The sequence below is a fragment of the Desulfosediminicola sp. genome, from assembly GCF_048381775.1.
In the GTDB taxonomy this organism is placed as follows: domain Bacteria; phylum Desulfobacterota; class Desulfobulbia; order Desulfobulbales; family Desulfocapsaceae; genus Desulfopila; species Desulfopila ganghwensis.
This window is the reverse complement of sequence record NZ_JBLXGE010000001.1, coordinates 287,870-345,540: the sequence shown is the minus strand read 5'-3', so window position 1 is coordinate 345,540 and position 57,671 is coordinate 287,870. Positions and strand designations below refer to the sequence as shown.

Sequence of the window (57,671 nt, the reverse complement as noted above, 5' to 3'; positions counted from 1 at the left end):
TGATGGCTACGTGATAGAGTTGCGTATCCCCCGCGACCTTATCGGTGACCGGTTCGCCTTCGCAATCGCCGACGTGGATGATCCGGTAAGCCGCGAAGTAACCACCCTGATCGGTACCGCAAACCCGGAGAGCCCTGAAAAGCTCGGTTGGCTTCTCTCTCCCTCGAAAACCATTGAATCAATCCTGAGCTCCCTCGACCGCCCTCAATCGCGCATCCTTATCGTGGATAGCAACCAGCGGGTACGTGCCAGTCACGGCAACCTCAACCCTGAAGCTGAACAACCCGACATTAAAAACAGCAACCTGATAGGCAGGGTGAGTGATGGTATCTTCGCCGTACTCGAGCCACTCTATAAACTCTTCACCACCCCATTCACCGACGAATTCAAGACGCCGGTGGCAATGCCTACCACTCTCGATATCAGCGGGGTAAAAGAGGCGCTGCAGGGAAAAGAGAGCATCAGCAGATACCGGATCGCCGAAGGTCAGGTTGAAATAATGGCTGCCATTGCACCACTCACCGAAGACCGGAAAATAGTCGGTGCGGTCGTGGTGGAACAAACCACAAACTCCATCCTGGCGCTCCAGAACAAAGTCATCGAAGAGTCGCTCAGCTTTTCCATTCTGGCATTTTGTATCGGCGGATTCGGCCTGCTCTTTTTCGCCTCGCGGCTCTCTTCCAGAATCAGGCTTCTTAGAAACCAGGCGGCCGATGCCATTACCGATACCGGGCAGATCAACAACACTCTCCAGCCAAGCCGTGCCCGTGATGAAATAGGTGATCTCTCCCGTACCCTCAACTCAATGCTCCACCAGCTCAAAGAGCAGAGCGACTACCGGGAAACCATGGCCGATAACCTTGAGCACGAGATGCGTACGCCACTTGCCGGTATCTCGGCTTCTTTGAAAAACATCAGTGGTGAAATCGAAAACCCGCCGGAGAGGATACGCAATTACCTGGAATGGGCCCTAAGTGACGTAATGCGGCTGGAGCAGCTGCTCGGTGCCATTCGTGATGCCACCAGCCTGCAGGAGGCCCTCAATCGTGATACCCACGAGGTATTCAACCTCCATCAGGGGATGCAGGTCTGGCTTGAGCACAGCTGGCGACCGGCTTTTCCTGAGACTGAATTTGTCTACCAGCATCATGGCCAGGATATTATGGTTCTCGGTGACCCGGGGCATATCAGGCAGCTCCTCGACAAACTCATCGAAAACGGGGTGAGCTTTCACGCCGAGGGAACGGCAATTGAGATCGGGTTGGGCCTGAGTATCAGCGAAAAAGAGGTCATTCTCACCGTTGCCAATCAAGGACCCACCATAGCCGAAGAGATGCGGGGTCAGATCTTTAACACCATGGTATCACGCCGGGCCAAGAGCGATACCAAGCCACATCTGGGACTTGGCCTCTATGTAGCCCGCACAATTACGGTGCATCACGGAGGAACGATCAGTGTGAATAACCTGACGGATGGTCGTACGGGCGTAGTGTTCACCATCCAACTGCCACTGGTACAATAACGGTGCGCGAAGCCCTGCAGCTGCAGAGCTTCGTGCCCACAGGTAACGCATATCAACTTCTGCCGGCCGGGAGGCTATCGAGCTCCATCATCTTTTTCCTTCAGGAACATTCAGGATCTTTCATGAAATATTCTTGTCATGGTGGCGAAAAGTGTCTGCTGGAGCACTTCAGCTTTTCTGCTTTGAAGACAAACGATTGAAAGTGGCAGATACATCTCCTGCTCTGCCCAGACGGTCAAGCCCGACGCCTCGTCTTCGGCCGACGCCCTTTGAAGAAGATCACGCTCCAGCATCATGGACAGTCCAGCCCCCGCCTGTATCATGGTGCGGATAACGGTCTCCTTATCCACCAGGGCGACTTGCTGTGGTTGTATATTATTTGTTTTGAAGAAGTTTTCAGCCAGCTGGTGAAACGGACAATCATCCGGAGTCATTATCCAGGGCAGTTCACCAAGCCCGGCCGCCCCACTCTTCGACATCTTCTCCCGCCACCGACCCGGGCCCGCCACCACCACCCGAAACCTCGCCAGCTCAACCGCAAACAACCTGTCTGAAACAACCGGCCCATAGACAAAGGCGCAATCCAGAACACCTTTTTCCAGCCGCTCAGGAACCTCGGCGGACATCGCCTGCAGGATATGCATAGTAACCTGTGAGTGGTTCCTGGCCATTTCATCAAATAATTCAGGAATATAAAGAGATTCGGGCTCAGTGTTTATACCGATTCTGAGATCTCCCCGGACACTGCCGCGCATCAGTTCGGCTGCTCTGGCCATACCGGTAGCCGCCTCGAGCACCTGCTCGGCATGAGCCTGCAACGCCCGGCCATCCTGGGTGAGGATCATCCCTTTCGGAGTTCTGAGAAACAGATTCACCCCGAGTTCATCCTCAAGCGCTTTTATATGCCCGCTCACTGTTGGCTGACTTGCATGAAGACGCCGCGCAGCCCTGGTCAAATGCTCCTCCCCGGCCACCATTACGAATGTTTTCAGCTGATAGAGTTCCATAAAATATGAGGGTTGATTTTGAACATAAGGTAGCACAGCTCAAGCGACCGCATCTGCCACTTCTGCCTTTCAATTTCACACAAATATAATCGATTTTCTCTTTTTGATCTGATCAAGTTATCCGAAGCTCCCCATTCAAAACTCCAATGAGCTACTTCAACTCATCTCAAGTATCATTTGCATGTCCAAAGGGGAAAATTTTTTTTAGAGAAATTATCACATTTAATACGAACAATATTAAGGGTATGTGCCAATGCAACAGGATGAACTGATCAAAACACGCGTTAGACAGTATTACCATACCGAGGCCCTCAACTGTGCCGCCACGAACCTGAAAATCTTGTCTGAGATTTACCGTGTCGAGCTTTCAGCACAGGTCATTGACTCTGCCGTGGGCATGCATGGCGCCGGTAACTATGGTGCCCAGTGCGGGCTGGTGGAAGGAGCCTTGCTGTTCATCGGCATTTATGGCCGCCGCCATAACCTGCCCGATCCACTGATTGCCGAACAGTGCTACGACTTTGCCAGGGAGTTTGAAGAAAAGTTCACTAGTTTGCGATGCGAGATCCTTCGCCCCGGCGGCTTTCAGGCGGATGACCCGCCTCACCTCTGCGAACAACTGACAGTTGATGCAATCACTACCAGTGTCGAGTTTGTGGCCAGAATGAAAAACGGGTGAACGGTGAAAGAATAATAGATCAAAAACTTCAGGGTAAAAGAAATGATCACCTGCTATTTGAAATACGTTATCGATCCGTACCAGGTTGAAGCATTTGAGCAATATGCCAGGATGTGGATTCCGCTGGTCAATAAATTCGGTGGAAATCACCACGGTTACTTCCTGCCCCATGAAGGTGCCAATAATATAGCCTACGCTCTTTTCAGCTTCCCAAGTCTGGCGGCTTATGAAGAGTACAGACTACAGATCACAACAGATAAAGACTGTTTGAAAGCATTCGAACATGCAGAGAAAACACGATGTATTATCAGCTTTGAGCGCAGCTTTATGAAACCTGTTTTTGACTAGAAACCATATTGGCTCAGCTAGGGAGGGCACAATGCAAAGTCAGATTGATATAAACGAAGACAGGTTGAAATATCTTGCTCAACTCAACCGGGCCCTTCCGGAGGTTATGGAACATGAGAAGGCCAAGTGGGATACTGTCTACAAGGATGGGGCACTCAGCAGCAAAGTAAAGAGGTTGATGGCTTTGGCCGTGGCCCTCAGAGCTGGCTGCACTCACTGTATCGTTGGTCAAACCATGCGATCTCTTGAGGCTGGTGCCACCCGGCAAGAGATACTTGAGGCAATCTCAGTAAATATGTCTATGAGTGGCACTACCGGGATCGCTGAATCGCTGCGGGTTCTCAGGCTTCTTGATGAGTTGGGAAAATAAGTAGATTCCCTGTAGCCACCAAATTTTTCACTCTTTAAGCCGTGACCTCTGTTTGCCTGGAGATGGTGTTTATTGTATGCTTTCGGTTTGCTCATTTTTCTCATTCCGCTGGCGCCACATGCTGCCAGTCTCAGGAGTCACCACAATGAAAGTTTACGACTACTATCTCTTCGATGCCGACGGCACCCTCTTTGACACCACAGAGCTTATTTGTGAGTGCTTTCAGTATGTAGCTGAAAAACATGCCAATAAACAGATTGACCGCCAGGTAATTATCCAGGCCATAGGCTCACCGCTCCGCCCCCAGATCATCGAGCATCTGGGAGCAGATCTCGACATCGAGACTATCCTCGATGATTATCTGCAATATCAACTGAAGGCCATGGAGCACAGCCTTACGCTCTTCCCAAAGGTGCAGGAAACCCTCAAGACCCTGAAAGAAGGTAACAAGAAACTGGCGATAGTCACTTCACGAAAGCGTTACAGCCTGGACGTTTTTCTCAAGACAACAGGTATACATGACTACTTTGACGCACTTGTCACCCCTGAAGACACCGAATTGCATAAACCAAATCCGGAACCCGCGCTGAAAGCGATTGAACTGCTCGGTGCCTCCAAACCTGCCACAGTTTTTATAGGCGATGCCAAGTGGGATGTCTGCAGCGGCAACAGTGCCGGTGTCGACACGGTTTTTGTCAACTGGAGCCACACCACAGCCGGGGAGTTGCCGGAAGCACCAACCTGGACCATTGACACTATGAGCCAACTCACGGCACCTCTCACCGACAGGTAAAATCCCGACCACCATCCCTTATCAGGGGCGCAGGAAAGGCTCCATGAAATAGACATGCTCGCGCCCCACAGGTAATTTTTGCAATCCCTTCTAAGTGTTAAACCTTTCGCAAAATCTCACCTGCCACCCCCCTTTCCTCTAACCTTTCAACTGCTTACATTACAGCAATGTAATGGAACCGAAAGGCCATGGTAATGTACATTGTTTACACTATTGCTGAACATCTCTTCTTCTCCATAAGATAGAACAGCTTTTCAGAATACCCCGACCCGGGTCAGTCCCCAGCTGCCCGGGTCCAATTTGACAGAGGCAACCATGTTTGGACAGAACCAGCAGCCAGCTACTACATCAACAAATCCGGACAGCATGAACTTCTCTCCATCACATTCAGCATCTCCACCCTCCCAACTGTCCGGGGATGACATTTATCGATCTATTCAGAAGGTGAATGAAACAGTAGCCGCCCAATCAGCCTGGCTCCCTCCCCTCCGCCGGGAGATTGGCAAGATGATCGTAGGACAAGAGCATCTTGTGGAAAGGCTGCTGGTTGGTGTCCTTACTGGTGGGCATATCCTTCTCGAAGGATTGCCCGGCCTCGCCAAAACCCTGGCAGTGAAAACTCTGGCAAAAGCAATCCAGACTGATTTCAAACGTATCCAGTTTACTCCGGATATGCTGCCTGCCGATATTATCGGCACTGAAATATACAACCCGCAACAAACCTCTTTCGAGGTCAAGCAAGGCCCCATATTTTCTTCTCTGGTTCTCGCAGACGAGATTAACCGTGCTCCGGCCAAGGTGCAGTCTGCCCTCCTTGAAGCTATGCAGGAAAAGCAGGTAACAATAGGCGATCAGAGCTTTCCGCTGCCCGAACTTTTTCTGGTACTGGCCACCCAGAACCCGATCGAGCAGGAGGGTACGTACCCTCTGCCTGAAGCCCAGGTTGACCGCTTCATGCTCAAAGTCGTCGTTGACTACCCCACCATCGAGCAGGAACGACAGATCCTCGACGCCATGGATAATACCGAGGCAGACGTTAATGTTATGCCAGTCGCAACAGTCGAGGACATCATCGCCTCCCGCGAGGTTATAAATACAATCTACATGGACGAAAAGATCAGGGATTACATTGTTTCCCTGGTTTACTCGACCCGTGACCCCCAAAGTTTCAGCCTGGATCTTCAGGAATACATAGATACAGGCGCTTCCCCGCGGGCAACTATCAACCTTAAACTGGTTGCCCGCAGCCTCGCCTTTCTTGCAGGCCGAGGCTATGTAACACCGGATGATGTGAAAGACGCCGCCATGGACGTCATGCGCCATCGCATCCGCATCAGCTACGAAGCTGAAGCAGAGGGTGTCGCCAGTGAAGACATAATCCGCAAGATTCTTGATACTGTACCGGTCCCCTAATCCACAGTTGTGCGACTTGCCTAGGTGCCATTATGGAAACACAACTTACCAGGGACATATTAAAAAAGGTGAGGCAGATTGAAGTCCGCACCAACAGGCTGGTTAATGACAGCCTGGCGGGCAGCTATAATTCTGTCTTTAAGGGGCGCGGCATGAACTTCGACGAGGTGCGGGAATACGTACCAGGCGACGATGTGCGTGCCATTGACTGGAATGTCACCGCCAGAACCGGTATACCACATATAAAAAAGTTCACCGAAGAGCGTGAGCTGACGATTATGCTGATGATCGACATCAGCGGCTCCGGAGAGTTTGGTTCTTCCGACTCATCGAAGCGTGAGATCATGGCCGAGATTGGCTCTGTGCTCGCCTTTTCAGCTGTTCGCAACAACGACAAGGTTGGCTTGATACTCTACACCGACTTCGTTGAACTTTACATACCGCCCAAGAAAGGGCGTTCACATATACTGAGAGTTATTCGCGAGATACTCTTTTTTACACCCAGAGGGACCTTGACTGATATCAAGGTCCCTCTGGATTTCGTAAACCGTGTGGCTAAACGCAAATGCGTGGCCTTCCTTATATCTGATTTCTGCCTGCCTGGCTCATTTAATGATTCCCTGCAGGAGGTACTTCCGGCGCTGAGGGTAACTAACCGGCGCCACGACCTTATCTCACTCATCATTTCTGACCCAAGAGAGTCAGAACTTCCCGACGTCGGCTGGATCACTCTGGAAGATGCAGAAAGCGGTCAGCAGGTTGACCTTAACACCTCTGATGCCCAGGTTCGTAACGAATATGCCCAGCTTGCTCAAGAGCGAAAAGATTTGACCAACCGGGCCATTCGATCATGTGGCGTCGATCTGCTCGAACTCAGCACCGACAGTCCATATATGCCCCCGCTACTTGGTTTTTTTCAAACCAGAATGAGGAGAGCTGTACGATGAGACCACGAGGAAAGAAAACACATTTTTCCTTTCTTTTGGCAGCCCTCCTCTCCCCGCTCTGTGCCCCAACCCTTCTGCCGGCACAAGCAGAGCAACCCCTAAGGCTTCTTGAGCCTGGTGGATCTGGCGGGAGCGCCCCCTCCTCTGGCGCTCCCGCCTCAACCACTTCTGCCAACGTTCCAGCCAGCTTCCATGACATTCATGGACCGCTCCAGACTGCAGAGCCTGTACCCTGGTTGTTTTACGGGCTTATCGCTTTACTGGCGATCGGCATTCTGGCCGGGATCTGGTGGTGGTTCACCAGGAGAGCGAAGCCCACCCCTGCCGCAATCCCCCCCAGTGTCAAGGCACGGGACGAGCTCATGCGCGCCAGGGAGATGATGACCCCTGAACTGCAGCTCCGTTATATGGAGGTGATTTCCAGCATATTGAGAAATTACCTTGAACAACGTTTTCAGCTGCCCACCACCCGCCAGACAACCCGTGAATTTTTTTCAACCATTGCCCGGGGCAGCAGCAAACATTCAGACCTGAAGCGCTATGGTGACGATCTGAAAAGTTGCCTTGAACAATGCGATATGGCGAAGTTCGCCCACTGCTCTCGAACAATTGAGGGGTTGCAGGAGATGGAGGACAGTGTCTTACGTTTCATCAACCGAACCGAAAGACCGGCCGATGAAGCATGGCAGACTGAAGTTCGGGGGGATCGAAGATAATGCGTTTTCTTTATCCTCACCTGCTCTGGCTGTTGTTGCTTTTGCCCCTTCTCGCGGTCCTGAAAGGGCGGGCCGGTGCTGCGCCTGCGCTTATATTTTCCTCGACCAGCGTGGCCGCCTCTCTTGCCAAGGCTAAACGAACCCGACCGGCCGCCCTGATACCAGCCCTCAAACTTGGGGCACTGGCTGTACTGATTCTGGCTGCAGCGAGACCTCAGCTTGGCAATACCACCACCGAAATTCAGGCAAGCGGCATTGACATAATGCTGGCAGTAGACGTTTCAGGATCCATGGAAGCCATGGACTTCACCCTGGATGACCAGCCTGCCAACAGACTGGCTGTGGTAAAGCGGGTGGTGGATCAGTTTATCGACCAACGCCCCAACGACCGTATCGGCCTGATTGCTTTCGCCGGTCGCCCCTATCTGGTCTGCCCGCTTACCCTTGATCACCAGTGGCTCCGCAAGCGCCTTGACTCATTGGAGATCGGCATGGTTGAGGATGGCACCGCCATCGGCAGCGCCATCGGCAGCGGCACCAATCGGCTGAGAGAACAGGATTCTAAATCGCGGATCATGATTCTCCTGACTGACGGCATCAACAACGCCGGCAGGATACCGCCTCTGGTGGCCGCTGAAGCAGCCGAGACCCTTGATATCAAGGTTTATACAATCGGCGCAGGAAGCCGCGGTGAAGCACCTATTCCTGTTGTTGACAGCTTCGGCCGGCAGCGCATTCGCATGGCGAGGGTCGATATAGACGATAAAATGCTCTCCGAAGTTGCAGAATTGACCGGCGCACGATATTTTCGTGCCACGAATAGTTCATCACTTGCCAGGATCTATGGTGAGATCGATGCTATGGAGACAACAACCCGGACCATCAAAAAATTTGAAAACTACAGGGAGCTCTTTCCATATCTGGTTTTCTGCGCGCTCATGCTGCTTGTGATAGAGCTGGGAATTTCACGTAAAAAGCTCCCCTGAACCTGTATACGCCTATGCAGTTTGCCCAAACACCCTGGATATTCGCCGGACTTGTTATCTGCACATTTCTTGCGATTGCTCTACACAAGATGCAGAAGCGCAGGCTTGAAAGCTTAGAGCAATTCGCCAGTGCGCAGCTGCTTGGCAGACTCACCCGTCACATCTCGCCCGGGAGACGAAAGCTCAAAAACAGTCTGCTTGTGCTCGCCGTTTTCCTGCTCTTTGTAGCCCTTGCCCGTCCTCAATACGGTTTTAAGTGGGTCGAGGTCAAGAGAAAGGGCATCGATATCCTGTTCGCGCTCGACACTTCAAAATCCATGCTGGCAGAAGATACCAGACCCAACCGCCTGCAACGCGCCAAGTTCGGTATCCTCGATTTCATCGACAAGCTGGAGGGTGACCGGATCGGCCTGATGCCCTTTGCAGGCTCGAGCTATCTGATGTGCCCACTCACTCTGGATTACGATTCTTTTTCTGCCTCACTCGGTACTGTCTCCACCGATATTATCCCTCTTGGCGGCACCAATCTCAGCGAGGTCATCCGTTCTGCCGAACAGGTCTTGAGTAACGACTCCAATCATAAAGTGCTGGTGCTCATTACCGACGGCGAAGACCTGGAAGGCAAGGTTATAGAGGCTGCCCAAAAGGCCGGAGAAAAAGGCATGACAATCTATACCGTCGGGGTGGGAACCGCCGATGGTGAGCTGATCCCACTGCCCGGCCCCCAGGGAGGTTTTGTCAAAGATGCTGACAGCAAATTTGTAACCTCCCGCCTTGATGAAAGTACGCTTAGGGAAATCGCGGGTGCAACCGGCGGCATCTATGCCCCCCTTGGCAGAGGTGGTGAAGGACTTGAAACTATTTATCAGCAGAAACTCCAGCTTATTCCCAAAGAAGAGCTGGCCGAACGCAGACACAAAGTTCCTGTCGAGCGGTTCAGCTGGCCGCTTGTTGCCGCGATCATGCTGCTCATAATCGATTATCTTATTCCTGAGAGAAAAGGAAATGGCTCCCTGAAACCGGCCGTCATTACAACGGCCGGCAGAAGGTTCAGGAAAGATACCCTGGTGACCATATTTCTCGCTGTCTGTTTCGCCACTCTTGGCTTTGCCCCACCGCAGGTTACCGCCGGCGAAGGTGAAGAGGCGTACGCCCGTGAGGACTACCTGAAAGCTTCCGAGCATTACCGGGAGGCTCTCAAAGACAACCCCCGCGACCCGGTACTGAATTATAATTTCGGCACAACTGCGTATAAAAACAACCTCTTCGATCAGGCTACAGCCTCTTTTACAGAAGCCCTCAACTCAGCCAACCTCCAGCTGCAACAAAAAGCGTATTTCAATCTCGGCAACTCCCTGTACAGGCAAGGTGAAGAGCAGCAGCAGGCGAACCCCCGGGCTGCGATGAAAAAATGGCAGCAAGCCCTGGACGCCTATGACGCAGCCCTGCAGCTCAACAGTGAAGACCGGGCTGCGTTTGAAAACCATGCCTATGTTGAAAAGAAGATAGAAGAGCTCCAAGACCAGCTGAAGCAACAGCAGGATCAACAGCAGCAAAACCAGGATCAACCGGAACAACAGGACGGTGACTCCAGCAACGAACAGCAGCCGGAAAGTCAACAAGGCCCACAGGAACAGGAACAGACTGACGGGAACAAGCAAGCCCCGCAGGAGCAGAACCCGCAGCAGGCTGACTCGGGTGAACAGCAACAACCTGAAGGGGACCACAAAGAGGACACCCCCGGGGACGATTCAGCCAACGCATCCACACCTGAACCAACTGATGAGCAGGCAACTGAAGAGACCGGTACAAATGACCAGCAGGCTGACGCACAACGCGATCTTGAGCGCAGAGAGCTTGGGAAAATGACTCGGGAAGAGGCCGAAAACCTGTTAAACGAGTTAAAAAGCGAGGAAGGTGATTTGAACTTCGTTCCCGGCTATCAGGGCACGACCGATAACAGCTCAGGGAGGGACTGGTAATGGCAGCTGTCATAGACATGGTGGCAATCAGGCGAACACTGCAATCCATAGTGGTGTGCAAAAACGCCTTTGCTCTGACTCTCTGCCTGTTCGTTCTGAGCGCTGCGAATGGCATGGCCCAGGATTCAATCACGGCCAGTGCCACCTTAAACACCAGCTCCTTCAGCGTTGATAACGCAGCCCTTCTCACTATTACCGTAAACGGCACCCGCTCCGCCGAAATAACACTTCCGGAAACGGATGGTTTTGAGCTGATCCAACGTGGCAGCTCAAAACAGTTTAACCTGATAAACGGACAATACTCGTCCTCGATCACTTTCACCTGTCTGGTACGAGCCCTCAGGCCCGGCAACTACAACATATCACCCATCACCATCGAAGCTGAGGGACGGACCATAGCCACAACGTCCATTCCTTTCACTGTGACGGGTGAAGCATCAACTGGTGGTTCAGGCGCATCTCCCGCCACCAGATCTGTAGCCGACGACACCAGCAGGCCTGCTTTTATGGTTGTAACACTACCAAAGGATACAGCATACATCGGCGAACTGTTTCCGATTGAAATAAAAGCGTTCTTTAAGCGAGGTATTCGAGCCAACCTTACCTCCCTGCCAGAGCTTGCCGGTGACGGCCTGGTGATGACCCAGCTCACCGACAAACCCGCCCAGACCCAGGAGACTGTTGACGGAATAGTATATAATGTGCTCACCTGGAAGACCAATCTCTCCACCATAAAAGTTGGCGATCACCCTTTCCGCCTTGAATTGCAAGCTGTCGAACACGTTCCACAGAAAAGGATGTCCACCTCGTTCTTTGGCCGTCAATCCCCTTTCGACGACGACTTTTTCGACTCCATGCTCGGTGGCTACACTCAGCGTCCAATGAAGCTGGCCTCTAAAAAACGCTCGCTTACAGTGCTGCCCCTGCCTGAAGAAGGCCTCCCTGAAGATTTCAGCGGCGCCATCGGGAAATTCCATGTTCATGCCTACGCCGAGCCTGACACCGTAGAACTTGGGGAGCCGATAACGCTCACAATCTCGGTTCGTGGCCAGGGTAACTTCGACAGGGTTGGTCCGCCTTCTTTTCCAGATAATTCACGCGGAACCTGGCGGATCTATTCTCCAGGATCAACGTTTCATCCGGCAGATGACAGCGGTCTTACGGGTGAAAAAATATTTGAACAGGCCGTGGTGGCCAGAAATTCTGATATCACAGAGATTCCGGCCTTGTCTTTCACATATTTCGATCCGGACCGGGGTGTTTACGTGAGCACCGAGACAAGACCAGTACCAATCCAGATAAGCAAGAGCCCCACGGACATCACTCAGTCGTCTGCTCCCACAGTGCAGCCGAGTGTATCACAACAGGGAAATGTCCCCGCCCGGCAAACAACTCCGGCAATAGATACAGAGGCCGATACCACCGTACCCGCTGTCAGCGGTCTTGCACCGCTGCATCTTGAGACCGGCGCTATTTCCCGGACAATACGACCAGTTTATGACAAACTCCCCTTTCAACTCTATGCTTTGGCTTGCGTTCTGCTCACCGTCATCGCGGCGATATTGAAAGTTCGGCAACTTCAGGCCCGGGGAACCCCTGAAGAACAGCGCCGCAGAAAACGAAAAAGCCTGCTCAACAGCAGCATCGCCAACCTGAAGCAAGCGGAATCAGGTGACTGCAGCACATATCTCAACCAATGCAGAGCCGTTATTCAACAACACCTTGGTTATCTCTGGCAATGCGAACCCGCGGCGATTACCAGCGCCAGCGCAACCTCCAGATTGCCTCAGGGCTCACCTCTTGCCGAAGTTCTTAAACGTGCCGAGCATGCAGTCTACAGCGGCGCTGTTTTGAGTTGTGAAGAGATGGCGGAGACTACTCAAACCGTTAAAAGGGAACTGGAGAATCTCCTATGATCACACGTACTCTCTTTCTCCTCCTCACCCTGATCCTGCTTCCCCAATTTGCCACCGCAAGTTCTCAGAACCAGAAGTTTCAGGAAGCGAACAGCTTTTACAGCAAAGGTGATTTTACCACTGCAATCACTCTCTACGAATCACTTATTGCTGAACATGGCTACTCTCCAGGGGTACTGTACAACCTTGGAAACAGCTACGCCCAGGTTGGCTACCCTGGCCGGGCTATACTCAGCTATGAGCGGGCACTCAGGTTGAGCCCCAGCAATTCCGATATACTTGGCAATCTCGAAAAAGTTCAGAGCGAAAACGGATTGTTCACCAGGGACAAATCTTTAGGCAGCAGGATTGCCAACAGTCTCGGCATCAACCAGTGGGGCATGCTGATTCTGGTCGCTCTCACCGCTGTCTCCGCAACTGTTGTCGGCTCGCTCTATCTACGAATTTCCAGAAGGGTTATGACCTCAGTCTGCATCGGTTCTGCGCTGTTGATATTGCTCTCCTGTATATCTATGATCAGCGTGCGCAAGAACTGGTTCTGCTCGATCATGATAACATCCTCTCCATTACTGATCTCCCCCTTCGAAGGAGCCGCAAAAGTCGGTACAGCCAGGGAAGGCCGTCGCGTATTTCCACAAAATTTTCATGGAAGCTATGTATATGTCGTGAGTGAGACAGGACGCACCGGCTGGCTTCTGACATCAGATGTTCAGCCTGTTGTTCCGAAACTTTGAGTCAATCGCGATCATTTCATTTTTTGTACCGATCTGCAGACCCCGCCACCATACAACTGCTGCAACCATCATAATTACCCACCTTTTGCAGAACACTGGGTAAAATTTCCTCAGATAACCACCCGGCCTTGTGGCTGTTTGGTTTTGTCACAAAGCTAAAAAGTGCTTAGTTCATAGACATACGTTTATTTACCAGTTCATGGCACGCCCCTTGCTCTAAAAACTGCAAGAAGCCGAATTGGCAAATAGACCGCTTCCACAATCGCTCTTTATCAAGGGCAGGAAGCCCACTTTTACATAGGAGCAGTTATAATGAAGAAAGCAATCATCGCCGCAACACTCATCTCAGGACTTACTATCTCAACCGCAGCATTCGCCTACCAGGGTATGGGGGGAGCAAATCAACAGGCCGGTTGCAGATATTCTCAATATCAACAACTCGACCAGGAAACTTTGGCAAAGATCGATCAGTTTCGTAAGGATACTCAGGATCTGCGGAAACAAATGGTGGTAAAGCAGGCAGAGAAAAGAGCCATGATGAAAGGGACCAACCCCGATCCTGCCGCTGTGGGCCAGCTTAGCGGTGAGATTTTCGATCTGCATACCAGCATGACCAATAAAGCCAAAGAGGCCGGCGTTGAGCAATATGTCGGGCATGGCAAACGCCATGGTTCAGGGATGAAAGGTCACGGTAAAGGCCATGGCAAAGGACACGGTGGCCACGGCAAAGGTAACCCGAACCTTCAGCAAAACATGCCTGTGATGCAGCAGAATTCAGCCGATCAAATCTGATAAACCCCTGATTTTAAATTTTACCCTCTCCTTTCTATACCTCCAGCCAATAATCGGCTGGAGGTATTTTCTTTTTGACCTCTTGAGCAAACTCCTTGTCATTGAAGTATCGACATTCCCCTGTCCCGCCCCTTAACATCATCAGGAAACAACACCAAGGTTAAGGCAGACTTTTCACATTTGTCATACAGGCAGGTCCTCTCAGCCCTTCCTCCACGGGTCATGTGATGGGCATTACAATGTTGAGGCTGACAGTTTTCCAAGGAGTCAATTTGACCTTCAACACAGAGGCCAGGATGAATATCCGGAGGACAACTCCATGGCTGAACCTTATTGGGGAGAAATTCGTTTGCTGGGGTTTGATCTCCCACCGGAGGGTTGGCCCCTTTGCGATAGCACCCTGCCGAAAAAGTCCAGCAAAGGTAGTCATAGCCACCAACCAAGGGACACCACAAACTCAACGTACTCGCCTCGGAAAGCCCTGGGACCCGTCGGAATCTGTCCCCGGATCATTGTTTAGATTCAAGTGCTTGCGCCGGAAGGCTCCAGGCGTTGAGAGCAGGCGGCTCTCAACGCTTGATTCAGCACCTTTTTCCGGAAAGGGAGATCAGATGTTGCCAACCAGATATTGACCGATAGAAACAGCCGCGATGGTTGCTGTCTCAGCTCGAAGTATCCTTTTACCCAAGCTTACTGAGTGCCAGCCCGCATCCCTTGCAGCCTGCACTTCCTGCTCAGTCAAACCGCCTTCCGGACCGAGCAAAACCATGAGTTCACTGACTTCATCTTCATTGAAGGAAATATCCCGCAGAGAGGTTGTACGCTCCTCCTCCCAGAAGAGGAGTTTCAATCTTCCCGGCTTATTTTCATACAGGTCGAGCAGCTGATAAAAATCGACGGCTTCCCTCAACCCCATAAGGTCCGGTCTATAACATTGTTTACACGCCGACTCGACAATCCGCTGGTATCTCTCCAGTTTTTTGCCACCACGAATATCGTCCAGTTTTCCCTGACATCGGCTCGACCAGAACAGGTCCATTGATGACACGCCAAGCTCTGTACATTTCTGGATTACCAGCTCCAGCTTTTTGCCTTTGAGGTGCCCCTGGACGACCGTAACCGGTACCCGATCAGTGCTGTCGTCAGGTAATACCTCAACAATATTTACCTTTACCCGTTTCGTCACAGTCTCAATACAGGCGCGGTACAGCCCCCCTTCACCATCCAGCAACTCAACTTCAGCTCCAGGTTCAAGACGGAGCACTCTCGTGATGTGTCTTGACTCACCCTCATCAAGAATTATCGAATCGCCTTCTCTATCTGCTTTATCAAAAAAGAATCTTCTCATACCGCCTCAATCAGCCTTAAATTAATTTTTTTCATCAACCAAGCGCAATTATGAATCAATTTGAGTTTGACTTCCTCTGAGCATTTCCGTAATACTGAGTTGCAACAACCCTTTCAGCTATTTTTCAACAGCTCCGGTACAAACCCAGGTCCAAGCGTATGAGCTACGAACGTCGCATCCAGGAAAGAATTTCTCCCGATATCAAGGCCAGGCTCTCTGTCAGCGAATCGGTCTCCCGTCATACCGTTGGAGGCACAGAAACGGTTATTGCCAACCTGAGCGGGGGTGGTGCGTTTCTGCAAACGGAACAGCAGTTACCGCTTGCCACCAAGGTAGGGCTTGCATTTTCACTCTCCCTGGCCGATGTCAGGAAACTGAAGATCCTTCTTTCCGTCGATGCGCTTCGCAACCTCAAAGAGCAGCATGTGCTCGTCGAAGCAACCGGAGTGGTAATCCGGCATGAGGAACATGGTGTCGGTATTATATTTGACTCCAACTACCAGTTCACTCCAATAAAAGCCCCCTGACGAACTACAGGGGGCCTGATCGCAGCACCAGTCTTACGGCGTCCCGGCCTTTATCAATCGGAGAGCAGCCCACTCCCCCTGCTCTTTGCGATCTGAACACCTGAATCCCACTTGTTGAAAACACTTGCTGATGTTATCTGCCTGCTCCCCCGCAAGTATCCCTGATAAAATCAGCGACCCGCCAGCTGCAGTGCACCTTGCAAGGTCCTCCCGCATCGATATTAGGACGTCGTGGATAATATTCGCCACAACTACCTCATATTCACTTTCGATCTCCTCCAGAGGGGTGATGTCTATTGCCACCTTATCGCTCAGATTGTTATGGGCGACATTGTCCGCAGCCGCCGCTACCGCATCCGGGTCGTTGTCGATACCGACAACTTTATTCGAACCAAAGAGTGCCGCCGCCATGGCAAGAATGCCTGTTCCGGTACCAACATCCAGAACTGTATCAGAAGACGAATCCGCCAGCGCTGCCTGCATCAACTGCATACAGAGGCTGGTTGTTTCATGGTGACCAGTACCAAAAGCCATACCCGGGTCCATTTCGATTACAACCTCTCCAGGCCCTGGCTGATAGTCCTGCCAGGTCGGTTTTATAATCAAACCCGGTGTGATTTCGAACGCTGCAAAGTGTTTTTTCCAATTGCTCGCCCAGTCCTCATCTTCCAGCAGCGCTGCCTCGACTTTTGGCTTGTCCACACCAAATATAGTTGCCATCTCAGACCCATACGAGAGCAGCTGCATCACAGTCTCAGCCAATTCTCCCTCTGTTGCGCTCTCTTTTTCAAGAAAGGCATGGAGTGTCTGCTCCAGCAATTTATCTTCAACTCCTGTCTCCACAGCAGCCTCCAGCACACCCACCAGGTAATCCTCCATCACCTCAACCAGTTGCGGTGCACAGGTAAGAGTGATTTTCACAATATTTTTTGAGTCTTTCATTTCAAAGCTCCGGGTAATGTTACCTTCTGTTTATCTCATAACGTACTCTGCACGCTTTGCACTTCTTACCAGTGTTTTCATTCACTGAACAGACCTGTTTTACCAGACATATCGATCCCGGTCCGTAATAGTGCTCAATTGCACCTGCCGGTATCAACTTCACTTGAACACTTGAGTAAAAACCATGGACCCACCCTAAAGAGACCTCCCCAACTACCTCTCACTCTTGTGTTTTTCTCCTCCGGGTATTACTTGTTTTTAACAGTCCGCAAACACCCTGAAAAGAAAAAGAGGTTCAACATTCATGTCAGAAAAAATCTCACACCACCTGGTTTACGGCACCCTCGAAGACTATCTCAATGGCGAGGAGCTGACCGACACTGATGACGAACGCATCAGACAACGGCTCAGTCGTATGATGGTGGAAGAGAAAGGATATGGCAAGAATGAACTGCAGCCCAGACGATTTATTGAAACTCTTTTTTCCCGATGTTACGTCCGCTCCACAATTGAACTGACACTCCACCTTGCCGGCAGGGATTTCCTGATATTACGCTATGGTCCCGGATCGCTTGTGAGCAGAGAGCGTGCTGCTGTTGCGGCGGCCAGAGTACTCAACCCGGATTACGAAATCCCTCTTGCCGTTGTCACAAATGGCAGAGATGCCGAACTTATTGATACTTCAACTGGCAAGATTCTCGGATATGGGTTACACTCTATTCCTGACCGAAAATCCGCGGAACTCATGCTGGACAATCTTGTCTTCCCCCCTCCCCGTAAAGATAAACGCAGGGAGAGGGAGTTGCGAATTCTCAATGCTTTTGACGTTGAGCGATGCTGCATGTAAAAGCCTCCGTCATCGGCCCCTCCGCACCGACCTGGAACAAATCACTATAAAAGGGAACAGAATGACGACTAATTCAGACACCTGGACGAAATCCAGCTGGAAGAACTACACCGCTCTCCAGCAACCAAACTGGCCAGATCAGCAGGAAGTTGATCGTGTCCTTCAGCATCTTTCAATTTTACCGCCACTGGTTTTTGCCGGCGAAATTCGCACCCTGAAGCAACAACTCGCCAAAGCTGTTACGGGAGACGCATTTGTACTCCAGGGCGGCGACTGCTCTGAGAATTTTTCCAAAGTCACCGCGCCCACCATCAGGGAAACCCTGAAGGTCTTGTTGCAGATGGCTGTAGTTCTCACCTATGCCGGCGGCAAGCCTGTTGTCAAGATCGGCCGTATTGCCGGCCAGTTTGCCAAGCCCCGTTCTGCAGACCTCGAAGCCATTGATGGCGTTGAGCTGCCATCTTACCGCGGTGACATGGTCAACCGTCCCGATTTCACCTCTGAAGCCAGGATACCTGATCCCAACAATATGATGATGGGATACAATATGGCTGCCAGCACCCTCAACCTGCTCCGTGCCTTCACCCGCGGCGGTTTCGGTTCCCTGCAGCGCGTACATGCCTGGAACCAGGAGTTTGTAGCCCAATCCCCGATGGGACGTTCCTACAGCCGCATCGCAAAACAGATCGACCAGGCCATAAAGTTCATGGAAACGATCGGTATCGCCACCGACAACCCACAAATCAACCAGACTCAGCTCTTCACCTCCCACGAGGCGTTGTTGCTCGGTTATGAAGAAGCGTTGACCAGGGTGGATTCAACCACGGGTGACTGGTACAACTGTTCTGCTCACATGCTCTGGATTGGTGAACGAACCCGCCAGCTTGACGGTGCTCATGTGGAGTTCCTGCGGGGAGTTCTGAACCCGATTGGCATCAAACTCGGACCCACCCATGACATAGACAACGTCAAGAGGATGTTTGAGGCCCTCAACCCTGATAATGAGGCTGGCCGTATCACCTTCATCACTCGTTTTGGTGTCAAGAACGTGGAAAAATCTCTGCCGCCACTCCTGAGAGAGATGAAGCGTGAAGGCTACAATATCGTCTGGAGTTGTGACCCGATGCACGCCAACACCTACACCGCAGAGAGCGGTCACAAGACAAGAAATTTCAATGACATACTGTCTGAGATCACCTGCTTCTTCGAGACCCACTGGGCAGAGGGAACTGTTCCAGGCGGTGTACACCTTGAGATGACCGGCGAGAACGTCACCGAATGTACCGGTGGTGCCAGAAACATTGTCGACGAGGAACTGCACCAGAATTACCTCACCACCTGCGACCCTCGCCTGAATGCCGAGCAAAGTCTTGAAGTTGCCTTCCAGATCGCGGATATGATTCGCTCCTAAATGCTTTTCGGGATTCCGTTCCCGGTTTCAGCCGTTTTACCAAGGGCTGTAGCTGTTCGATAGCTACAGCCCCCCTTCCCCACCACACCCCATCCCCTTTATATTTCAAAAGATTACATTTCAGTAATCTTTCTTGACCCATTTTTCACATGGCTTAATGTGTCCTCTATAATGAGGTTAGGTAAACCTGGCGGTCATCGCCTTCTGTTTCAGGAGTCTCGTATAACGACCACTTGTAACTATTGGGTTTATCCTTCTGAAAATATTTTAAATTCACAGGAGATACGCAATGTCAATACGGGTACGAAGTCTCTCATATCCTATTTTGCTGCTCAGTATGCTGTTTACGATAGGCCTGCTTATGGGGCATGTGACCACCGCAACCAGCGCACCAATAAAAGACAATGGCTTTGTGGAAGTAGTAAAAAGTGCCAAACTGTCCGTTGTTCACATAAAAGTTGAAAAGAGTGTGCAGGCCATGACGGATCCCCGGCTCGAAGAAATGTTCAACAACCCGTTTTTTGAACGATTTTTCGGCCCTCAGTTCCGCCAGGGGCCAAATCAGCCTCGCAAACAGAAACAACAGGGACTTGGTTCCGGATTCATTATCAGTAAGGACGGGTATATCCTCACCAATAACCATGTTGTTGCCGATGCGGACAAAATCACAGTTACCATGTCTGATGGTCGCGAGTTTAAGGCAGAGTTGGTCGGTGCAGATCCCCAGTCGGATGTCGCCCTGATACAGATCAAGGATAGCGGCAGTCTCCCCACCCTGCCCCTTGGTGACTCCAGCAAACTCGAGGTCGGTGAGTGGGTCATCGCCATCGGTAACCCTTTCGGTCTTGACCAGACCGTCACCGTCGGCGTAGTCAGTGCCACCGGCCGCTCCAGTGTAGGCATTAACGAATACGAAAACTTTATCCAAACCGATGCCGCTATCAACCCCGGCAACTCCGGTGGCCCGCTCTTGAATATCAATGGCGAGGTGGTTGGCATTAACTCCGCACTCTTTTCCAGAACCGGCGGCTACATGGGTATCGGCTTTGCCATCCCTATTGATATGGTAAAGAATATTCAGGCACAGCTGAAAACCAGCGGTAAGGTCACCAGGGGCTGGCTCGGTGTAGTTATTCAGGATGTGAATGAGAATCTTGCCAAATCATTCGGCCTGGAAAAAGCCGGTGGTATCCTGGTCAGCGAAGTCCAGAAAGACTCTCCGGCTGAGAAAGCGGGAATCAGGCGCGGCGATGTAATTCTCAAACTGAACGGTAACAGGCTTTCAGATACAGCCGATCTGAGAAATAAAGTTGCCCTGCTCAGCCCGAATACCACAGCAAAGCTCAATGTGGTTCGCAACGGAAAGAATCAGCAAATTAACGTCCTCATCGGGGAGCGTCCGACTGACCCCAGGGTTGCCTCATCCAACCAGATCAATAAATCCAACCTTGAAAAGTTTGGACTGGCCTTTCAGGACCTTACTCCCGAACTTGCCGAACGGCTCGGCTACCAGAACGTACAAGGTGTAGTTGTCTCCCAGGTTGAACCCGGCAGCCCTGCTGCTATGGCCGGTCTGCGCCCTGGTATGCTGATTGAAGAGGTCAACAGAAACCTGGTGAGTAACGTTACAGAGCTGAACAAGGAAATAGCCGACTCCGAAGACCCCGAGCGGGTACTGTTGAGGGTTCGCAGTGGTGAAATCAGCCAATACGTCGTTCTCATCGCAGAATAAAAGAAAAGCCCCCAGATCCCGGATACCGTACCCTCTCCTTGAAACTCCTCAAACGGTATCCGGGATGATCACTTCCACCCACGCGGCGCTAACGTTCAGCGCCGCGCCATGGCTATTCTCTCAAAGATCTTCACAATCACTGGTATCTTCTCAAAGTCTTCGCTGGAGATCCTTCTGATAACCACATCCGTAGTGGCACGAACTGTTGCCGTTCTTCTCTTTTCCTTATTGAAATAGGCCATCTCACCAAAAATTGTTCCAGCCGTGAGAGTGGTTATCTCCTCATCATGTTCATTGAGAGTCACCACTTCACCGCTGTCTATAAAATAGACGCCATCGGGGCTGTCATTAATGGTGATGATGTTTTCCCCCATCTTTCGCCACTCCAGCTTAAAATATTTTTCCCAAGCCGTGTCCACCACCAGCGCATGATAAAATTCCTGATTCATCGCCTTCAACAGCTCTTCAGAGAGGTGAAACAACCTGGCGCCAAGTGATTCCCTGCCTTTTTTACTCAGCCTCATGCCGCTTGTTAAAAAATCGCTATCCGGTGCTGGTGTTTCCCGGATGTATTCAAGAATTCGTTCTGTCGACCTGTCGGTTGATCCACTCATCTGCATGTAGAGGTTCTGAGCCTCAGTCAATAATTCCACTGCTCTGGGAAAATCCGGCGCCAGCCCGGCTGTCGCCTCGCCACAGAAATATCTCATGGCCTCCCCTTTTAGGGCTGTGAAATTTCTGAAGAGTCCTCTATCCACTCCTTTCGGGATATTGTGCAGGCCAGGTTTATAGACGGTATATATCTGCAACGGTTCTGCGAAGCTATCCAGCATCACCCTGCCGACACTCACAAATTCTTCCTCACAGCCCTTATAACCTTGATACCTGAGAGCAACATTCTGATCCATCAACAACGGAGAGCCAAAATAATCACACAACTCCTCAAGTCGTGCAGCAATAGCAAAGCTTGCCCCGAATTTCACCGACCTGCCATTGAGTTTCGCCTCTATTATCTCCCCAAAGTGAAGACCAACTCTGGTTGGCGGTAACAAACCACTGTCTACAGCATCGGCCAGACGCAGCGCGGTAACGGTTGCCCGTGTGCAGAGGGCCGACTCAAGTTCATCCGCACGTTTTTCATAAATGATCAGTGCCCCATCCCCTGCCAGTGGCTCCACCCTGACCATTTCATCTTCCGCAGCCACAATCTCCTGGATCGTGCGATGGTAATCCACAATAAAATCGCGAATGCCGTTTGGCCGCATATGGGCAGTAAGGTGTGAATAGCCCACCATATCAGTCATAAGAATGACAACTTCCTTTTCTATTCCAGAGCTTTCTTCACTACGGTCGCTTTCAAAAGAACTCAAATCACCCCTCCCCCCGATATGGGTATTTCCGGAAAACGTCTGACTACCTCTTCGGGCAGAACAACAGCTCCATCCGATAGTGATATGATCATATATATATTTTAATTCAGGGAATTACGCGACGTATATTATCTGAAGAATTGTTTTATGCGGGGGATGATGAAATAAAGGATACGGCAGACGGGTACGGGGTGAAGGGCGTGGCTTCTGGCAGGATGAAGCCCCTGCTAAAAGCCACTGTGGTTCTCTGAACAGTTCAGCAATTAGTTGAATATTGCAAGAACAGTGATTGCGGCGATCACTGCAACGAATACTAAGGCGACACGGTAGCAGACACTGGGATCTTCCGGGTGGTGATCATGGTGATTGTCAGACATGTCTCTCTCCTCAAGTAGGTATTTTGTCATCCTGGTTTTGTAATCGAATCGGTCAGTAACAGTGAATATACGCAGCTGTTGCTATTTTTGCAATTACTTCAGGTTCAGGACAAGGTGAGCAGCGCAGCGTACTGCCTGCAGCAGCATAAATTCATGGCTGGTTAAATATGACCTCGAGCAATTCAGACATTGTCGCGACCCCGATAATTTCCAATCCTTCGGGCCGAACGCACCGCTCAGCGTTGCTTTTGGGGATAATGCAGCGCGTAAATCCAAGGCGCTCAGCCTCCTTGACCCTGATATCCACCTGCCCTACGGCCCGCACTTCGCCGGCAAGTCCAACTTCTCCGAACACTACCGTGGATGACGGAATAGAACGCTCCAGCAGACTTGAGGCAAGGGCACAGACCACACCAAGATCCAGCGCCGGTTCATCGATACGGATGCCGCCGGCAATGTTCAAAAAGATGTCATGGCCATACAGATCCATGCCACCCTTCTTTTCCAGCACGGCGCAGAGCAGAGACAACCGTTGCTGATCCGTTCCTATGGCTGTTCGCCTGGCGGTACCCAGGTTTGTTGGTGACACCAGCGCCTGAACCTCAACCAGTATAGGTCGTGAACCCTCTACGCTCGGAAGCACCACAGACCCCGGCTCATCCAGGGGCCGCTCAGCAAGAAAGATCTCAGAAGGGTTGGAAACCTGCACCAGCCCCTCCTCCTTCATCTCAAACACCCCGATCTCGTTGGTTGAGCCAAATCTGTTTTTTACAGTCCTGAGAATCCTGAAGGCGTGACTTCTGTCTCCCTCGAAATAGAGTACGGTATCGACCATATGTTCAAGCACTTTCGGCCCTGCTATGGCGCCTTCCTTGGTTACATGACCAACCATAACTACAGGAATGTTCTCTTTTTTCGCCATCTCCAGCAGCTTGTGCGCCGATTCCCGGACCTGGCTTACCGAACCTGGGGCAGAGGTTACCTCTGCACAGCTCAAGGTCTGAATCGAATCAACCGCCAGGAGATCCGGCATCATCTCACAGCTCATGCTGATGATCTTTTCCACAGAATTCTCTGTGGCCAGATATTCGTTGGGGTGGATCGCCTCCAATCGTTTTGCCCGCAGCTTGATCTGCCTGGCGGATTCCTCACCGGAAGCGTAAAGGACCTTTTTCTCCTGTGCGGCAACCTCTGCCAACATGTGGAGCAGCAACGTGGACTTACCGATACCGGGCTCACCGCCAATCAGGGTCACAGAACCTGGAACTATGCCACCCCCCAGGACCCGGTCGAGCTCGGCAATACCGGTTGTGGCCCGCTCCTCATCCCCATCCGGCGCCAGATACAGAGGTACCGGTTTATCTGTTGGTGACAGCACTACCTTGCTCTTGGGCTCAGCCTGAATCTGCTCATCCATGCTGTCCCACTCACCGCAATCCAGGCATCTGCCAAGCCATTTACGGCTCAGGTATCCGCACTCCCGGCATACATACACTGCCTTCTGTTTGGTATTTGCTATAATAGTCATGGGCCAAGTCTAAACCAGCATAGAAAAAATGTCATCCTGCCCTTTACATGGTATACAAAAGTTCTATTTTGAGTACGACTTAGCACTCTATCAATTTTATACTACCCAATCACAACCATCGCCTTTACCGGTGATTATAGGAGGCGTTTTCCGTCATGATGGCAGGCTCCCGGCAACCGTTGCCGCTCCCCAGGTGGTACACTATCTCATACTCGCTGTCTTTTATGTTCAGAAAAAAACGGCTTCTTGGCTGGTCTATTCTCCTCTTTCTGGCAACAGTCACCCTCACCGCCGCCGGCTACACCCTGAGTGTTGAAATTATCGATTCGCTCGCTTCAGGCTTTTTTTCCAGCCCACCCGAAGCCGCAGGCGTGCTTGGGTGGATTAAACACAAGGGCTGGTTGTTTGCTCAATTCCTCTTTGTGCTGATCACCCGGATAGTTTCTTTTTATCTCGCCTTTCTCGTGGCCTACGCTCTTACCTCACCCGGGTATGCCTTTTTGAGTGTCTCCGCAGAAAAACTTCACACCGGTGATAAGTTCGAACCCGATGACGGTCTCAGCCTGCGTAATATCCTGATAGATATTTTTGAGGCATGTAAAATTGCCTTCTTCGGCATACTGGTCACCATGGTCGCCCTGATGGTGAATTTCATTCCCGGTATCGGTCAGGCTGTCGTTTTCCTGCTTTATACCTATTACTCAGCGCTGATGTTCGTTGATTACCCGTCATCAAGAAGAAGGTGGTCCCTTGGCCAAAAGATATTCTGGATACGCGAGCACGGCAGCACCTCCTTCAAGATTGGCGTGTTACCGGCCCTTGTCAGTATGATTCCACTGTTAAACATCTTTCTGATGGCGTGTATTTTTCCGGTGATGACCATATATTCCACCCTGAACTTCAGCTCCATTGAAATGAACAGGAAACGGTAACTTCCCTTCTCCCTTCTTACTGAGGCCTGACTTTGAGCTACGGAATTGAAATAGAAAAAAAATACCTCGTTAAAGATGACAGCTGGCGTGGTCTTGCTGAGGGGATATTGTACAGACAAGGATACCTGAGTTCCGGCCAGGGGCCGACAGTACGGGTCAGGCTTGTTGGAGAGGCTGGGTATCTTACGATAAAGGGGAGAAGTTCTGACTTTTCCAGCCACGAGTTCGAATACGAAATCCCACCTGAAGAAGCCAACGCCCTGCTGGAAACTCTTGCTACGTCCTCAATAATTGAGAAGTTTCGTCACAAAATCGACTATGACGGCTTCACCTGGGAGGTCGATGAATTTCTAGGTGAGAATCTTGGCCTGATAATGGCTGAAATTGAACTGGAGGCAGAGGATCAGGACTTTCCCCTACCAGCCTGGATAGGCGAAGAGGTTACCGGCGACGGACGCTACTACAATGCCAGCCTTGCCCGCAACCCCTACACAAACTGGAGTGAGGGCTAGCCCTCATTTCCCATGACCCTGTAAATCGAATCTCAAAAGAGCGCCAACACGAATTGCTTGAAGCGATTAAAAACAGAGTACTTTTCGTTTCAAATCAACAAAGGTCACTAGAAATGCCGGCTAGTTATTTTGCCATATCTGCGACGAAAAGTTGCGGCTATACAAGTTCTGAAAGAATAGCATTTGATAAAAGCCTGCCTTTTTCGCTCACTCTCAGATGTGTATCAGAGCTCTCCACAAAACCCGCATCCAGGAGCTTTTTCAGGGTGGTCCCGTAGTAAGAAAACGGATCCATGCCAAAACGGGCCTGTAGTTGCTCTAATTTCACGCCTTCGGTCAATCGAAGGCCCATTATCACAGTCTCCTTGAAAGCATCATCCTGGGCCAGATGCTCTCGTTCTATGACCGTTTTATTCCCGGCCATGATCCGTGCCATGTACTCAACCGGATCATCAACTCTGCGCTCCCGTACACCACCCAGATAACTCACCGCCCCTGCACCGGCTGCCAGGTACTCTTCGTTATGCCAATAGGCCAGGTTGTGTCTGCAGCGAAAACCAGGTTTGGCATAATTGGATATTTCATACCAGTCATACCCGGCCGACCCGGTACGACTCAGGTTCACCTCATCCATGGCAATGATGGTCTCCTCTGAAGGCAGATCCAGCATTCCCCTCTCGGCAAGCCCGGCAAAGGCCGTACCATCTTCAATGGTCAGCTGATACATGGAAATATGTTCCGGGTCCAGGGCTATCGCCTTTTCAAGGTTCCGGCACCAACTCTCCACCGTCTGATTCGGCAAGCCGTACATCAGGTCCAGGCTGATATTTTCGAAACCCGCTGCCCTGAGATCTGTAATGGCAGAAACCGCCTCACTCGAAGTATGACATCTGCCAAGCGCCTTGAGATCTTCAGCCAGAAAAGACTGCACACCGACAGAAACCCTTGAAAAGCCGGCTTTCTTCAAATCGTCGAGTTGAATTCTCTCTATTGTTCCAGGGTTTGCCTCAATGGAAACCTCTGCATCTCTTTCCACACCGAAGTTGTCTACACAGCAGCTCAACAGCCGAATCAGCTGCCTGCTCGACAACATCGTGGGAGTGCCACCACCAAAAAAGAGTGTTGTAAGTGGTCCCCCGCTATATTGCTTTGCTGTTTCTGTCAGCTCCCTGTGCACCGCCTCCACGTAGCTGGCGTGCACAGATTCCAGGCCGGGCCATGAAGAGAAGGAGCAATAACCACACTTGGACTGACAAAAGGGAATATGGATATAGAGAGAACTCATGCAAAAGAACCGGAAATTGAATATTTTTCAGGTATCGACGACCGCGGTGCTCTGATCAAACTCCACCTGTGCCAGTAACAAATTCAGACTAACGTCTACTCAGGGTTTCCCTGAGTTTGAGACACTCACGGGAGATCGTGTCTATCATGCCATTGTCAGCAAAACTATAGACACCATCACCAACTATGAAATGATCGAGGAGTTGAATTTGCAGATATGAACAGATCAGGTAGAGATTTTTGGTCAGGCTGATGTCCTGTGGTGATGGTCGAAGAGCACCTGAAGGATGGTTGTGGGCGATAATAATAGCTGCCGCATGTCTGGTCAATGCGCCCTGCACCAACTCCCGGGGATAGACGGTGTTCACGTTTATAGTGCCTTCAGCGACAACTTCAGAAGATAGAATGGCGTGGGATGAGTCCAGGTAGATAACTGAGAGAATTTCCCGCTTCAGCCCTCTCATCGAGTGCTCCAGGTACTGCCGGACCTCAGCTGAAGAGTGCAGATAGCGTTTCCCCTCGATACGTTGCTGCAGGTAACGGGATGCTACTGCCTGAATAAAACTGATCGCGAAGCTGTTTTTCGGGCCGACACCAGGTACCTCCTGCAACTGAATGGCTGGTGCCTCCAGGACTTTCGCCAGGGTGCCGAATCTCGCAAGCAGCTCCCTGGCCGATTCTTTGCAGTCTTTTCTTGGTGTGCCGAAAGAGAGCAGCAGCTCAAGGATTTCCGTATCAGTAAACCCATCGAGACCACGCGACAGATATCTGTCGCGCAGGCGGCCCCTGTGCCCTGCTCCTTTCTGCTGCCATTCACCCTTATCCACGGTTGTCTCAGACGATTAGCCGTTCAAGGCCTTGTTAAACAGCTCATTGGCCATCTTCGGATTCGCCTTGCCCTTGGTTTTCTGCATCAACTGCCCGACAAAATAGCCCATAAGCTTGGTTTTTCCGTTTCTGTAGTCTTCAGCCTGAGCTGGATTGGCGGCAACGATCTCCTCGACTATGGCCATGAGCTCTCCTTCGTCAGAGACCTGAACCAGGTTTTTCTCCTTGACGATCACCTCGGCGTCCTTGCCACTGTCCATCATATCCAGGAAGACGGTTTTGGCGATTTTGCCGCTGATGGTTCCCTTGTCGATCATGGCGATCAGATCACCGAGCTGGGCAGGAGTGACCTTACAACCTTCAATGGATTCCCCTTTTAATTCCCGCAGGAGCTCCGTCATGATCCAGTTTGCAACCTTTTTAGGGGTAGCCCCGGACTTCAGCGATGCTTCAAAATAATCGGCTAATTCACGCTCCGAGGTGAGAATAGTAGCATCATCCGCCGGCAAACCATAGTCTCCCAGGAAACGCTCTCTACGCTCTTGGGGAAGCTCCGGCAAAGTCTTTCTGATCTCTTCAATCCACTCTTCGTCTATCTCCACGGGGATGAGGTCGGGGCAGGGAAAATACCTGTAGTCGTGGGCATCTTCCTTGCCGCGCATGGACTCGGTGCGATTCTTGTCCGGATTCCAGAGTAACGTCTCCTGAATGACCTTCTCACCGTCAAGCAACAGGTCGCGCTGACGACGAACCTCATACTCCAGGGCCGTCTGCACGTTTCTGAAAGAGTTCATATTCTTCAGCTCAGTCCTGGTTCCGAGTTCCTCCTGGCCAACCGGACGAAGTGAGATATTGGCGTCACACCTGAAACTGCCCTCCTGCATGTTGCCGTCGCAGATATCGAGATAGCGCAGGATGGCATGAATCTTCTTCAGATATGCGTACGCTTCCTCGGGCGAACGCAGATCCGGCTCTGAAACAATCTCTAAAAGAGGTGTACCTGTTCTGTTCAGATCCACGTACGAGTATGGCTCAACCTCATCATGAATGAGTTTGCCCGCGTCCTCCTCCATGTGCATCCTGGTGATACCAATGGTCTTTGTCTTGCCGTCAACCTCGATCTCAACAGCGCCGTGCTCAACTATGGGCAGGTCAAACTGCGAGGTCTGATACCCTTTCGGCAGATCGGGGTAAAAATAGTTCTTTCTGGCAAACTGGTTATAGCGCCTGATGGTAGAGTCTGTTGCCAGACCCATCTTTATTGAATATTCCACCACTTTTTTATTCAACACGGGCAGAGAGCCCGGCATGCCGAGGCAGACCGGGCAGGTATTGGTGTTTGGTGGAGAGCCGAACTGTGTGGAACAACCACAGAATATCTTCGATTCAGTTTTGAGCTGCGCGTGTATTTCCAGACCTATAACTGTTTCAAATTCCATTGGTGTCAATCTCTAAATCAAAAAGGTTTGCTCACGCCCCGGTGCTTTCAGACGGGCCATGAATCCATTGTCGAATTTTGTCCAACTCGTCACGCCATCCTTCAGAGGTGCGTGTTTCGAGAAAAATACGTAATAATTCGTTAACTATACGAACAAGCTCTTCAAAAAGAAAGATTCTCTCCAGAATCATGCCTTCAGCTTCTTCCGGGTTATTCGAATCATCCTGCTCTGTACCGGCGGTCTTGGGAAGCTTGACATTCCTGAACTCCATGAGTGCGCCGGAGAGAGTGAAATTATACTCATAATCTCCCTGGACAAGCTGAATACGAGCCTGCTCCAGCTTTTTTCCCATTAAAAGACCTGTTCTTGCTTCCTGCAGTTCACTCTGCAGTCCTGAGCAAATACACTTCTCGTTGGTCTCTCCTTCACCATATTCAAGCAGCATGTGTTTTTCGAACACCACAATGATGTCACCAACACCGGGTAACTCGACGCTGCCGCCGCGCTGCTCGCTTTTAAACCAGAGCCAGGTGAGGAACTCCTGCCCAACAAAACGCTTTTCAGCAATTAAATCTACTAAATCCATGATATGCCTTTGAAAGGATTGTCTATTATTGGGGAATTTCCTACACTAATACTTCTGGATTGATCATCGCAAGGCGAGCTGCCTGTTCTTCATTCAGAAGGGTTTCACCAACAACATAAGGAATCTGTTGACGAAGCATCAGGTTGAAACTCTCCTGGAAAAAATCTTCCAATACCGTGTGGGCCTTCTTGTTGGTAGTAAAAAAGGTGAGGGTTGAATCTGAAAGGCTCCAGCATAATTCATACGTTGTTGGCACCGGAATAGCTTTCCTCATCAACTCAGTACGTACCCTTTCCTTGATCTCTACCTTGAGGGAACGACCGAGTTTTGGCACCTGTTTCTCCTGCTTGACCCGCTCCTCTTCCTTTGCCACAAATTTCTTGAGAATAGCAGGAGATACTTTACGCTCATCGACTCTCAAGGTGAGGGTTATGTAATCACCTGCCGCATAGGAGGCATACTTGAACTGAGAATCAAACATATTGAGAACTGAAACCCAGCCTATCGAGTACTCATCGAAAGTATCATCTATATCTCTGAAGGAGAAGGCAATCACCCGATCTGCAATAAAATCCAATGCATTTTCTGGTAGCTCACCTTCAACACTGAAGCGAACAAAGCTGGCTGAACCGCTTAAAAATCCCATTATTTTACCTTGAACGGTCCCTGAACTTCTGTCCCCCGATGCCGGACCGTATGACCTGGGGAACATGAGGCATGAAAAACGGAAATAATACTCTAAAAAGTTTTTTTTAGCTTTAACCTATAGCGTATCATTCAGGCTCTTGTCTATTTTCCCTTGAAATGTACCATTCTTATATTTTTTCTGCTTCACCTTAAACCTTGGTAGATCCGATGCTTTTGCCTTGACCTGCATTTTTGCCGATGATAAAAATCAAAGATAGATTACTTTTTCTGTTGACAGATACCCCGGTGTTTTGTAAATAACGGGGCCTCAGCGGGTCGTTAACTCAGTTGGTAGAGTATCTGACTTTTAATCAGAGAGTCGTAGGTTCAAGTCCTACACGACCCACCAAGTAAGTCCTGTCCCCATCGTCTAGTCAGGTCCAGGACACCGGCCTTTCACGCCGGCAACAGGGGTTCGAATCCCCTTGGGGACGCCACATATACAAAGGGCGATTGATTCCTGAGAATCAATCGCCTTTTTCTATGCACTTGGAAAGCCGGCACCTTGGTTGACATATGCACAGAAAGTCTGCTCAGCGATTGTGTAGACACCCTTTACAGATTCCAACTTTGACAAGTTGTATTGTGTAAAGTTAGTATGATCATATAGTACATGTATTACGTAAACATATTGATGTGGGTCGTTAACTCAGTTGGTAGAGTATCTGACTTTTAATCAGAGAGTCGTAGGTTCAAGTCCTACACGACCCACCATCTTTATTTTGTCCTCATCGTCTAGTCAGGTCTAGGACACCGGCCTTTCACGCCGGCAACAGGGGTTCGAATCCCCTTGGGGACGCCATACAAAAAAGGGCGATTGGTTATTACAACCAATCGCCCTTTTCTGGGTCTACACCAAAGAAGGGGGATGGTCCTTCCATTCTCAGATCAGATTGATCGAATTTCCAAAGTAGTCTAACCGCACAAAAGTCGTACTCTTAACCGATAATTACCAAAATTCCTAAACCCATATGCTCTTCTTTGAATAAGTTTCATCTTTCGATGAAAACCCTCGAGAATACCATTGCTTCTATAATATCTGAACATTCTTGCGATTGGCTCCAGCCAACTTGTAATCGTTTTTCCAAGAGTTCGCATAGGTTTTAAAGGACTCGCCTTCAGCATTTCAACTCGTTCCAGCAGTTCGGGGATAAGTTTTTTACAAGTGGTATGGTTTTTACCCTTATTTCTGCATAATTCAGTCAAATCCTGAGTAAATTTCCAGAGACTTTCGATCGCCGGTTGCTGTTTAAAGTATTGTTCGAGTTTCTCGCGTTTCAGAGGTGTAAGATTCTGCTTCCTAGTGCACAACATACGAATCAAGCCACCTCGCCCCCAGGCGAGATTCTCCTCATCTATGAGTTTGCAAGCTTTGGCGAAGTGGTGATTTATTAGTTTGATAACGTGAAATCTATCTGTAACTATTTTTGCGTTAGGGAACCACTTTCTGACCATCTTTCGGTAGGGGGCGTGCATATCCATGCAAACAACCCGTACTCGTTCACGTCCACGAAGAGTCTTGAGAAATGACTCCAATTCAGCTTCACTACGCCCTGGCGCTACGTCAAAGACACTGTGTTTTTCAAGATTACAAAATGTAGTAACGAACCCCATGCGCTTGGTGAAACGATGTTCGTCCAGACCAAGATATCTGGGACAAAGCCGTTCGGATCGGTGACTGATGTTCTGCAGGACCATCTGGTGATAAAACCGCTCTACAGTGGCGACGCTGATTCCACTCTCATAGGCCGCGTCCTTATTGGAATAGCCGCGATTGCATTTATAATACACGCTGCTTTTGAGTGGTTCTGTGGATCTATTCCATTTTTTGATACCGTCCATACGGCTATTAAAGTATCTACCGCACTGTTTACAGTGGAATTTGTGGCAGCGAATGTGGAGGGTGACAGGGTGTCCCTGTTGCGGAACACTTTTTATCTCTCGCCAGAAGCTTGCCTTGATCCTTTTGTTTGAGCTGTTGCACTTGGGGCATAGCGTGTCTTTCTTATAAACAACCTCAAGGCGGGCTGGACGGTAACTGAGCACCTTTTTGATTGAAAATCCTGCCAGCCCGATTAATAATTTCTCCATAAATTGATCTCCTTTCTTTGGTCGGAAATTTGATCAATTTATGAGGCATACCATAATAGTTTGGTATGCCTTTTTTATCTCTGAGGATTTTTTATCCCCCTTCTTTGAGGGAGAGCCCCTTTTCTTTTCTGATCGATACAACCGCTTACTTCTTTTGATAGCTGTTTCCGCTTATACTCCGGGCACGTAAAGAGAAATCAAACCAGGACACAAATTGATTTTTCCAGAAGGTACTGATGAGGGTACTTATCGTAGTTTCCCGTTGCCCCGTGAATACAGACCGATCTGCCAGCCGAATAAAGATCCATCAAGCCACCAATGAAATGTACAATTGCAGTGTGGAGTTTCAAGGGTAATCAGGGACTTTTTTAGCTTTACTGTCTCCCCTGCCCCAGGCCTAATGCCTCTTTTGTTAAGCAGAATGTCAGGGGGAAACTGAATGTAACACACTATCTATATGCCTAATATCAATCTGCAAAATATGTTTCTTTTCCACATCTCCACGACAAAGCGTCGACTTTCCATAATCTTGCGCTAAAGCTAATGATAATGATAATTAGCTTTCTGTAATACTTTCTAAAAGTATAATTTTTGCATTTTATTATTTATACTTCTAATCATCCTACTCTCAACTAAAACAACCTTTTTCATACCACCCTATTATAGAGCTGTTTTTCTCCCCTCTAATTTTTTCTCATAGAGAAAAGCATATTAGGGAAACTCCACCTTTCATCTATTATTCAATTGTCATTCATTTTCCACTACTGCAGCCAAAGATGTTTTGCAGGAAGTATATTTATAAAGAAACCTCCTGGCACTGCATTGTACGTCTCACAATTGGTCCTTCTTGATCCATTGCTCATCATCCGCATAATATTCCCCCTGGCTACTCGTCTCCTGAACTTTTGACCATATTAGAATCAGCAATTAAAGATCTCGTATATATAGCTGATTACTGAAGCGTGAGGAGAAAGGCTATAGGAGTACCAACTTACAGCTCATCAGGTGTTCCCATCCACCCTTGGGGTTTGATTGCAGCAGGAATCATTGCCCAACCTGCTCCCTTCTTCTCGTCACCTGTTCAGGATAAATATGAATGGGTACTACACTCCGCCCTGACTCATCAGGTTAAATTTGATGCCTATCTGAATTGCAATAAAAGGAGCCTTGTACGACTCTAGTTCTCAATAGATATTTATTTAACACAACTTCCTGTAAGTTCTATATCACCTGCTCACTCCCCTCACCCCCTGCTTCAAGAATTTTGCAGAACAATAGCTGATTACCACTAAAGCTGAGTTTCAAGGAGTGAGGCGTGAGGAAAAAGTATTAAGAGCGACAGCTTAAAGCTAAAAAGCATTTCTCTATCAACCGATTCGCAGAATTATTCCGGGGATTGGCCACATGCCAACAACTCACGCCTGACACCCCACGCCCATCACTTCACATTTCCCTACTGAATATTGGTGGTAATGAGTAAATAATATGGATCACACAGTAGATTTTTAATTATACTCCTGCACAATTCTGCCAACACACCTCAACCACACTCCAATTGATCTCACTACGAACTATTAGAATCAGAGAGTATTCGACCCGGATAATAATCTTTCTAAAATTACTACAGACTGTTTCCTAAAAAATGCTGTATGTATCTGTCTTATTATAATATACCTAACACACCCACCTCATCAGCTACTGTACTTGCTAACTGGAGCAAAACAGCCCCCCTGATGCTCAGCAGGAATTGCCCAGGTGTGAGGTGGCGATAGAATTAAACGGCATAGAGTGAGAACTGATGTTCGTTCAAGAAAAAATTGAAACGAATAGGAATTTACCAAAATTGACAACGATCAAAAAAAAAGGGATGTGGCAATAAGCCCACCCCCCTAAACATCTAGCATAAATATTTTCGACTGGTATACAAGATAACTTCTACACTATTGAAGTACCCATTGTCCGTTATAGTCTCTACATGCTGTGGTATATGTTGTTTCACGCCTGCCCTCGATCACGGCCTCTACTTCCGCCCTTCTACAAGGCCCTGAGGTGCTGGTAGTTGCGGGCTGGGGAGTAACGCTATACACATTACGGCTGTCTGGATTTTGCCATGTAATGGTCTGTCCTGACACTCCCGTCTCATATACATTATTTAAACGTTGGCGGTCATATTTATCCATTTCATTGCCAATCATGTATCCCGCCAAAGTACCAACCAAGGCACCAATGAGAGTTGCTTCAGTACTTCTTCCTATGGCCTGACCAGCAAGTGCTCCACCTGCTGCTCCAACTGCTGCTCCTGTCTGCGCTTTATTTTGGGGAGCACACGAAACCACCATTGTCACCAAGACAACAGCCAGTACCGCCCTCAAAGATGTTTTCATACTCCACCTCCAACTGGTGCTTTTTATCTTATTTATTCTATCACTCACTCAATTAATGGTAGGCACTATCCAACTCTAATGTCAATGATAAGCCTTAACGGGACACACCTTCAGGGTTGAAACCATAAAATGGTGATTACGTAAACAGTTCAAAACAATCTCAAAAACAATGTATTTTAATGCAATTACAGGTACTTTGTTGCTTATTATTTTGCCCACAAAAGATTAGCTCGTCATCGTCTAAACAATAGAAATAGATTTCCAAGGAATTTCATTGGATTAAAATGAAGGTGTCACACTTTCTTTCACTTGACACGTATTTCATCGAGGCAATAAATAGATAGAAGAAATGTTTCACGTGAAACATTTCTTCTATCTAAAAAGTCACACTTCTATTGTTTCAATTTTTTCGCTTTGCCACGGGTAATCTGCATAGTTGATTTTTCGTGAAAAAACATTCCAGTGATTGGAGGTATCATCATCATTTCTTGGATTTTCATCCTGCAAAAAGTGAAGTCCCTGGGAAGTGGTTCTTGCCTTAGCCGCTTCTATTATGAGTTGAGACACAATAGCTATATTCCTTAGCTCGATCATTTCAGCGCTGACCTTATACTCTTTGTACAGCGTTTCAATTTCACGAGCTATCTCAACGACTCTTTTGCTTGCCAGATCAAGACGTCGTGAGTTACGCACTATCCCAACATAGTTCCACATCACTCTTCGAAGAATATCCCAGTTATTATTAATGAGTATAGCTTCATCCAACAACTTACCCCTATTATCCATCCACTGAGGGCGATCTAGAGGCGTACTGTCTGAATGGTTGAGTTCAAGACTGTCGCAGTAATCGGCAGCTCTTTTGGCAAAAACAACAGCTTCCAGCAGTGAGTTACTTGCCAATCTGTTAGCACCATGAAGACCTGTACATGCCGTTTCTCCTAAGGCGAGGAGGTTGCTAATCGATGTACAGCCACTCGTGTCTGTCAATACCCCACCACAAAGATAATGTGCTGCCGGAACCACTGGTATTGGCATTCTAGTAACATCTATACCTAACTCTTTACATTTCCCATATATCGTAGGGAACCTATTTTTAATAAACTCTGGATCTTTATGAGTTATGTCTAAATATACACAATCATCACCACTCTTTTTCATTTCAGAGTCTATAGCTCTGGCGACAGTATCCCTTGTGGCCAATTCCATACGCTTTGGGTCATATTTGGCCATGAATCTTTCGCCTTTGCTGTTGACGAGAAAAGCCCCCTCCCCTCGAACCGCTTCCGAAATAAGAAAGTTTTTTGTCTGATGGTGGTAAAGACAGGTTGGATGAAACTGGATAAACTCCATGTTAGCAATTTTCGCCCCTGCCCTAAAAGCCATAGCAACTCCGTCTCCTGTTGCTATATCAGGGTTGGTGGTATAGAGATAAACTTTTCCCACACCACCGGTGCAAAGAACAGTAATTTTTGCTCTGAATTCCTTAACCTCTCCTTCTGTTAAGACAAAGGCTCCAATACATTTTTTCTTTGTTTCTCTCCCATGGGTAATAAGATCGATACATTGACAGTTTTCTAATATCTCTATATTGGAATGGCGTTTTGCTTCCGCCAGTAAAGCCCTTTCAATCTCTCTTCCTGTCAGGTCATAAGCGTGCGCTACCCTTCTTCTAGAATGGCCACCTTCTTTCCCGAGATCTAGGTCTCGCTTCTCGCCTTCCTTTTTGACGAAACCAACACCAATCTCAATAAGTTCTTGAATTCGTTCGGGGCCCTCTTCGACAACTATTCGAACCACCTCTCTATCACACAAGCCATCGCCAGAAATGAGAGTATCTTGGATATGAAGCTCAAAACTATCGTCTTCTGACAGCACCGCTGCAATACCACCTTGGGCAAGGTTGGTGGCACAAGCAATCTCTTCTTTCTTGGTGATTAATTTAACGGACCCTTTTTTTGCAGCTCTAAGAGCGAAGGAAAGTCCGGCTATACCTGTCCCTATAATCAAATAGTCACTATCCATATCAGCCTCATGCAATGTTTCACGTGAAACAATTCGTTAATTAGTTTTTTTAAGAACAGCTTTTGATTGTAAATTTACAGCGGTTTTTACCAAAAATCATAAAAAATGGCAGAAGATTAGCTCAATATGTGGAAAAACATTGTTCAACAATGGAATTTCGTTTAGATATTCTAATTATATTCCTATTTATTCTATCTGGGGGGTTGAATGTCGATGCCAACATCGTGTAAAACAATTGCTGTTGCCAATCAAAAAGGTGGAGTAGGAAAGACAACTTCTTCAATCAATCTTGCCGCTGCCCTGGCAAAAAAACGAAAAAAAGTTTTACTTATTGATTCAGATCCACAGGGTAATGCGTCAAGTGGTGTTGGAGTTGATTCCCGCTCTCTCAAGGCAAATCTTTACGGTGCATTTGTTGGAAGTTGCAGTATTGCTGATGCCGTAACAAAAACCAGTATTAAGAATTTAGATCTCGTTCCGGCTAATATCGATTTGGTAGCAGCAGAGATCGAATTAGTTGGAAGAGAGTCGAGAGAACAGGCATTAAAGTCAATTCTCAAATCGGTGAAGGACAATTACGATTATATCCTTATAGATTGTCCGCCATCGTTAGGTCTCTTGACCGTTAACGCACTCACTGCTTCGGACTCGGTGCTTATACCCATGCAGTGCGAGTATTTCGCTATGGAAGGGCTAGCTCAACTCGTAAATACAATACGTTCTGTTAAAAAGACTTTCAACAGTTCTTTGTACATCGAAGGATTATTGCTCACCATGTATGATACCCGCAATAAACTCACACACCAGGTTGCAGATGAGATTCAGCGTCATTTCGCAGAGCAGCTCTTCAAAACTGTTATACCAAGAAATGTTCGGCTAAGTGAGTGTCCAAGTCATGGTCAATCGGTTATCCAGTACGATATTCGGTCGAAAGGCGCAAAAGCGTATATTCAACTTGGAAAAGAATTTTTACAAAATCAGAGGTAGCATATAGTGGCGAAAACAACTGGATTAGGACAAGGGGTGGGACTTCTATTTGGCAACGATGAAGAAGAGAAGTACTTCGAGTGTGACATTGACAGAATTGCTCCAAACAAATTCCAGCCACGTGTCCACTTTGACGAAGACAATCTCAAAGAATTATCTGATTCTATCCGTGAGAATGGAGTCATCCAGCCTCTCATCGTTACCGTCTCTTCAAATGAAGATGGTTATGAGTTAGTAGCTGGGGAGCGCAGGCTTCGTGCATCTAAACTCGCTGGTCTGGATAAAGTACCAGTTGTTGTTATGGATGTTGAGGCCGAAGATACCCTGCTTGAACTCGCTCTCATAGAAAATATTCAGAGAACCGACCTTAACCCGATTGAGGAAGCAGAGGCATATAACAAACTTATTCAAAAGTTTGGTTATACACAGGAAGAAACAGCAAAACGGGTTGGTAAAAAAAGATCAACTATATCCAACATGCTGAGATTACTAAACCTTCCTGATTTTATAAAGCAGGACCTGGTTCAGGGTACCCTCTCAGAGGGTCACGCACGTGCACTTCTCCGTCTTTCAGATGATCTTGGTGCCATGAAGGACGTTCGTGATCAGATCATTAAAAAGGCCCTTTCTGTTCGTCAGACAGAAAAAGCTGTCAGGAAACTCACCGCCATCAGTAAACCGTCCCAATCATCACCGCAGAATAAGGATGCGAATGAGCTTCCAGTGACATACTGCAAATCCCTGGTTAATCAACTCACGAACAGGCTCTCATCTAAAGTTGCTATCAATCAGGCCGGCAGCAGAGGGAAAATCGAAATAGAGTATTACTCTCCAGACGACCTGGAGCGACTAATTTCTGTTATCATGAACGAAATCCAGGAATAGTTCTGATTTTACTACGTCTCTGCAAAGCTTTAGCTTGACGTCAGTGCATATTTCCTAGTATTTCTGAAAGCTCTGTAATATTGATAATCTGACAACGTTTCAATTCATAGCCCGGCTCTTTATTACATTTAGAGTCGGGCTAATCATACATCTCCTAAACGAAATATGATTATAAGAGCTTTTTTCTTCACACTTTTCTTTTTCCTTATTGCACAACCCTCATTTTCAGAAACCCTCAGCGTTAAGGGTGACAATGTTAACCTTCGTTCGGGCCCGGGGGTAGGTTTTGATATAAAATGGGCATATGGCAATGGATTTCCACTGCGCGTTGTTGAGAGAAAAGGTGAGTGGATAAAGGTCAGAGATTTTGAGAAGGATACCGGGTGGATACACACCTCACTTCTTTCCGGTGATTCTTTTGTGATCGTTAAATCACACAAAGGGACAGACAAAAAAATCAATATCCGTAGCGGCCCATCCACGAGATACGATATTGTTGGTAAAGCATTTTACGGAGTGGTTTTCCGTAAGCTCGACAGCAAGTCAGGATGGATCAAAGTACGCCATGAGAGCGGACTGGAGGGATGGATTAAAGAAACGTTAATGTGGCAAAGGTAGCCGGGAACCTTTTTTCCAAAAAAAAGCCGATAGCTTCATCTAATATGATGGAACTATCGGCTTTTTTTTTTCACAAATTGCATGTATGTCTAAAATGAGACTCATAACTGGCATGGTACAAACCACCAAGGACAACCAGCCATTACCCACAGCGGTTTTGGTCTTACCCTTTAGTTCTTTAAACTAGATTATGAGTAGCTATAAAATAAAAAAGCCTGATATCTGCAAAAGAGATATCAGGCTTTTATTATCTGGCGGAGAGAGAGGGATTCGAACCCTCGGTGGAGTGTTACCCCCACACTCGCTTAGCAGGCGAGCACCATCGGCCAACTCGGTCATCTCTCCAAGAATATTTAAATGGCGGAGGGAGTAGGATTCGAACCCACGGTACTTTCGTACAACGGTTTTCAAGACCGCCGCCTTAAACCACTCGGCCATCCCTCCATGCGGGTTATCTTGTACCATTAGCGGTGGCTAATGTCAACAATCTGTATGCACTGTAAAGAAAAGTATTTAAAAAATAGTCACATTTTTGTAATATCCTTTCTGCAAACCTTCCAATTTAGGGAATTCCTTGTGGGCCACAGTATATCCCACTGCTAAAATCAATACTATACAAAACAATGCCTGACGAAAGTTTGATAATAGAAAAGCAGCTTCAGGACCTCACCTGTCTTTATGAAATCACAAAGCAGCTGGCTTCATCAATGGATTTGAGCGATTGTCTCGAAAAAACGATGACCCTGCTTTCTGACATGAAAGAGATGGAGAATGGTACAGTCACCATCATTAACCCCCTCACTGGCAAACTTGAGATTGAAGTTGCCCATGGCATCACCGCAGAGGGGAGAAAGCGAGGTAAATATAAAATTGGTGAAGGTATTACTGGCAGGGTTGTTGCCACCGGAGAACCAATAATAGTCCCCCATATTGCTGAAGAGCCTCTGTTCCTTAACAGAACCCGCTCCAGAGGCGATATCAAAGACCAGAACCGGTCATTTCTCTGCGTTCCTGTCAAGGATGGCAACCAAGTTATCGGTGCCCTGAGTATCGATCGGATTTACCAGAAAGGACTCTCTGAACAGGCCAATACTGATCTTCAGTTTTTAACTGTATTAAGCGGCCTGATTGCCCAAACCTCCATTCGTATCCAGACCGTCAACAGGGAAAAGGAAGAACTCCATACAGAGAACCTCAAACTCAAGCGGGAACTGTCACAGAAGAACAAGATTAATGACATCATAGGCAACTCCAGCAAAATGCAGGATGTCTATGAAATGGTTCACAGGGTTGTTGATTCCAACGCCACAGTTCTACTTAGAGGTGAATCCGGGACAGGAAAAACCCTGGTAGCAAAGGCCCTTCATTACAACGGCAAGCGATCTGAAAAACCATTTGTGGTTGTGAATTGCTCCGCTCTTCCCGAAACTTTACTTGAAAGTGAACTCTTCGGTCATGAGAAAGGCGCCTTTACTGGTGCTAACGAGAGAAAGATAGGCAGGTTTGAACAGGCGGAAGGTGGTACGCTGTTTCTGGATGAGATTGGCGAAATAAGCAATTCTGTCCAGGTTAAACTGCTACATGTAGTTCAGGAGCGGAATTTCCAGAGACTTGGTTCAGCCCAATCCATAGATTGCGATGTTCGCCTTGTTGCTGCTACCAATCGCGATCTTGAAAAGGCAGTGCAGGAAGGAACGTTCAGGGAAGACCTCTACTATCGATTGAATGTTTTCCCTGTATACATGCCGCCACTTCGTGAGAGAAGAACTGATGTCCTTCTTCTGGCCGAATTTTTCCTCGATAAATTTTCCAAGGAAAACAATAAAAGAATTAGAAGAATATCAACCTCTGCGATTGATATGCTCATTCAGTATCACTGGCCGGGAAATGTGCGTGAACTCCAGAATTGTATTGAGCGCGCAGTTCTGATTTGTGACGAGGATACCATCAAGGGGATACATCTCCCCCCTACTCTGCAGACATCCGAACCACGAGGAGACGATAACCCTCTTTCTCTTACAGCTTCTGTTGAAAACTTCGAAAAAGAGCTTATCATAGACGGGTTAAAGAAGAACAATGGTAATCAAACCAAGACCTCAAAGTATCTTGATACAAGTCTTCGGATCATAAATTATAAGATTCATCAATATAATATAGACCCTAAAAAGTACAAAATCTAATCTGTGAAGCTCTTATTGCATACATGTTGCGGGCCGTGCTCAATCCATCCTATCAGTGAACTCAAGGATGAATTTGATATCTCCGCATTTTTCTTCAACCCTAATATCCATCCCTACAAAGAGTTTAAGAAAAGAAGAAATGCACTTCGTGAGTTTTGTGAGCACAACAGAATTCCCATTCTTGACCTGGGCGATTACGGGCTCCAGGAGTTTCTGCGCAAGGTAGTTTTCAAAGAATCACAACGGTGTGCAGTATGTTACCTCTGGAGGATGGAAGAAACCGCGGCACGTGCTGCCAAAGAGGGTTTCGATGCTTTTTCCACAACTCTCCTGTACAGTCGCTATCAAAATCATGAAAAACTCAAGGAATGTGGTTTTTCTTTGGCAAAACAATATAATATAGATTTCATTTATCGTGATTTCCGCAACGGCTGGCAGCATGGCATAGATAAATCGATTGAACTGGGAATGTATCGACAACCTTATTGTGGATGTATTTACAGCGAGCAGGAAAGATACGACAAGCGTCTGCGTAAGAAAAAATAACCCTACTCCCCTCTTATTATTTCAAAGGATCAATAGAAATGGTTTCCATGATCGTTCTGGCTACCCGTAATGCCAACAAAGTTAGGGAGTTTCGTGAAATTCTCAAAGATTTCCAGGTAGAATTGAAATCACTCGATGATTTTGGTCCTATTCCGGAAGCGATCGAGGATGGCGAAACTTTTGATGATAACGCCTATAAAAAAGCTCTTCACACAGCGAAAATATTAGGAATTCCGGCTATTGCAGACGATTCAGGCCTGGTAGTTGACGCGCTTGACGGTGCACCTGGAGTATATTCGGCACGATACGCTGGTGAGAACGCCACTGATGATGACAATTGTTCGAAATTATTGCAGGAAATGAAGGGCAAAGAGAATAGAACTGCTCATTTTAAATGTGTTCTCTCAATAGCAGTTCCATCCGGTCCAGCCTTAACATACGAAGGTTCATGCACCGGAACGCTGCTTGAAGAGAAACGAGGTGAAAATGGATTCGGATATGATCCACTTTTCTATTTCGAAGAGTTCGGCAAGACCTTCGCCGAGCTTGATATGCCAAGAAAGAACAGCGTAAGCCATAGAGGAAAAGCTCTAAACGAATTTAAAGCTGAGATCCCTAAGGTTCTCAAGTGGTTAGAACAACGCCTCTTAGAAGAAAAGCCACCGAAACCTGATCATGATGAATTTAAAGATAACGACTGGTCCAACACGTAAGCAACAGTTACTTTAGTCATATCTACATAAAAAAAGGGGGTTGATGTCATTCCATCAACTCCCTTTTTTATTCAACTTTCAGTTCTCTGCTCAAAAGATCACGCACTGCATCAGAACAATTTTTCTGTTCATAGAGTATCGCGTAGACCTGTTCAAGAATAGGCATATCAATACCAAGGCGCCTGGCGAGATGGTAACATGATTTGGTAGTCTTGACCCCTTCAGCCACCATATTCATTTCATTGACAATATCATCGAGCTTTCTGCCCTGGCCAAGCTTCAGGCCAACAGACCTGTTTCTACTGAGGTCCCCGGTGCAGGTCAGTACCAGATCACCGAGGCCGCTCAAACCTGAAAAAGTAGCCGCTTCAGCTTTCATTGCCACGCCAAGCCTGGTTATCTCGGCAAGACCCCGGGTTATGAGGGCTGCCCTGGTATTCAAGCCATACCCTAAGCCGTCGCAAATTCCGGCTGCTACGGCTACGATGTTCTTGAGCGCAGCACTTATCTCCAGACCAATAACATCAGTGCTGGCATAAACACGAAAACTTTCAGTTACAAAAAGTTGCTGGAGCATCTTCGCGGTACCTATACTCTTGCAACCAATTGTTATGGCTGTCGGCATATTTGCAGCGACTTCTTTGGCAAATGACGGCCCTGACAACACAGCTGTTTCTATATTCTTATCAGCAAAGGATTTATGAACATCATCCATGACCTGAGTCATGGTCATAAGAGTGCTGTTTTCTATCCCTTTAACCGCTGAAACAACACATGTCCCTTGTTGTAATAACGGTACAACATGCTCATATACGGCACGGAAACCATGTGATGGAACAACCATCACGACTACTTTGCAGTCTTCAAGACAACTCTCTAAGTCATCAACGGCTTGTAGTGTTTCCGGTAGAGGAAAACCTGGTAAATACTTTTTATTCTCTCTCTCCTTCTGAATATCAAGTATATGCTCAAGATTGTGCCCCCAGAGCCTCACTGTATGTCCTTTTGAGGAGAGTACCATGGCAAGGGCCGTTCCCCACGACCCTGCCCCAATAACTGCAACTGGCTTACTCTTCATCACCTTCCAACTCATCTTCTTCGGTTGAGTCTTCCTTGGCAACAGAATCCATGCCGACAACCTTCTCATCCTGTTCGAGATTGATGAGACGGACTCCCTGAGTAGAACGACCTATTACCCTCACCGTGGAAAGATCCATTCTTATCATCTTTCCTCTATCTGAGATAAGAATGATTTCATCTTCATCATCAACAAGCTTTGCTGCAATTACATTACCGTTTCGCTCACTCTGTTTGATACCAAAGATACCCTTACCACCACGTTTCTGTATCCTGTACTCAGCGATTGGACTTCTCTTTCCGTACCCATTTTCAGTGACGATCAAAATGGAATTATCGCTTGAAACGACGATTGCACTGACCACTTCATCATCTTCGGCTAACCTCATACCTGTTACACCGGCAGCGGTTCTACCCATGGTACGAATGTCATCTTCGTGGAAATGAATACTCATACCCTTTTTGGTTACCATGAGTATGGTGTCGTTTCCATTGAGGATGTGAGCTGCGATAATTTCATCGCCCTCTCTTATGGTGAGCGCCCTTTTACCTTTTCTGAGTGGCCTGTTGAACTCCTGTAAAGAAGTCTTTTTGATGCGGCCCAGTCTGGTAACCATCATGATGGTTTTTTCGAGCTCTTCATCCTCGAATGAGGCAACAGGAAGGATTGCTGCAACTTTCTCATCCTCCGCCAGTTCAAGAAGATTCACAATTGCTTTACCCCTGGCTGTTCTACCAGCCATTGGCAATTGATAAACTTTTCTCCAGAATACTTTTCCGTGATTAGTGAAAAAGAGAAATGTATCGAGAGTTGAGGCAACATAGAGATTAGACACAAAATCTTCTTCTATGTTTTTAACCCCTGTTACACCTTTACCGCCTCTGTTCTGGGATCTGTAGAGATTGACAGGATTTCGTTTGATATAACCTGAATGGGTTACCGTAACTACCATATCCTCAGGCGCTATGAGGTCTTCAGGTAGAATTTCGTCTACAGCATCGACAATCTCGGTACGGCGTTCATCACCATATGTTTCCTTAATCTCGATTAACTCATCCCTGACGATTTTCATAACCAGTCCTTCACTGGCAAGAATTTCTCTCAGCCGGTCTATCTCTTTCAGAACATCAGCATAGTCACTTGCGATTTTCTCGCGTTCGAGGCCGGTGAGCCTGTGCAGCCGCATATCAAGAATTGTCTGAGCCTGTTTTTCGGACAAATCAAATCGTTCTATAAGACCAATTTTTGCTTCCGCCGCATTTTTAGAACCCTTGATAAGTGCAACGACATCATCAAGATTGTTAATCGCAATATTCAAACCTTCGAGAATATGTGCTTTCTCTTCGGCTTTGTTTAGCTCAAAAGCGGTTCGTCTATAAACAACCACCTTTCGGTGAAGAATGAAGTGTTCCAGTATCTGTTTAATATTGAGTACTTCTGGCTTATTGTTAACAATCGCCAGAAAAATGATACCAAACGACTTCTGCATGGGGGTCATCTTGTAGAGCTGGTTGATGACCACTTCTGCTATTTCATCTTTCTTCAGTTCCAGTACAACCCGTAAACCGTGCCTGTCGGATTCATCACGAACTTCTGAGATAGAATCTATCTTCTTATCCTTGACGAGAATTGCGATCTTTTCTACCAGATGCGCTTTGTTCTGCTGATAAGGAATTTCTGTGATAATGATCGCTTCGCGCTTGCCATTTTTTGATTTTTCAACATGGGTCAACGCCCGCATGGTAATGACACCACGCCCGGTTTCATAGGCCTCACGAATACCAGCGCGACCGCAGATGAGAGCACCTGTAGGGAAATCAGGCCCGGTGATGATAGACATCAACTCGTGCACAGTTATATTCGGATCATCCACCATGGCAATAAGGCCATTGAGTACTTCAGTTATATTATGCGGTGGAATATTGGTCGCCATGCCCACAGCAATACCGGAAGAACCGTTTACCAGAAGGTTCGGGATCTTACTTGGCATTACTGCTGGTTCCTGCAGAGAGTTGTCGTAGTTGGGAACCCAGTCTACGGTTTCTTTCTCAAGATCTGCAACTATTTCCCTGTCTATACGCGTCATCCTTGCTTCGGTGTAACGCATAGCAGCAGGAGAATCACCATCCAGGGAACCGAAGTTACCCTGGCCATCTACCAGCGGGTATCTCATGGCAAAATTTTGAGCCATTCGAACGATGGTGTCGTATGCAGCGGAGTCGCCATGGGGGTGATATTTACCGATTACATCACCGACAATACGTGCTGATTTCACGTAGGGCCGATTATAGAAAACACCAAGTTCTCTCATGGCAAACAAGGCACGCCTGTGAACCGGTTTCAAACCGTCACGAACATCTGGAAGAGCACGTCCGACAATTACGCTCATGGCGTATTCGAGATACGATTTCTGCAGCTCTTGCTCTACGGATATCGTCGGAAATTCTTCTTGTTGAATTTCAATTTCGTTTGTCATAACTCAATAAAGACTGTTATTTAGGGACCTTAATCGGCCAAAATATCTTCTGTTAAATATCGAGATCAGTTACCTCGAGGGCGTGATTCTGAATAAACTCTCTTCGAGGTTCTACTTTGTCGCCCATTAAGGTGGTGAAGATATCATCAGCCTGCTCGGCATCCTTGATCGTCACCTGAAGTAAGGTTCTATTCTCAGGGTTCATAGTGGTTTCCCAGAGCTGATCCGGGTTCATCTCACCAAGACCCTTATATCTCTGCAGATGGCTTCCCTTGAAGGATTCGTCACGGACCGCCTGGACCAATTCACCCCAACCTTCCACCAGACGTTCTGATGCCTGGTCGGTTTTAGCGCCCGTTCGAATAATAAATCCACCTTTCAGATACGCCTTTATATCATTGAAAATTGAAAGAGCCGTTCTGTACTCGCTTATCAACGGGATCTGGGGACCAAGGGTCATCATTATCTGCACTTTGTCACGCATGGCCACATCGGCCTCGTAACAGTCCGGTCGCCACCGGCAGGAACGAACATTCCCGATCACCAGTTCTTCTGAGGGTAAACGAGCGATGAGGCCGCTGACAAACTCCTCATCGGCAAACTGATCGGCAGTACGAATATTATTGTCGAGGAGAAAGTAGAGCATGTCCTCCCAGATATTCATGCGGTTCATATAAGCGACAATTCTCTGGTAAACTGAGAGTTTTTCCATCAGCTTAACCATATTTTCGCCGTCGATCTCCACCTCGTTTTCACCGGGAATGACAATGGTCATCTTTTGACTGGCCTGGCTGAAAAGATGGCTGTTGAGCTCACTTTCCTCAAGGAAATACTGCTCTTTCTTCCCTCTTCCGAGCCTGTACAGAGGTGGTTTTCCAATATAAATGAACCCTCCCTGTACCAGAGGAAGCATCTGTCTGTAAAAGAAGGTCAGCAGCAGGGTACGGATATGGGCACCATCCACGTCGGCATCGGTCATGATGATGATCTTGTGATAGCGAAGCTTTTCGAGATCGAATTCATCCTTACCAATGCCGCAACCCAGGGCGCCGATCAGCTGCTTTATCTCTTCGGAATTGAGAATCTTGTCAAAACGGGCCTTCTCAACATTCATGATCTTACCACGCAGTGGCAGGATCGCCTGTATTGAACGATCTCTTCCCTGCTTGGCGGAACCGCCTGCCGAGTCACCCTCGACTATGAATATTTCGCGTTTTGCTGGATCTTTTTCTTGACATTCTGCAAGCTTACCTGCCATGAGTAAGCTTGTTGAACCTTTCTTTCTGGAAAGATCACGGGCACGTTTTGCGGCTTCTCTGGCTCTGGCGGCATCGACAACCTTCGACAGAATCTTCTTAGCAATATTGGGATTCTGCTCAAGAAACTGGGTGAGCTTCTCATTGCAGACAGACTCTACAATGGATTTTACTTCAGAGTTACCGAGCTTGGTCTTGGTCTGCCCTTCAAACTGCGGATCAGGTACATGCACAGATATTACACAGGTAAGACCCTCACGGACATCTTCGCCGCCCATCTTTTCCCGGAGGTTTTTGGGGATGATATCATCGCTCGCATACCTGTTAATACATTTCGTCAGGGCAGAACGAAATCCAGCAACATGGGTTCCGCCTTCCCTGGTGTTAATATTGTTGACGAAACTAAAGAGTCTTTCAGAATAACCATCATAATATTGAAAGGCTATTTCCACCTCTACCTGATCTTTGCTACCAACTATGAATATAGGGTCGGGAAAAACAGGTGTTCTCTTTCTGTTTAAGTATTCAACATAAGAGATCAGTCCCCCTGAGGCATGAAACTTGTCTTCCTCACCGCTTCGCTCATCCTTGAGGTGAATCCTGACATTCTTGTTTAGAAAGGACAACTCCCTGACGCGATTCTTAACAGTCTCATAGTTGAAGACCGTTGTCTCCTTGAAGATGTCAGGATCAGGCTTGAAATTGATGATAGAACCGGTTTTTTCGCTGGTACCTATCTCTTCAAGTTCAGAAGTTTTCTCTCCATACGCGTAGGTCTGACGATAAACCTTGCCGTTTCTCTTGATAGTAGCTGTTGCCTCAACTGACAGAGCATTAACAACAGAAACACCAACACCGTGCAAACCACCAGAGACCTTGTAGGTGGAATGATCAAATTTACCACCGGCGTGGAGGGTGGTCATAACCAGCTCAAGAGCTGTTATATTTTCTGTAGGATGAATATCGACAGGAATACCGCGTCCATCGTCCTCGACAGTTACAGAATTATCTTCGTGGATATTTATACGAATTCTGCTGCAGTGTCCGGCAAGGGCTTCATCTATACTGTTGTCAACGACCTCCCAGATCAAATGATGCAATCCAGCTTCAGCAGTTGAGCCTATGTACATCGCAGGTCGCTTACGAACAGCTTCCAGTCCGTCCAGAACTTTAATCTGTTCGGCGCCATAATTGGTTGTTTCTTCTGTCACGCTATGTCCTTCTCAAGAGTTTTCATGATTAAAGCAGTTACGAGTTACCTAGTACGCTTCTACAACTGCATTGGCATGATTATACTTGTAAAACCAGTATCTTCCTCTGACCTGATCAGACAAGGGCTATTGTTTGAGTTGATGTAGGCCTCAAGCGTCTCACACTCCATAGCCTGCAAAGCCTCGATAAAATACCTGCAATTAAAACCAAGGGTCAAGGCTTCACCAGGGTACTCTATCTCCTGGATATCCTTGGCATTACCAATATCTGCATTTTGCGAAGTCAAGACCATCTTCTCGTTGTCAATCTGCAACTGAATGGTGTGAAACATATCTTCGGTAAACAGATTGATTCTCTTCAGAGACTCAAGGAACGGAATTCGATTGATTCGAGCGCAATTTTCGAGCTGAACAGCGTCAACAATTGCCTGGTACTGTGGAAAATCACCCTGCTTTAACCGGATTACCATAACAGCCTGGCCTTCTCTCACCACCAGCTGCTTCTCTTCAAAAGAGATCTCGATCGTATCACGATCTTCACAGAATTTTTTCCACTCCTGGATTCCTTTTTTGGGAATAAGAGTGACTTCATTGAGCTGTAACTGTTCAATATCAGAGGCAACATCTTTTTCCATAATGGAAAGGCGATGTCCGTCTGAAGAAATCATCTTGAGGTAGGAAACACCGTCACGTTGCTCTTTTTCAAAGAGAACTGAAGTAAGAGAGTAGATATTCTCCTGCTCGCTGGCAATGGAGTATATGACTTTATCAATCAGTTCAAGAAAGACGTAGGATTCAAACGATACAAAACTGTCATCCTGATATTCAGGAAAATCGGGATACTCGTCACTGGCCATGCCAGCGAGGTTATAGGTGCTGTGTCCGGCTGTAATAACTACCCAGCTATTTTCAGTTTCCTCGATAGTGATGGTGTCTGAACCTGATTCCCGTACAATCTCGAATATTTTTTTACAGGGTAAAGTAATAGAACCCTCATTCTGGACATCGGCAGGTACAAAAAGCCTGAGACCAACTTCAAGGTCAGTACCTGTCAATTCAAGACCATTGCTCTTAGCCTTTATGAGCACATTTGAAAGTATGGCCAGGGTACCTTTTTTGTTGGTGATGTTTTGCAGGCTGTTCAAGCCTTCAAGGAAATTGTTCTTGGTGATAGTGCAATGAAGCGGCATCCGAAACTCCTTTATTTCATCCTCAAGGATTTATAAGAAATTTTCCTGTATCGCAGTAGGTTCCGAACAATAAAACAGTTGTAATCACTTGCTTTAAATGATGTTTTTTTCTTCGTGACCTTGAATTCGGCATTATTGGGGAGGATGATCCAGATAAGCTACTCTTTTTGCTGGCTTATCTCTGCAATTTGCCACCCCTATTAAAATCGGTTCTAGTGACCGGAAATGAAATTCAATTAAGCTCGATAAATCAGGTAGATAGTAGATTTAGAAACAACTACTCAATCTAGTAAAAATATGCGAAAAATTCAATAAAATAATGGTATCTGAGCTGTATTGAAGGGACAAATCTGAACATTTTCTGCAGATTTGCTATCAATTTTGCAGAAAATAGTACGAGCAATCAGAAAAATAAACATCTATCACATTGAAATATTGTGTAATTTTAATTCCAGCTTTAAGATTTAGAGGAAAAGCAGACTATATTCTCAAATGCACTTTTTTTGTCATCTGTCTCTTTCTTGGCTCGATTGTTCACTAAAACATTCTCAATGAGAGTCTCTATAGCCTCTTTTTGAGACAGTCGGAAGCAAAGAGATACCATGATACCTTTTTCAGATAAATTGAAAAAAAAGCCTGTTTACCAGTATGAAATCTAAGGGCAGGTGAAACCTCGGTGCAGGTGAGAGCAATCGCTGATTTTAAGATCCCTTAAAGAAAAAAAGAAAAACACCTGTTCATTGTTACACGTTGAGAAAAACTTCCAGTCTACCTGGTAGGTAGTCCCCTTCTTATTAGTCTTTTAAAAGATTATATTTATTAAGCCGGTTGATATGTTGATATCTTGATCATCTAACTGAGATATTAGATTTTTTTTTTCACAATGGTGTTTGGGGAAACATCACTGATTTTGTGGATTACTCGTTTTCAACATAGTTATCAACAGACTGTGAATAACTTTTCCACAATCTGAATTTGTCAAAATGTTGATAACTATGTTGAAAAATGTTGATAACTCTACTTGCTATAAGTGGTTAAGCTGAAAAAACGAAGACTTAATGTTGTTGATAACTATCAACATCCTATGTGGAAATTATGAATAGACGAGATGAAATCCAGTCACTGTTGGATAGCGGTGTTGAAAACGGGGTGAGCTGCGGCTTGTCGCTGTCAGTAGTTGTTGAAAACAAAAGAGTACAATTTGAAAAGAAATATTTTTCTGGATATTGTCATAAATATCAACGTGATAAAGCTGTTGATGAGAAGACAGTTTTTGATTTAGCATCATTGACCAAGCCTCTCGTTACAACTCTGCTGGTTGCAAACCTTGTTGAAAATAAAATTTTAACAATGAATACAGCTGTATCAACGCTTTTTCAGGATATTGACATGAGCCGGGAAACGGCAGATATAGAGCTATGGCAACTACTTTCCCATTGCTCAGGTTTACCGGCGCACCGCCCGTATTACGTTAAGCTGTTGGGGGTACCGAAACAGCTGAGAGCCGATTGGCTGCTGAAAACTTTGCTTAAAGAGCCTCTCCAGTATAGAAGCGGCACCAAACACATTTATAGTGATCTTGGCTACCTGCTGCTTGGTCAGATAGTGGAGCGCTGTTCAGGAAAATCACTCGATGCGTACTTCAAGGAGAAAATAGCTGAGCCCCTGGGGCTGTCTGAACAGTTGTTTTTTATACCTGACGATCAGGATAAAGCTGATCGGTCGTATGCATACACAGAAATTTGTCCCTGGTCCCATTCCTGGCTTTGTGGAAAAGTAGATGATGACAATTGTCGAGCCCTGGGGGGAGTTGCCGGTCACGCAGGGCTCTTCGGGACTGTGGAAGGAGTAACGAGACTCTGTTCAACACTCGGTGCTGTCTGGGGTGGCAGGGACTGTTCAAAAATGATTTCAGGACGCATGCTGAAAAAGCTTATGACGAGAGTTGAGGGCTCAACATGGTGTTATGGATTTGATTCACCTTCGGCTGAAGCTTCAAGCGCAGGCAAATATTTTTCACCAAGGAGCGTCGGCCATCTCGGTTTCACAGGAACATCGTTCTGGATGGATCTCGAAAGAGGGATATCCGTGGTGCTTTTGACCAACAGGGTTCATCCAAGCAGGATGAACGACAAAATACGGGCATTCAGACCTGCTATTCACAATCTGGTGATGAACAAGGTTCTGGATAGTATACGATAGAATGATTGCGACATGAGCTCAGCATGAACCGGTGAACAGTCAGGGACGCCTGTGGCAGGAGGAGAGGTGGAGTACGGATGGTTACTATTCATTATTTTGAAAAAAAAATGAGTAGCTTAACCATGACTCTGCAGTGTCACTCGTAAGCGGCATGAATGAGACGCTTATTTTTTCTGGATGAGAATGACACAAAGAGGGATATGATTGATTGCCAAAAAATTTCCGGATCATCTTATAAAAAAAAATGATCCGGAGTTAAAACAGCAACTATCGAAAATATATAGATGTGTGGTGAGGAATTACGTTCTGAGTGCTGTTATGTTACCACCAGCAGATTGTCTGATCTGCTGAAAAGATTTTATCTACAAGTGCGTCGTAATCAGGAGAGTCCGCATAGAGGTCGAAGGATTCATCCTCTCTGTCTCTGGTTACAATCTCCACCAGCTTTTTGACGGTCTCATCAGGTTCTGACCTGTATACATTGAGAATCTTCATGTACGTACCTTTTGGGATTCTATTTAATTCCGTAAGGAATGATATGGGTCATCTCGCGAAGCTTTTCACCAAGTTCTTCAAGTGTGATTCCGGTAAGATCACTCTTTTCGATGTTGGCTGGAACTGTTGTGAGAATATCACCTTCCATGTCACGCAGCATCTCGATGGTCTCTTTGGTGTAATCGTCAAAAGCAGGCAGCTCTTTATCCATTACTACACCGTATGCGTACATATTTTCTACTGCCAGACCCAGCGCAGAGCGAATGCCGTCGAGGGCATAATCCTCATGCCTGAACATCAAACATACTTTGTTATACTCCATCCCTACACCTCCTACAGACTGAGATAACAGTCGTAATCTTCGATGATAATTCCGTGTTGAGCCTGAGTAGCCATTTTCTTGGCATCAAGTCCGGCTGGAATGTCATTAATATCATATCCTTGCTTCGCGTAACTGTCGACGCAGATGGATACATCGTCTGCTATTTCACACAGCTCTTTGAAATCAGGGTGTTTGGAGAGGTGTGTTGCTTTCCAGGTAAAGAAGATCTTTACAGAGGATCCTTTGCTTTTTGCTGCCCTGGTTATACCCATGACATGATCCATTGAGTCTTCTGTAGTGACAAATATACCTAAGCTTTTTGCCATGATGTACTCCTGTTAAAAAAAATCTGCGAACAGTTGAACTGTGGTACAAACAGTACCTGACGCGGATTTATAAAGCTGGTTGACTCCCTGTAAAAAAATCAGAGAATCCGGTTTGGATCAGGATCAACCTTTCTTGATAAAGAAGGAGATATAGCCGGTTTCTTCCTTCTCACCCAGGTACTCATGTCCTGCACGTTCACACCAACCGGGCAGATCATTTCTGGAGCCTGGATCGGTACCATCTATCTGAAGAATTTCGCCGCTGGCGAGTTTACCTATCTCTTTTTTAGTACGAAGAAGGGGCATAGGGCAGCTTAATCCCTTGGCATCCAGTTTGGCATTAGGGGTAACACCATCATCAACTTTTTTGAAATCACTCATGTCTTCCTCCTGACAATGTTAAGCGTTGTTTGTACTACATAGTAGTATGTTAGGAATCAACAAACCGCTACTACACAGTATGCGGATCACATAGATGACCTATACTGTAGAGCACAGAATCTGTCAAGAACGAAAAAAACGGGTCAAGAACCTTGTAATAACTAAGAAAAAGACCAATTTTGTACGACGCTGTGGAGGTTAAATATCGAGTGAATGACTATTCATTTTTGTGGTGCTTGACAAAAAAAATAGGTAGTTGTAAAGCAGTATTTATTTTGGCGAATTTGTACACCTATATGACGTAAAAGCTGGAGGGAATTAATGAGTGCAGAATCCGTATTAGCATCTAAGGTGAAGGAATTGTATAAAACGCTTTGCCAGACAGAGTGGAACCCAACCGTAACAGGCGTGGTGGTTGGCTTTCTTTCTGTTATGATTATGGCATGGTGGAGACCGTGGGGAGCTGTGGGTGCGCTAAGGAGTTGGGGGGACTGGATGATGTATGGAGTCGCTTCAGTCTTTGGCTCTGATTCTGGGTTGCTGGCCCTGTACGAGGAGGTACCGAGATCTATTTTTATTAACTCAGGTTCGGTAATAGGGTTGGGATTTATTGCTGGTGCATTTATTTCCGCCTGTCTGGGAAAAGATTTTGCACTGAGAATTCCCCCTTACCGGGAGATGGTTAAAGCCGTAATCGCCGGTATTTTGATGGGTGTTGGAGCATCGCTGGCAGGTGGTTGTAATGTTGGTGGTTTCTATAATGCCATAGGCAATCTTTCTGCCAATGGATTCTCCATGATGCTCGGACTGGTGTTTGGGGTAATTCTGGGCCTTAAGCTGCTTTATCTTGAAATGGAACATATCACCTGGGGTTCAACAGGTTCAAAAACATTCTCCATCCCTGGTCCTGTAAGCCCTGTTCTGGCAGTGGTAGCTATTGTCGCGATTATTGCGGGAGCGTATGCGTACGCAGGGAATGAAGACAGTGATTATGTGGCATCACTGAGTGGTATTCTTGTGATATCTGCAGCTTTGGGGTATGCGATGCAGCGTGGTCGCTGGTGTATGGTACAGGGGTTCCGTGAACCACATATGACCGGTGACTGCACCATGGCCAAGTCCGTAATGCTCTCCATCGTTATTGTGGCAATTGGTGCTGCTGTTCTTAAGTACGGAGTACCAATGCGAGCAGAAGGTGAAGCTGTTTTAAACCCGGCTCACTATGTACGCGGTACTTTCGGTTGGGGAAGTGTTGTAGGCGGTTTTGTTTTCGGTCTTGGTGCCATGTTTGCCGGTGGTTGCGGTTCAGGCACTTTATGGAGGGTTGGCGAGGGGCAGGTAAAACTGATGATGGTGGTGCCGTTCTTTGCTCTGTCGACTTCCATGATGACAGCCTGGATCAAGGATAATGATTTTGAGAGTGATGGTGTTTTAGGCTCTTATGTCTATCTCCCGGACGTCTTTGGTTATGGTGGAACGCTGACCCTCATCGTTGGCGCAATGATGATCTGGTATGTGGTGGTTACATGGAACGAGGATACGAATAAATTAATCGTACCTATGTGATACAAAGATCATCTGTAACCAGTTTGAAAGGCCGTACCCTCTCCTTTGAGGGGTATGGCCTTTTTTATTTATGATGACCCTTGATCTACAGCTTGAAAAGGTGAGGTGATAGAGGTGACGGACCGGCTTGTAGCTTAGAGTTTTTCGGCTTTAAACTGTTACTCCTGTCACTTTTCTTCTCACTTCTTGAAGTTGAGCTTTAGAGGTAATTAAATTTTTATTTGCCATATCTACCGGGAAGAATGAACTGGTTGGGTTGGTATCAGGTTTGAGCGGGTTGCCATTCGATGAAAGTGATCCTGTTGTAATGTTTACGGAAATGTAAAAAAACATACGCTGGACCATATAAATAATAGATAGTTCAGCAAAGTTGCAAAAAACAACTGGAGAATGTAATCTTGCGAACTGTTCAGATATTTTTATGGAGATAGTGACTTTTGAAGAGCAAGCAGTCGAAAATTCTTATAGCGGATGATGACCCGTTGGTGCTTTCCACCATATCCAGAGTACTGGAGATGTTTGGACACAAGGTGCACACCGCCCAGGACGGCCAGACAATCATTGATATTGTAGATGACAGCTTTGATGTCATCATTCTCGATATTAACATGCCGGACATGGACGGCTTTCAAACCATGTCCACCCTGAATATGCTCAAGCTCGATATTCCGGTGCTCTTTCTGACCGGCGCAGGTTCCATGGATTATGCGATGAAAGCAATCAATCTCGGAGCATACGATTTTCTGACCAAGCCCATAGAAGATTTAGACATCTTCGACATTAAAATACGAAGGGCCATAGAAAAAAGAACATTTATATTGAAAGAGCGTCGCTATAAGTCAGCGCTTGAAAGCGATAATCGCAAAAAAGCTTCCGAACTTGAAGAAACCAACAGATTACTGCAGCAGTACAGTAGCAATCTGGAGAAGTCGACTGTTCAGTTTATGTCAAGCCTCCAGACATTAATGGAGGAAAAAGATCAGTATACCGCCGGTCACACCATGCGTGTTACTGAGTATGCTCTTCTATTGGGAAAAAGCATGGATCTCAGCACTGATGAGCTGATGATTCTCCGCCGCGCCGCACAACTGCACGATATAGGTAAACTTGTAGTAGACCTCAGCTGTATTCAGAAAGCAGGTACCCTCACTGATGATGAGTGGCACACCATAAAAAAACACCCCACAATTGGTGCGAACATTCTGCAACCGCTTCCTTTTCTGGATCGGGAGCAGTTTATAATCCGACATCATCATGAACGAATGGATGGTAAAGGATATCCCGACGGCTTAAGTGGTGAGGATCTCGACCTTCTGACCAGGATACTTATAGTTGTTGATAGTTATGATGCCATGACCTCGAAAAGAAACTATAGACAAAATCTCAATATGGACGAGGCACTGGAAGAGTTGTATAAATGCAGTGGTACACATTTTGATTATGACACCGTGGAGTATTTTTCCAGAAGTGTTGTTGATTTTATCCCTTACAACGGTGTTTTTTCTCAGCGGGAAACAGGGGAAGTCTATGGACGAATCAAATAGCACGTTGTGCATCTTATAAAAGTAACACCCAGAATATACTGAAGATAATATGAAAATTACACGAGAAGAAGTATTGCACGTGGCTCATTTGGCACGCCTCAATCTTGATGAGGATGAGCTTGTGAAGATGACAGCTCAGCTTGATACAATCCTCAGTTATGTGGATAAGCTTTCTGAACTCGATACGGAAAACATAGCTCCCACCACCCATGCTCATCAATCAGTGAACGCCTTTCGCGAGGATAAGGTGCATAAATCATTACCCAGGGAAGATGCCATTGCAAATGCTCCGGAAGATAATGGTGAAATGTTCAAGGTTCCCAGGGTTATCTAAACTGTGAGACAATCTATCTCGCGCCTTAAAAGTAATCACTGAATCAATTCAATTAGGCATAGGCCTGTTTTCAGAGGTAAATAATGAAACCTTATGAGCTGACCATGGCAGAGGCCATGGAAAAAATGGAGTCTGGCGAGTTGTCATCGGTTGAGCTGACCAGAAGCTGCCTGGACAGAATAGCCGAAGTCGAACCCCAGGTTCAGGCTTTTATTTCCCATGATGAAGAGTCCGCAGTTGCCCAGGCGGAACAGGCCGATAAAAAAAGAGCGAATGGGGAAAAAGGTAAACTGCTCGGTATTCCTCTGG

51 protein-coding genes and 6 tRNA genes (2 of these 57 running past the window's edge) are annotated in these 57,671 nt (G+C 47.3%); 34 read left to right on the top strand and 23 right to left on the bottom strand.

All coding sequences use genetic code 11. From position 1 onward, the window contains the following. Positions 1-1,522 carry the 3' portion of an ATP-binding protein gene (locus ACN5NT_RS01515; protein WP_419174214.1) on the top strand. Its footprint begins 635 nt before the window's first position, so 1,522 of the gene's 2,157 nt are visible here — the last part of the coding sequence; its start codon lies off the left edge, out of view; it ends in the stop codon at positions 1,520-1,522. A 110-nt stretch (positions 1,523-1,632) separates the two neighbouring features. Here the strand turns inward: ACN5NT_RS01515 and ACN5NT_RS01510 are convergent, their stop codons facing one another. Next, entirely contained in the window at positions 1,633-2,529 is an 897-nt protein-coding gene (locus tag ACN5NT_RS01510; protein WP_419174213.1) for a LysR family transcriptional regulator, read from the bottom strand. Positions 2,530-2,782: 253 nt separating this feature from the next. Between ACN5NT_RS01510 and ACN5NT_RS01505 the strand changes: the two genes are divergently transcribed. The 12 genes from ACN5NT_RS01505 to ACN5NT_RS01450 all read left to right on the top strand — a co-directional run bounded on the left by ACN5NT_RS01505 (position 2,783) and on the right by ACN5NT_RS01450 (position 14,205). Beyond that, positions 2,783-3,208, top strand: a complete 426-nt coding sequence (locus ACN5NT_RS01505) for a C-GCAxxG-C-C family protein (protein WP_419174212.1) — start codon at positions 2,783-2,785, stop codon at positions 3,206-3,208. 42 nt (positions 3,209-3,250) lie between these two features. Continuing rightward, positions 3,251-3,556, top strand: a complete 306-nt coding sequence (locus ACN5NT_RS01500) for an NIPSNAP family protein (protein ID WP_419174211.1) — start codon at positions 3,251-3,253, stop codon at positions 3,554-3,556. A 31-nt stretch (positions 3,557-3,587) separates the two neighbouring features. Further along, entirely contained in the window at positions 3,588-3,926 is a 339-nt protein-coding gene (locus tag ACN5NT_RS01495; protein ID WP_419174210.1) for a carboxymuconolactone decarboxylase family protein, read from the top strand. 145 nt (positions 3,927-4,071) lie between these two features. After that, positions 4,072-4,719 carry an HAD family hydrolase gene (locus ACN5NT_RS01490; RefSeq protein WP_419174209.1) on the top strand — a complete coding sequence of 216 codons (648 nt, stop codon included), beginning with the start codon at positions 4,072-4,074 and terminating at the stop codon, positions 4,717-4,719. Positions 4,720-5,085: 366 nt separating this feature from the next. After that, positions 5,086-6,132, top strand: coding sequence for an AAA family ATPase (locus ACN5NT_RS01485; protein WP_136796234.1), 1,047 nt, complete (start codon positions 5,086-5,088; stop codon positions 6,130-6,132). Between the two features lie 32 nt (positions 6,133-6,164). Beyond that, on the top strand, positions 6,165-7,079 hold the full coding sequence (locus ACN5NT_RS01480) for a DUF58 domain-containing protein (protein WP_419174208.1): 915 nt from the start codon (positions 6,165-6,167) through the stop codon (positions 7,077-7,079). Then, on the top strand, positions 7,076-7,795 hold the full coding sequence (locus ACN5NT_RS01475) for a hypothetical protein (protein ID WP_419174207.1): 720 nt from the start codon (positions 7,076-7,078) through the stop codon (positions 7,793-7,795). The genes ACN5NT_RS01480 and ACN5NT_RS01475 overlap by 4 nt, the downstream gene beginning before the upstream one ends. Continuing rightward, the gene (locus tag ACN5NT_RS01470; RefSeq protein ID WP_419174206.1) at positions 7,795-8,781 is read left to right on the top strand and encodes a vWA domain-containing protein; all 987 of its coding nucleotides are present in this window, start codon (positions 7,795-7,797) and stop codon (positions 8,779-8,781) included. Before ACN5NT_RS01475 ends, ACN5NT_RS01470 begins: the two co-directional genes overlap by 1 nt. A 14-nt stretch (positions 8,782-8,795) precedes the next feature. After that, positions 8,796-10,763, top strand: a complete 1,968-nt coding sequence (locus tag ACN5NT_RS01465) for a VWA domain-containing protein (protein WP_419174205.1) — start codon at positions 8,796-8,798, stop codon at positions 10,761-10,763. Next, positions 10,763-12,679 carry a BatD family protein gene (locus tag ACN5NT_RS01460; protein ID WP_419174204.1) on the top strand — a complete coding sequence of 639 codons (1,917 nt, stop codon included), beginning with the start codon at positions 10,763-10,765 and terminating at the stop codon, positions 12,677-12,679. The genes ACN5NT_RS01465 and ACN5NT_RS01460 overlap by 1 nt, the downstream gene beginning before the upstream one ends. Then, entirely contained in the window at positions 12,676-13,413 is a 738-nt protein-coding gene (locus ACN5NT_RS01455; protein WP_419174203.1) for a tetratricopeptide repeat protein, read from the top strand. Before ACN5NT_RS01460 ends, ACN5NT_RS01455 begins: the two co-directional genes overlap by 4 nt. Positions 13,414-13,725: 312 nt before the next feature. Beyond that, positions 13,726-14,205 carry a periplasmic heavy metal sensor gene (locus ACN5NT_RS01450; RefSeq protein ID WP_136796081.1) on the top strand — a complete coding sequence of 160 codons (480 nt, stop codon included), beginning with the start codon at positions 13,726-13,728 and terminating at the stop codon, positions 14,203-14,205. A 607-nt stretch (positions 14,206-14,812) separates the two neighbouring features. Here ACN5NT_RS01450 and ACN5NT_RS01445 read toward each other — a convergent pair. Continuing rightward, positions 14,813-15,553 (bottom strand): 16S rRNA (uracil(1498)-N(3))-methyltransferase, encoded by a 741-nt coding sequence (locus ACN5NT_RS01445; RefSeq protein WP_419174202.1) that lies wholly within the window; start codon positions 15,551-15,553, stop codon positions 14,813-14,815. Positions 15,554-15,711: 158 nt separating this feature from the next. On the opposite strand from ACN5NT_RS01445, the gene ACN5NT_RS01440 reads away from it, so the two are divergent. Next, positions 15,712-16,080 carry a PilZ domain-containing protein gene (locus ACN5NT_RS01440; protein WP_136796083.1) on the top strand — a complete coding sequence of 123 codons (369 nt, stop codon included), beginning with the start codon at positions 15,712-15,714 and terminating at the stop codon, positions 16,078-16,080. A gap of 33 nt (positions 16,081-16,113) precedes the next feature. Here the strand turns inward: ACN5NT_RS01440 and prmA are convergent, their stop codons facing one another. Then, positions 16,114-17,022 (bottom strand): 50S ribosomal protein L11 methyltransferase, encoded by a 909-nt coding sequence (gene prmA, locus ACN5NT_RS01435; protein ID WP_136796084.1) that lies wholly within the window; start codon positions 17,020-17,022, stop codon positions 16,114-16,116. 304 nt (positions 17,023-17,326) lie between these two features. Here prmA and ACN5NT_RS01430 point away from each other — a divergent pair, with 304 nt between their 5' ends. From ACN5NT_RS01430 to ACN5NT_RS01420, 3 genes are all read left to right on the top strand, one after another. Beyond that, entirely contained in the window at positions 17,327-17,869 is a 543-nt protein-coding gene (locus ACN5NT_RS01430; protein ID WP_136796085.1) for a type I restriction enzyme HsdR N-terminal domain-containing protein, read from the top strand. A 61-nt stretch (positions 17,870-17,930) separates the two neighbouring features. Further along, positions 17,931-19,280 (top strand): class II 3-deoxy-7-phosphoheptulonate synthase, encoded by a 1,350-nt coding sequence (locus ACN5NT_RS01425; RefSeq protein ID WP_136796086.1) that lies wholly within the window; start codon positions 17,931-17,933, stop codon positions 19,278-19,280. Between the two features lie 289 nt (positions 19,281-19,569). Beyond that, entirely contained in the window at positions 19,570-21,012 is a 1,443-nt protein-coding gene (locus tag ACN5NT_RS01420) for a DegQ family serine endoprotease (RefSeq protein WP_136796087.1), read from the top strand. A 95-nt stretch (positions 21,013-21,107) separates the two neighbouring features. On the opposite strand, the gene ACN5NT_RS01415 is transcribed toward ACN5NT_RS01420, so the two are convergent. Together ACN5NT_RS01415 and radA are read right to left on the bottom strand one after the other, a co-directional pair. Beyond that, positions 21,108-22,382, bottom strand: a complete 1,275-nt coding sequence (locus ACN5NT_RS01415; protein WP_419174201.1) for a cyclic nucleotide-binding domain-containing protein — start codon at positions 22,380-22,382, stop codon at positions 21,108-21,110. A 528-nt stretch (positions 22,383-22,910) separates the two neighbouring features. Next, positions 22,911-24,287, bottom strand: coding sequence for a DNA repair protein RadA (gene radA / locus ACN5NT_RS01410; protein ID WP_419174200.1), 1,377 nt, complete (start codon positions 24,285-24,287; stop codon positions 22,911-22,913). 224 nt (positions 24,288-24,511) lie between these two features. Here radA and ACN5NT_RS01405 point away from each other — a divergent pair, with 224 nt between their 5' ends. Together ACN5NT_RS01405 and ACN5NT_RS01400 are read left to right on the top strand one after the other, a co-directional pair. Beyond that, positions 24,512-25,219 carry an EI24 domain-containing protein gene (locus ACN5NT_RS01405; protein WP_419174199.1) on the top strand — a complete coding sequence of 236 codons (708 nt, stop codon included), beginning with the start codon at positions 24,512-24,514 and terminating at the stop codon, positions 25,217-25,219. Positions 25,220-25,251: 32 nt separating this feature from the next. Beyond that, positions 25,252-25,731 carry a CYTH domain-containing protein gene (locus ACN5NT_RS01400; RefSeq protein ID WP_419174198.1) on the top strand — a complete coding sequence of 160 codons (480 nt, stop codon included), beginning with the start codon at positions 25,252-25,254 and terminating at the stop codon, positions 25,729-25,731. 157 nt (positions 25,732-25,888) lie between these two features. Here the strand turns inward: ACN5NT_RS01400 and hemW are convergent, their stop codons facing one another. The 5 genes from hemW to rdgC all read right to left on the bottom strand — a co-directional run bounded on the left by hemW (position 25,889) and on the right by rdgC (position 30,514). Then, a complete protein-coding gene (gene hemW / locus ACN5NT_RS01395; RefSeq protein WP_419174197.1) occupies positions 25,889-27,016 on the bottom strand; it encodes a radical SAM family heme chaperone HemW in 1,128 nt (375 codons plus the stop codon). A gap of 88 nt (positions 27,017-27,104) precedes the next feature. After that, positions 27,105-27,842, bottom strand: a complete 738-nt coding sequence (gene radC / locus ACN5NT_RS01390) for a RadC family protein (RefSeq protein ID WP_419174196.1) — start codon at positions 27,840-27,842, stop codon at positions 27,105-27,107. A gap of 15 nt (positions 27,843-27,857) precedes the next feature. After that, complete coding sequence (gene gatB, locus ACN5NT_RS01385) at positions 27,858-29,282, bottom strand: Asp-tRNA(Asn)/Glu-tRNA(Gln) amidotransferase subunit GatB (protein WP_136796093.1); 1,425 nt, start codon at positions 29,280-29,282, stop codon at positions 27,858-27,860. A gap of 31 nt (positions 29,283-29,313) precedes the next feature. After that, entirely contained in the window at positions 29,314-29,868 is a 555-nt protein-coding gene (locus tag ACN5NT_RS01380) for a hypothetical protein (protein ID WP_136796094.1), read from the bottom strand. A gap of 40 nt (positions 29,869-29,908) precedes the next feature. Beyond that, the gene (rdgC, locus tag ACN5NT_RS01375) at positions 29,909-30,514 is read right to left on the bottom strand and encodes a recombination-associated protein RdgC (protein WP_136796095.1); all 606 of its coding nucleotides are present in this window, start codon (positions 30,512-30,514) and stop codon (positions 29,909-29,911) included. Between the two features lie 314 nt (positions 30,515-30,828). On the opposite strand from rdgC, the gene ACN5NT_RS01370 reads away from it, so the two are divergent. From ACN5NT_RS01370 to ACN5NT_RS01355, 4 genes are all read left to right on the top strand, one after another. After that, positions 30,829-30,904: transfer RNA gene (locus ACN5NT_RS01370), tRNA-Lys, on the top strand. Between the two features lie 10 nt (positions 30,905-30,914). Further along, a tRNA-Glu gene (locus tag ACN5NT_RS01365) sits at positions 30,915-30,992 on the top strand. Positions 30,993-31,193: 201 nt separating this feature from the next. Beyond that, positions 31,194-31,269: transfer RNA gene (locus ACN5NT_RS01360), tRNA-Lys, on the top strand. A 10-nt stretch (positions 31,270-31,279) separates the two neighbouring features. Continuing rightward, positions 31,280-31,357 (top strand) — tRNA-Glu (locus ACN5NT_RS01355). A 113-nt stretch (positions 31,358-31,470) separates the two neighbouring features. Here ACN5NT_RS01355 and ACN5NT_RS01350 read toward each other — a convergent pair. The 3 genes from ACN5NT_RS01350 to nadB all read right to left on the bottom strand — a co-directional run bounded on the left by ACN5NT_RS01350 (position 31,471) and on the right by nadB (position 37,052). Beyond that, positions 31,471-32,646 (bottom strand): ISL3 family transposase, encoded by a 1,176-nt coding sequence (locus ACN5NT_RS01350; protein WP_176360038.1) that lies wholly within the window; start codon positions 32,644-32,646, stop codon positions 31,471-31,473. Positions 32,647-34,586: 1,940 nt separating this feature from the next. Then, positions 34,587-35,030 carry a glycine zipper domain-containing protein gene (locus tag ACN5NT_RS01345; protein WP_136796096.1) on the bottom strand — a complete coding sequence of 148 codons (444 nt, stop codon included), beginning with the start codon at positions 35,028-35,030 and terminating at the stop codon, positions 34,587-34,589. A gap of 384 nt (positions 35,031-35,414) precedes the next feature. Further along, on the bottom strand, positions 35,415-37,052 hold the full coding sequence (nadB, locus tag ACN5NT_RS01340) for an L-aspartate oxidase (protein ID WP_419174195.1): 1,638 nt from the start codon (positions 37,050-37,052) through the stop codon (positions 35,415-35,417). Between the two features lie 207 nt (positions 37,053-37,259). On the opposite strand from nadB, the gene ACN5NT_RS01335 reads away from it, so the two are divergent. The 3 genes from ACN5NT_RS01335 to ACN5NT_RS01325 all read left to right on the top strand — a co-directional run bounded on the left by ACN5NT_RS01335 (position 37,260) and on the right by ACN5NT_RS01325 (position 39,542). Next, positions 37,260-38,039, top strand: a complete 780-nt coding sequence (locus ACN5NT_RS01335) for an AAA family ATPase (RefSeq protein ID WP_338031719.1) — start codon at positions 37,260-37,262, stop codon at positions 38,037-38,039. Between the two features lie 36 nt (positions 38,040-38,075). Beyond that, the gene (locus tag ACN5NT_RS01330; protein WP_228721435.1) at positions 38,076-38,924 is read left to right on the top strand and encodes a ParB/RepB/Spo0J family partition protein; all 849 of its coding nucleotides are present in this window, start codon (positions 38,076-38,078) and stop codon (positions 38,922-38,924) included. A 165-nt stretch (positions 38,925-39,089) separates the two neighbouring features. Next, positions 39,090-39,542, top strand: a complete 453-nt coding sequence (locus tag ACN5NT_RS01325) for an SH3 domain-containing protein (RefSeq protein WP_136796099.1) — start codon at positions 39,090-39,092, stop codon at positions 39,540-39,542. 252 nt (positions 39,543-39,794) lie between these two features. Here ACN5NT_RS01325 and ACN5NT_RS01320 read toward each other — a convergent pair. Both ACN5NT_RS01320 and ACN5NT_RS01315 read right to left on the bottom strand, forming a co-directional pair. Further along, positions 39,795-39,887, bottom strand: a tRNA-Ser gene (locus tag ACN5NT_RS01320). Positions 39,888-39,900: 13 nt separating this feature from the next. Further along, a tRNA-Ser gene (locus ACN5NT_RS01315) sits at positions 39,901-39,986 on the bottom strand. A gap of 179 nt (positions 39,987-40,165) precedes the next feature. On the opposite strand from ACN5NT_RS01315, the gene ACN5NT_RS01310 reads away from it, so the two are divergent. Genes ACN5NT_RS01310 through ACN5NT_RS01300 form a run of 3 tightly spaced genes read left to right on the top strand, consistent with a single transcriptional unit; the run spans position 40,166 to position 42,981 of the window. Next, positions 40,166-41,722, top strand: coding sequence for a sigma 54-interacting transcriptional regulator (locus ACN5NT_RS01310; RefSeq protein ID WP_136796100.1), 1,557 nt, complete (start codon positions 40,166-40,168; stop codon positions 41,720-41,722). Between the two features lie 3 nt (positions 41,723-41,725). After that, positions 41,726-42,268 (top strand): epoxyqueuosine reductase QueH, encoded by a 543-nt coding sequence (locus ACN5NT_RS01305; RefSeq protein WP_136796101.1) that lies wholly within the window; start codon positions 41,726-41,728, stop codon positions 42,266-42,268. 38 nt (positions 42,269-42,306) lie between these two features. Further along, positions 42,307-42,981: an XTP/dITP diphosphatase gene (locus ACN5NT_RS01300; RefSeq protein ID WP_136796102.1), complete on the top strand. Its 675-nt coding sequence runs from the start codon at positions 42,307-42,309 to the stop codon at positions 42,979-42,981. Between the two features lie 67 nt (positions 42,982-43,048). Here ACN5NT_RS01300 and ACN5NT_RS01295 read toward each other — a convergent pair whose 3' ends face one another. The 4 genes from ACN5NT_RS01295 to dnaN are packed head-to-tail and all read right to left on the bottom strand — an operon-like array spanning position 43,049 to position 50,192. After that, a complete protein-coding gene (locus tag ACN5NT_RS01295) occupies positions 43,049-44,059 on the bottom strand; it encodes an NAD(P)H-dependent glycerol-3-phosphate dehydrogenase (RefSeq protein WP_419174194.1) in 1,011 nt (336 codons plus the stop codon). Continuing rightward, positions 44,049-46,535 carry a DNA gyrase subunit A gene (gyrA, locus tag ACN5NT_RS01290; protein WP_136796104.1) on the bottom strand — a complete coding sequence of 829 codons (2,487 nt, stop codon included), beginning with the start codon at positions 46,533-46,535 and terminating at the stop codon, positions 44,049-44,051. The genes ACN5NT_RS01295 and gyrA overlap by 11 nt, the downstream gene beginning before the upstream one ends. Positions 46,536-46,587: 52 nt before the next feature. Beyond that, on the bottom strand, positions 46,588-49,002 hold the full coding sequence (gyrB, locus tag ACN5NT_RS01285) for a DNA topoisomerase (ATP-hydrolyzing) subunit B (RefSeq protein ID WP_136796105.1): 2,415 nt from the start codon (positions 49,000-49,002) through the stop codon (positions 46,588-46,590). 59 nt (positions 49,003-49,061) lie between these two features. Continuing rightward, the gene (dnaN, locus tag ACN5NT_RS01280; RefSeq protein WP_136796106.1) at positions 49,062-50,192 is read right to left on the bottom strand and encodes a DNA polymerase III subunit beta; all 1,131 of its coding nucleotides are present in this window, start codon (positions 50,190-50,192) and stop codon (positions 49,062-49,064) included. 1,095 nt (positions 50,193-51,287) lie between these two features. Between dnaN and ACN5NT_RS01275 the strand changes: the two genes are divergently transcribed. Further along, the gene (locus ACN5NT_RS01275) at positions 51,288-52,394 is read left to right on the top strand and encodes a serine hydrolase domain-containing protein (RefSeq protein WP_419174193.1); all 1,107 of its coding nucleotides are present in this window, start codon (positions 51,288-51,290) and stop codon (positions 52,392-52,394) included. A gap of 321 nt (positions 52,395-52,715) precedes the next feature. Here the strand turns inward: ACN5NT_RS01275 and ACN5NT_RS01270 are convergent, their stop codons facing one another. From ACN5NT_RS01270 to ACN5NT_RS01255, 4 genes are all read right to left on the bottom strand, one after another. Continuing rightward, positions 52,716-52,889: a hypothetical protein gene (locus ACN5NT_RS01270; RefSeq protein WP_167495678.1), complete on the bottom strand. Its 174-nt coding sequence runs from the start codon at positions 52,887-52,889 to the stop codon at positions 52,716-52,718. Between the two features lie 19 nt (positions 52,890-52,908). Continuing rightward, positions 52,909-53,211, bottom strand: coding sequence for a hypothetical protein (locus ACN5NT_RS01265; protein WP_136796108.1), 303 nt, complete (start codon positions 53,209-53,211; stop codon positions 52,909-52,911). 11 nt (positions 53,212-53,222) lie between these two features. Then, on the bottom strand, positions 53,223-53,537 hold the full coding sequence (locus tag ACN5NT_RS01260; protein ID WP_136796109.1) for a peroxiredoxin: 315 nt from the start codon (positions 53,535-53,537) through the stop codon (positions 53,223-53,225). 123 nt (positions 53,538-53,660) lie between these two features. Beyond that, on the bottom strand, positions 53,661-53,918 hold the full coding sequence (locus ACN5NT_RS01255) for a sulfurtransferase TusA family protein (protein ID WP_136796110.1): 258 nt from the start codon (positions 53,916-53,918) through the stop codon (positions 53,661-53,663). A 321-nt stretch (positions 53,919-54,239) separates the two neighbouring features. Between ACN5NT_RS01255 and ACN5NT_RS01250 the strand changes: the two genes are divergently transcribed. The 4 genes from ACN5NT_RS01250 to gatA form a co-directional block, all read left to right on the top strand. Next, a complete protein-coding gene (locus tag ACN5NT_RS01250) occupies positions 54,240-55,484 on the top strand; it encodes a YeeE/YedE thiosulfate transporter family protein (RefSeq protein WP_419174192.1) in 1,245 nt (414 codons plus the stop codon). A gap of 437 nt (positions 55,485-55,921) precedes the next feature. Beyond that, positions 55,922-57,028, top strand: coding sequence for an HD domain-containing phosphohydrolase (locus tag ACN5NT_RS01245; RefSeq protein ID WP_136796112.1), 1,107 nt, complete (start codon positions 55,922-55,924; stop codon positions 57,026-57,028). Between the two features lie 49 nt (positions 57,029-57,077). Next, positions 57,078-57,362, top strand: a complete 285-nt coding sequence (gene gatC / locus ACN5NT_RS01240; protein ID WP_136796113.1) for an Asp-tRNA(Asn)/Glu-tRNA(Gln) amidotransferase subunit GatC — start codon at positions 57,078-57,080, stop codon at positions 57,360-57,362. Positions 57,363-57,445: 83 nt separating this feature from the next. Beyond that, on the top strand, positions 57,446-57,671 hold the beginning of the coding sequence (gene gatA / locus ACN5NT_RS01235; RefSeq protein ID WP_419174191.1) for an Asp-tRNA(Asn)/Glu-tRNA(Gln) amidotransferase subunit GatA. It continues 1,232 nt past the right edge of the window; 226 of the gene's 1,458 nt are visible here — the first part of the coding sequence; it begins with the start codon at positions 57,446-57,448; its stop codon lies beyond the right edge, outside the window.

Coding starts and splice junctions, on each gene's coding strand:
- ACN5NT_RS01495 (WP_419174210.1), top strand. CDS start 3,588: ATGCAAAGTCAGATTGATATAAACGAAGACAGGTTGAAATATCTTGCT.
- ACN5NT_RS01445 (WP_419174202.1), bottom strand. CDS start 15,553: ATGAGAAGATTCTTTTTTGATAAAGCAGATAGAGAAGGCGATTCGATA.
- ACN5NT_RS01490 (WP_419174209.1), top strand. CDS start 4,072: ATGAAAGTTTACGACTACTATCTCTTCGATGCCGACGGCACCCTCTTT.
- hemW (WP_419174197.1), bottom strand. CDS start 27,016: ATGAGTTCTCTCTATATCCATATTCCCTTTTGTCAGTCCAAGTGTGGT.
- ACN5NT_RS01465 (WP_419174205.1), top strand. CDS start 8,796: ATGCAGTTTGCCCAAACACCCTGGATATTCGCCGGACTTGTTATCTGC.
- rdgC (WP_136796095.1), bottom strand. CDS start 30,514: ATGGGATTTTTAAGCGGTTCAGCCAGCTTTGTTCGCTTCAGTGTTGAA.
- ACN5NT_RS01255 (WP_136796110.1), bottom strand. CDS start 53,918: ATGAGTGATTTCAAAAAAGTTGATGATGGTGTTACCCCTAATGCCAAA.
- ACN5NT_RS01500 (WP_419174211.1), top strand. CDS start 3,251: ATGATCACCTGCTATTTGAAATACGTTATCGATCCGTACCAGGTTGAA.
- ACN5NT_RS01265 (WP_136796108.1), bottom strand. CDS start 53,211: ATGGAGTATAACAAAGTATGTTTGATGTTCAGGCATGAGGATTATGCC.
- ACN5NT_RS01270 (WP_167495678.1), bottom strand. CDS start 52,889: ATGAAGATTCTCAATGTATACAGGTCAGAACCTGATGAGACCGTCAAA.
- ACN5NT_RS01440 (WP_136796083.1), top strand. CDS start 15,712: ATGAGCTACGAACGTCGCATCCAGGAAAGAATTTCTCCCGATATCAAG.
- ACN5NT_RS01505 (WP_419174212.1), top strand. CDS start 2,783: ATGCAACAGGATGAACTGATCAAAACACGCGTTAGACAGTATTACCAT.
- ACN5NT_RS01425 (WP_136796086.1), top strand. CDS start 17,931: ATGACGACTAATTCAGACACCTGGACGAAATCCAGCTGGAAGAACTAC.
- nadB (WP_419174195.1), bottom strand. CDS start 37,052: ATGGATAGTGACTATTTGATTATAGGGACAGGTATAGCCGGACTTTCC.
- ACN5NT_RS01405 (WP_419174199.1), top strand. CDS start 24,512: ATGTTCAGAAAAAAACGGCTTCTTGGCTGGTCTATTCTCCTCTTTCTG.
- gatC (WP_136796113.1), top strand. CDS start 57,078: ATGAAAATTACACGAGAAGAAGTATTGCACGTGGCTCATTTGGCACGC.
- ACN5NT_RS01450 (WP_136796081.1), top strand. CDS start 13,726: ATGAAGAAAGCAATCATCGCCGCAACACTCATCTCAGGACTTACTATC.
- ACN5NT_RS01510 (WP_419174213.1), bottom strand. CDS start 2,529: ATGGAACTCTATCAGCTGAAAACATTCGTAATGGTGGCCGGGGAGGAG.
- ACN5NT_RS01260 (WP_136796109.1), bottom strand. CDS start 53,537: ATGGCAAAAAGCTTAGGTATATTTGTCACTACAGAAGACTCAATGGAT.
- ACN5NT_RS01460 (WP_419174204.1), top strand. CDS start 10,763: ATGGCAGCTGTCATAGACATGGTGGCAATCAGGCGAACACTGCAATCC.
- ACN5NT_RS01275 (WP_419174193.1), top strand. CDS start 51,288: ATGAATAGACGAGATGAAATCCAGTCACTGTTGGATAGCGGTGTTGAA.
- ACN5NT_RS01485 (WP_136796234.1), top strand. CDS start 5,086: ATGAACTTCTCTCCATCACATTCAGCATCTCCACCCTCCCAACTGTCC.
- ACN5NT_RS01335 (WP_338031719.1), top strand. CDS start 37,260: ATGTCGATGCCAACATCGTGTAAAACAATTGCTGTTGCCAATCAAAAA.
- ACN5NT_RS01430 (WP_136796085.1), top strand. CDS start 17,327: ATGTCAGAAAAAATCTCACACCACCTGGTTTACGGCACCCTCGAAGAC.
- ACN5NT_RS01310 (WP_136796100.1), top strand. CDS start 40,166: ATGCCTGACGAAAGTTTGATAATAGAAAAGCAGCTTCAGGACCTCACC.
- radA (WP_419174200.1), bottom strand. CDS start 24,287: ATGACTATTATAGCAAATACCAAACAGAAGGCAGTGTATGTATGCCGG.
- ACN5NT_RS01350 (WP_176360038.1), bottom strand. CDS start 32,646: ATGGAGAAATTATTAATCGGGCTGGCAGGATTTTCAATCAAAAAGGTG.
- dnaN (WP_136796106.1), bottom strand. CDS start 50,192: ATGCCGCTTCATTGCACTATCACCAAGAACAATTTCCTTGAAGGCTTG.
- ACN5NT_RS01345 (WP_136796096.1), bottom strand. CDS start 35,030: ATGAAAACATCTTTGAGGGCGGTACTGGCTGTTGTCTTGGTGACAATG.
- gyrA (WP_136796104.1), bottom strand. CDS start 46,535: ATGACAAACGAAATTGAAATTCAACAAGAAGAATTTCCGACGATATCC.
- ACN5NT_RS01325 (WP_136796099.1), top strand. CDS start 39,090: ATGATTATAAGAGCTTTTTTCTTCACACTTTTCTTTTTCCTTATTGCA.
- ACN5NT_RS01420 (WP_136796087.1), top strand. CDS start 19,570: ATGTCAATACGGGTACGAAGTCTCTCATATCCTATTTTGCTGCTCAGT.
- ACN5NT_RS01300 (WP_136796102.1), top strand. CDS start 42,307: ATGGTTTCCATGATCGTTCTGGCTACCCGTAATGCCAACAAAGTTAGG.
- ACN5NT_RS01475 (WP_419174207.1), top strand. CDS start 7,076: ATGAGACCACGAGGAAAGAAAACACATTTTTCCTTTCTTTTGGCAGCC.
- ACN5NT_RS01380 (WP_136796094.1), bottom strand. CDS start 29,868: ATGGATTTAGTAGATTTAATTGCTGAAAAGCGTTTTGTTGGGCAGGAG.
- ACN5NT_RS01455 (WP_419174203.1), top strand. CDS start 12,676: ATGATCACACGTACTCTCTTTCTCCTCCTCACCCTGATCCTGCTTCCC.
- ACN5NT_RS01295 (WP_419174194.1), bottom strand. CDS start 44,059: ATGAAGAGTAAGCCAGTTGCAGTTATTGGGGCAGGGTCGTGGGGAACG.
- gatB (WP_136796093.1), bottom strand. CDS start 29,282: ATGGAATTTGAAACAGTTATAGGTCTGGAAATACACGCGCAGCTCAAA.
- ACN5NT_RS01250 (WP_419174192.1), top strand. CDS start 54,240: ATGAGTGCAGAATCCGTATTAGCATCTAAGGTGAAGGAATTGTATAAA.
- ACN5NT_RS01470 (WP_419174206.1), top strand. CDS start 7,795: ATGCGTTTTCTTTATCCTCACCTGCTCTGGCTGTTGTTGCTTTTGCCC.
- prmA (WP_136796084.1), bottom strand. CDS start 17,022: ATGAAAGACTCAAAAAATATTGTGAAAATCACTCTTACCTGTGCACCG.
- ACN5NT_RS01480 (WP_419174208.1), top strand. CDS start 6,165: ATGGAAACACAACTTACCAGGGACATATTAAAAAAGGTGAGGCAGATT.